Source organism: Salinispora fenicalii, assembly GCF_000514815.1.
In the GTDB taxonomy this organism is placed as follows: Bacteria; Actinomycetota; Actinomycetes; order Mycobacteriales; family Micromonosporaceae; genus Micromonospora; species Micromonospora fenicalii.
Window position 1 is genome coordinate 474,019 of record NZ_KI911471.1, and the last position, 57,097, is coordinate 531,115.

The 57,097-nt window shown below is 71.0% G+C and carries 53 protein-coding genes and 1 pseudogene (2 of these 54 running past the window's edge); 42 read left to right on the forward strand and 12 right to left on the reverse strand.

Going from position 1 to position 57,097, the window contains the following annotated elements:
- The 11 genes in view from B116_RS0120120 to cobA are tightly spaced (each overlapping or abutting the next) and all read left to right on the forward strand, a layout consistent with a single transcriptional unit that may run on beyond the window.
- On the forward strand, window positions 1-1,982 hold the 3' portion of the coding sequence (locus B116_RS0120120) for a magnesium chelatase subunit D family protein (RefSeq protein ID WP_027661125.1). Its footprint begins 259 nt before the window's first position; 1,982 of the gene's 2,241 nt are visible here — the last part of the coding sequence; its start codon lies beyond the left edge, outside the window; the stop codon is at window positions 1,980-1,982.
- Window positions 1,982-2,593 carry a cob(I)yrinic acid a,c-diamide adenosyltransferase gene (cobO, locus tag B116_RS0120125; RefSeq protein WP_027661126.1) on the forward strand — a complete coding sequence of 204 codons (612 nt, stop codon included), beginning with the start codon at window positions 1,982-1,984 and terminating at the stop codon, window positions 2,591-2,593. Before B116_RS0120120 ends, cobO begins: the two co-directional genes overlap by 1 nt.
- The gene (locus tag B116_RS0120130) at window positions 2,587-3,945 is read left to right on the forward strand and encodes a cobyrinate a,c-diamide synthase (protein ID WP_027661127.1); all 1,359 of its coding nucleotides are present in this window, start codon (window positions 2,587-2,589) and stop codon (window positions 3,943-3,945) included. The genes cobO and B116_RS0120130 overlap by 7 nt, the downstream gene beginning before the upstream one ends.
- Window positions 3,942-4,685, forward strand: a complete 744-nt coding sequence (gene cobI, locus B116_RS0120135; RefSeq protein ID WP_027661128.1) for a precorrin-2 C(20)-methyltransferase — start codon at window positions 3,942-3,944, stop codon at window positions 4,683-4,685. The genes B116_RS0120130 and cobI overlap by 4 nt, the downstream gene beginning before the upstream one ends.
- The gene (gene cobM / locus B116_RS0120140) at window positions 4,682-5,578 is read left to right on the forward strand and encodes a precorrin-4 C(11)-methyltransferase (protein WP_027661129.1); all 897 of its coding nucleotides are present in this window, start codon (window positions 4,682-4,684) and stop codon (window positions 5,576-5,578) included. The genes cobI and cobM overlap by 4 nt, the downstream gene beginning before the upstream one ends.
- On the forward strand, window positions 5,578-6,720 hold the full coding sequence (locus B116_RS0120145; protein WP_027661130.1) for a cobalt-precorrin-5B (C(1))-methyltransferase: 1,143 nt from the start codon (window positions 5,578-5,580) through the stop codon (window positions 6,718-6,720). The genes cobM and B116_RS0120145 overlap by 1 nt, the downstream gene beginning before the upstream one ends.
- The gene (locus tag B116_RS0120150; protein WP_033667747.1) at window positions 6,717-8,009 is read left to right on the forward strand and encodes a bifunctional cobalt-precorrin-7 (C(5))-methyltransferase/cobalt-precorrin-6B (C(15))-methyltransferase; all 1,293 of its coding nucleotides are present in this window, start codon (window positions 6,717-6,719) and stop codon (window positions 8,007-8,009) included. Before B116_RS0120145 ends, B116_RS0120150 begins: the two co-directional genes overlap by 4 nt.
- On the forward strand, window positions 8,006-9,739 hold the full coding sequence (cobJ, locus tag B116_RS0120155) for a precorrin-3B C(17)-methyltransferase (RefSeq protein ID WP_027661132.1): 1,734 nt from the start codon (window positions 8,006-8,008) through the stop codon (window positions 9,737-9,739). Before B116_RS0120150 ends, cobJ begins: the two co-directional genes overlap by 4 nt.
- Window positions 9,727-9,984, forward strand: coding sequence for a 4Fe-4S binding protein (locus tag B116_RS0120160; RefSeq protein WP_018720135.1), 258 nt, complete (start codon window positions 9,727-9,729; stop codon window positions 9,982-9,984). Before cobJ ends, B116_RS0120160 begins: the two co-directional genes overlap by 13 nt.
- Entirely contained in the window at window positions 9,981-10,571 is a 591-nt protein-coding gene (locus B116_RS0120165) for a precorrin-8X methylmutase (protein ID WP_027661133.1), read from the forward strand. Before B116_RS0120160 ends, B116_RS0120165 begins: the two co-directional genes overlap by 4 nt.
- Window positions 10,568-12,247: a uroporphyrinogen-III C-methyltransferase gene (gene cobA, locus B116_RS0120170; protein WP_027661134.1), complete on the forward strand. Its 1,680-nt coding sequence runs from the start codon at window positions 10,568-10,570 to the stop codon at window positions 12,245-12,247. Before B116_RS0120165 ends, cobA begins: the two co-directional genes overlap by 4 nt.
- Window positions 12,248-12,308: 61 nt before the next feature.
- Here the strand turns inward: cobA and crcB are convergent, their stop codons facing one another.
- Window positions 12,309-12,674: a fluoride efflux transporter CrcB gene (gene crcB / locus B116_RS0120175; RefSeq protein ID WP_027661135.1), complete on the reverse strand. Its 366-nt coding sequence runs from the start codon at window positions 12,672-12,674 to the stop codon at window positions 12,309-12,311.
- Window positions 12,671-13,186 carry a fluoride efflux transporter FluC gene (locus B116_RS0120180; RefSeq protein WP_027661136.1) on the reverse strand — a complete coding sequence of 172 codons (516 nt, stop codon included), beginning with the start codon at window positions 13,184-13,186 and terminating at the stop codon, window positions 12,671-12,673. The genes crcB and B116_RS0120180 overlap by 4 nt, the downstream gene beginning before the upstream one ends.
- Window positions 13,187-13,491: 305 nt before the next feature.
- On the opposite strand from B116_RS0120180, the gene paaI reads away from it, so the two are divergent.
- A complete protein-coding gene (gene paaI / locus B116_RS27930; protein ID WP_223874634.1) occupies window positions 13,492-13,866 on the forward strand; it encodes a hydroxyphenylacetyl-CoA thioesterase PaaI in 375 nt (124 codons plus the stop codon).
- A 546-nt stretch (window positions 13,867-14,412) separates the two neighbouring features.
- On the opposite strand, the pseudogene B116_RS28435 reads toward paaI, so the two are convergent.
- Window positions 14,413-15,705 (reverse strand): annotated as a pseudogene (locus B116_RS28435) (adenylate/guanylate cyclase domain-containing protein); the annotation flags it as partial.
- 147 nt (window positions 15,706-15,852) lie between these two features.
- On the opposite strand from B116_RS28435, the gene B116_RS0120200 reads away from it, so the two are divergent.
- Together B116_RS0120200 and B116_RS0120205 are read left to right on the forward strand one after the other, a co-directional pair.
- Window positions 15,853-18,756: a helix-turn-helix transcriptional regulator gene (locus B116_RS0120200; RefSeq protein ID WP_027661139.1), complete on the forward strand. Its 2,904-nt coding sequence runs from the start codon at window positions 15,853-15,855 to the stop codon at window positions 18,754-18,756.
- A 94-nt stretch (window positions 18,757-18,850) separates the two neighbouring features.
- Complete coding sequence (locus B116_RS0120205) at window positions 18,851-19,621, forward strand: DUF5995 family protein (RefSeq protein WP_026321341.1); 771 nt, start codon at window positions 18,851-18,853, stop codon at window positions 19,619-19,621.
- Between the two features lie 299 nt (window positions 19,622-19,920).
- Here B116_RS0120205 and B116_RS0120210 read toward each other — a convergent pair whose 3' ends face one another.
- Window positions 19,921-21,294, reverse strand: coding sequence for a right-handed parallel beta-helix repeat-containing protein (locus tag B116_RS0120210; RefSeq protein ID WP_027661140.1), 1,374 nt, complete (start codon window positions 21,292-21,294; stop codon window positions 19,921-19,923).
- Between the two features lie 431 nt (window positions 21,295-21,725).
- Here B116_RS0120210 and B116_RS0120215 point away from each other — a divergent pair, with 431 nt between their 5' ends.
- Window positions 21,726-23,168 (forward strand): right-handed parallel beta-helix repeat-containing protein, encoded by a 1,443-nt coding sequence (locus B116_RS0120215; RefSeq protein WP_018720143.1) that lies wholly within the window; start codon window positions 21,726-21,728, stop codon window positions 23,166-23,168.
- 134 nt (window positions 23,169-23,302) lie between these two features.
- On the opposite strand, the gene B116_RS0120220 is transcribed toward B116_RS0120215, so the two are convergent.
- From B116_RS0120220 to B116_RS0120235, 4 genes are all read right to left on the reverse strand, one after another.
- Entirely contained in the window at window positions 23,303-24,022 is a 720-nt protein-coding gene (locus tag B116_RS0120220; protein WP_027661141.1) for a helix-hairpin-helix domain-containing protein, read from the reverse strand.
- 212 nt (window positions 24,023-24,234) lie between these two features.
- Window positions 24,235-25,587 carry an FAD-dependent oxidoreductase gene (locus B116_RS0120225; RefSeq protein WP_027661142.1) on the reverse strand — a complete coding sequence of 451 codons (1,353 nt, stop codon included), beginning with the start codon at window positions 25,585-25,587 and terminating at the stop codon, window positions 24,235-24,237.
- Window positions 25,588-25,594: 7 nt separating this feature from the next.
- A complete protein-coding gene (locus B116_RS0120230) occupies window positions 25,595-25,942 on the reverse strand; it encodes a TcmI family type II polyketide cyclase (protein WP_018720146.1) in 348 nt (115 codons plus the stop codon).
- Between the two features lie 78 nt (window positions 25,943-26,020).
- Window positions 26,021-26,848: an AfsR/SARP family transcriptional regulator gene (locus B116_RS0120235; protein ID WP_026321342.1), complete on the reverse strand. Its 828-nt coding sequence runs from the start codon at window positions 26,846-26,848 to the stop codon at window positions 26,021-26,023.
- 392 nt (window positions 26,849-27,240) lie between these two features.
- Between B116_RS0120235 and B116_RS0120245 the strand changes: the two genes are divergently transcribed.
- The 11 genes from B116_RS0120245 to B116_RS0120295 all read left to right on the forward strand — a co-directional run bounded on the left by B116_RS0120245 (window position 27,241) and on the right by B116_RS0120295 (window position 37,799).
- Window positions 27,241-27,573, forward strand: a complete 333-nt coding sequence (locus B116_RS0120245) for a TcmI family type II polyketide cyclase (protein ID WP_018720149.1) — start codon at window positions 27,241-27,243, stop codon at window positions 27,571-27,573.
- Window positions 27,570-29,270, forward strand: coding sequence for an acetyl-CoA carboxylase carboxyltransferase subunit alpha (locus B116_RS0120250; RefSeq protein WP_027661143.1), 1,701 nt, complete (start codon window positions 27,570-27,572; stop codon window positions 29,268-29,270). Before B116_RS0120245 ends, B116_RS0120250 begins: the two co-directional genes overlap by 4 nt.
- Entirely contained in the window at window positions 29,267-29,905 is a 639-nt protein-coding gene (gene accB, locus B116_RS0120255) for an acetyl-CoA carboxylase biotin carboxyl carrier protein (protein ID WP_027661144.1), read from the forward strand. The genes B116_RS0120250 and accB overlap by 4 nt, the downstream gene beginning before the upstream one ends.
- A gap of 13 nt (window positions 29,906-29,918) precedes the next feature.
- Window positions 29,919-31,295 carry an acetyl-CoA carboxylase biotin carboxylase subunit gene (locus B116_RS0120260; protein ID WP_018720152.1) on the forward strand — a complete coding sequence of 459 codons (1,377 nt, stop codon included), beginning with the start codon at window positions 29,919-29,921 and terminating at the stop codon, window positions 31,293-31,295.
- Window positions 31,292-32,011 carry an SRPBCC family protein gene (locus tag B116_RS0120265; protein WP_027661145.1) on the forward strand — a complete coding sequence of 240 codons (720 nt, stop codon included), beginning with the start codon at window positions 31,292-31,294 and terminating at the stop codon, window positions 32,009-32,011. The genes B116_RS0120260 and B116_RS0120265 overlap by 4 nt, the downstream gene beginning before the upstream one ends.
- A complete protein-coding gene (locus B116_RS0120270) occupies window positions 32,004-32,411 on the forward strand; it encodes a cupin domain-containing protein (protein ID WP_018720154.1) in 408 nt (135 codons plus the stop codon). The genes B116_RS0120265 and B116_RS0120270 overlap by 8 nt, the downstream gene beginning before the upstream one ends.
- Window positions 32,412-32,490: 79 nt before the next feature.
- Window positions 32,491-33,762, forward strand: coding sequence for a beta-ketoacyl-[acyl-carrier-protein] synthase family protein (locus B116_RS0120275; protein WP_018720155.1), 1,272 nt, complete (start codon window positions 32,491-32,493; stop codon window positions 33,760-33,762).
- Window positions 33,759-35,006 carry a beta-ketoacyl synthase N-terminal-like domain-containing protein gene (locus tag B116_RS0120280; RefSeq protein ID WP_027661146.1) on the forward strand — a complete coding sequence of 416 codons (1,248 nt, stop codon included), beginning with the start codon at window positions 33,759-33,761 and terminating at the stop codon, window positions 35,004-35,006. The genes B116_RS0120275 and B116_RS0120280 overlap by 4 nt, the downstream gene beginning before the upstream one ends.
- A complete protein-coding gene (locus B116_RS0120285; RefSeq protein WP_027661147.1) occupies window positions 35,003-35,365 on the forward strand; it encodes an antibiotic biosynthesis monooxygenase family protein in 363 nt (120 codons plus the stop codon). Before B116_RS0120280 ends, B116_RS0120285 begins: the two co-directional genes overlap by 4 nt.
- A 175-nt stretch (window positions 35,366-35,540) precedes the next feature.
- Window positions 35,541-35,837: an SRPBCC family protein gene (locus B116_RS25520; RefSeq protein ID WP_223874627.1), complete on the forward strand. Its 297-nt coding sequence runs from the start codon at window positions 35,541-35,543 to the stop codon at window positions 35,835-35,837.
- Window positions 35,838-36,398: 561 nt separating this feature from the next.
- Complete coding sequence (locus B116_RS0120295; protein WP_027661148.1) at window positions 36,399-37,799, forward strand: class I adenylate-forming enzyme family protein; 1,401 nt, start codon at window positions 36,399-36,401, stop codon at window positions 37,797-37,799.
- Here B116_RS0120295 and B116_RS26970 read toward each other — a convergent pair.
- Window positions 37,727-38,422: a 4'-phosphopantetheinyl transferase family protein gene (locus B116_RS26970; RefSeq protein WP_027661149.1), complete on the reverse strand. Its 696-nt coding sequence runs from the start codon at window positions 38,420-38,422 to the stop codon at window positions 37,727-37,729. The genes B116_RS0120295 and B116_RS26970 overlap by 73 nt on opposite strands.
- Before the next feature lie 15 nt (window positions 38,423-38,437).
- Here B116_RS26970 and B116_RS0120305 point away from each other — a divergent pair, with 15 nt between their 5' ends.
- The 12 genes from B116_RS0120305 (at window position 38,438) to B116_RS0120360 (ending at window position 49,606) form a co-directional block, all read left to right on the forward strand.
- On the forward strand, window positions 38,438-38,704 hold the full coding sequence (locus tag B116_RS0120305; RefSeq protein ID WP_018720161.1) for an acyl carrier protein: 267 nt from the start codon (window positions 38,438-38,440) through the stop codon (window positions 38,702-38,704).
- Window positions 38,704-38,946: a hypothetical protein gene (locus tag B116_RS0120310; protein ID WP_027661150.1), complete on the forward strand. Its 243-nt coding sequence runs from the start codon at window positions 38,704-38,706 to the stop codon at window positions 38,944-38,946. Before B116_RS0120305 ends, B116_RS0120310 begins: the two co-directional genes overlap by 1 nt.
- Window positions 38,939-40,018, forward strand: coding sequence for a beta-ketoacyl-[acyl-carrier-protein] synthase family protein (locus B116_RS0120315; RefSeq protein WP_027661151.1), 1,080 nt, complete (start codon window positions 38,939-38,941; stop codon window positions 40,016-40,018). The genes B116_RS0120310 and B116_RS0120315 overlap by 8 nt, the downstream gene beginning before the upstream one ends.
- Window positions 40,015-40,533, forward strand: coding sequence for a beta-ketoacyl synthase chain length factor (locus B116_RS0120320; protein WP_027661152.1), 519 nt, complete (start codon window positions 40,015-40,017; stop codon window positions 40,531-40,533). The genes B116_RS0120315 and B116_RS0120320 overlap by 4 nt, the downstream gene beginning before the upstream one ends.
- The gene (locus B116_RS0120325) at window positions 40,530-42,146 is read left to right on the forward strand and encodes a class I adenylate-forming enzyme family protein (protein WP_027661153.1); all 1,617 of its coding nucleotides are present in this window, start codon (window positions 40,530-40,532) and stop codon (window positions 42,144-42,146) included. The genes B116_RS0120320 and B116_RS0120325 overlap by 4 nt, the downstream gene beginning before the upstream one ends.
- The gene (locus B116_RS0120330; RefSeq protein ID WP_027661154.1) at window positions 42,143-43,387 is read left to right on the forward strand and encodes a beta-ketoacyl-[acyl-carrier-protein] synthase family protein; all 1,245 of its coding nucleotides are present in this window, start codon (window positions 42,143-42,145) and stop codon (window positions 43,385-43,387) included. Before B116_RS0120325 ends, B116_RS0120330 begins: the two co-directional genes overlap by 4 nt.
- Window positions 43,388-43,454: 67 nt before the next feature.
- A complete protein-coding gene (gene hppD, locus B116_RS0120335; RefSeq protein ID WP_027661155.1) occupies window positions 43,455-44,558 on the forward strand; it encodes a 4-hydroxyphenylpyruvate dioxygenase in 1,104 nt (367 codons plus the stop codon).
- Window positions 44,555-45,484: a phytanoyl-CoA dioxygenase family protein gene (locus B116_RS0120340; protein WP_027661156.1), complete on the forward strand. Its 930-nt coding sequence runs from the start codon at window positions 44,555-44,557 to the stop codon at window positions 45,482-45,484. Before hppD ends, B116_RS0120340 begins: the two co-directional genes overlap by 4 nt.
- Window positions 45,485-45,487: 3 nt before the next feature.
- Entirely contained in the window at window positions 45,488-46,300 is an 813-nt protein-coding gene (locus B116_RS0120345) for a DUF3050 domain-containing protein (RefSeq protein WP_018720169.1), read from the forward strand.
- A complete protein-coding gene (locus tag B116_RS0120350; protein ID WP_018720170.1) occupies window positions 46,297-47,268 on the forward strand; it encodes a thiamine pyrophosphate-dependent dehydrogenase E1 component subunit alpha in 972 nt (323 codons plus the stop codon). The genes B116_RS0120345 and B116_RS0120350 overlap by 4 nt, the downstream gene beginning before the upstream one ends.
- Window positions 47,269-48,234 carry an alpha-ketoacid dehydrogenase subunit beta gene (locus B116_RS0120355; protein ID WP_027661157.1) on the forward strand — a complete coding sequence of 322 codons (966 nt, stop codon included), beginning with the start codon at window positions 47,269-47,271 and terminating at the stop codon, window positions 48,232-48,234.
- A gap of 4 nt (window positions 48,235-48,238) precedes the next feature.
- The gene (locus B116_RS0120360) at window positions 48,239-49,606 is read left to right on the forward strand and encodes a hypothetical protein (protein WP_018720172.1); all 1,368 of its coding nucleotides are present in this window, start codon (window positions 48,239-48,241) and stop codon (window positions 49,604-49,606) included.
- Between the two features lie 51 nt (window positions 49,607-49,657).
- Here the strand turns inward: B116_RS0120360 and B116_RS0120365 are convergent, their stop codons facing one another.
- From B116_RS0120365 to B116_RS0120375, 3 genes are read right to left on the reverse strand one after another with little or no spacing between them, the layout of a single operon-like run.
- A complete protein-coding gene (locus tag B116_RS0120365; protein ID WP_027661158.1) occupies window positions 49,658-50,362 on the reverse strand; it encodes an SGNH/GDSL hydrolase family protein in 705 nt (234 codons plus the stop codon).
- Between the two features lie 32 nt (window positions 50,363-50,394).
- A complete protein-coding gene (locus B116_RS0120370; protein WP_027661159.1) occupies window positions 50,395-51,633 on the reverse strand; it encodes an MFS transporter in 1,239 nt (412 codons plus the stop codon).
- The gene (locus tag B116_RS0120375) at window positions 51,630-53,195 is read right to left on the reverse strand and encodes a class I adenylate-forming enzyme family protein (protein WP_018720175.1); all 1,566 of its coding nucleotides are present in this window, start codon (window positions 53,193-53,195) and stop codon (window positions 51,630-51,632) included. The genes B116_RS0120370 and B116_RS0120375 overlap by 4 nt, the downstream gene beginning before the upstream one ends.
- A gap of 301 nt (window positions 53,196-53,496) precedes the next feature.
- Between B116_RS0120375 and B116_RS0120380 the strand changes: the two genes are divergently transcribed.
- The 4 genes in view from B116_RS0120380 to B116_RS0120395 are tightly spaced (at most 58 nt apart) and all read left to right on the forward strand, a layout consistent with a single transcriptional unit that may run on beyond the window.
- A complete protein-coding gene (locus B116_RS0120380; protein WP_026321346.1) occupies window positions 53,497-54,765 on the forward strand; it encodes an SGNH/GDSL hydrolase family protein in 1,269 nt (422 codons plus the stop codon).
- 58 nt (window positions 54,766-54,823) lie between these two features.
- Complete coding sequence (locus tag B116_RS0120385) at window positions 54,824-56,050, forward strand: cytochrome P450 (protein WP_027661160.1); 1,227 nt, start codon at window positions 54,824-54,826, stop codon at window positions 56,048-56,050.
- 31 nt (window positions 56,051-56,081) lie between these two features.
- Entirely contained in the window at window positions 56,082-57,023 is a 942-nt protein-coding gene (locus tag B116_RS0120390) for an alpha/beta hydrolase (RefSeq protein ID WP_027661161.1), read from the forward strand.
- A protein-coding gene (locus tag B116_RS0120395) for an alpha-hydroxy acid oxidase (protein WP_027661162.1) crosses the window boundary here: on the forward strand, window positions 57,016-57,097 show its 5' end (the start). Its footprint extends 1,025 nt past the window's final position; the window shows 82 of its 1,107 coding nt (coding positions 1-82); it begins with the start codon at window positions 57,016-57,018; the stop codon falls past the right edge of the window. Before B116_RS0120390 ends, B116_RS0120395 begins: the two co-directional genes overlap by 8 nt.

A 57,097-nucleotide genomic window follows, 5' to 3' on the forward strand; every position in this document is an offset into this window, starting at 1 on the left:
CGCAGACGCCTGATCCCGGCTGTCCGGACGGGCCCCACCCGGAGGTGCCGGCGACCGAACGTCGCCCGGCCGCGCTGGTCGAACTGCCGGTCGGCGCCGCCGAGGACCGGGTGGTCGGCGCGCTCGACCTGGAGCGGGTGCTCGCCGACGGGGTCCGCGCCTACGAGCCCGGCCTGCTCGCCGCCGCCCATCGGGGGGTGCTCTATGTCGACGAGGTGAACCTGCTGCACGACCACGTGGTTGACCTGCTGTTGGACGCCGCCGCGATGGGGCGCTGCCACGTCGAGCGGGAGGGCGTGTCGGTCCGCCACGCGGCCCGGTTTCTGCTGGTCGGCACGATGAACCCGGAGGAGGGGGAGCTGCGCCCACAGTTCCTCGACCGGTTCGGGCTGACCGTGGAGGTGACGGCCAGCCGCGACCCGGCCGTACGGGTGGAGGTGGTGCGTCGCCGGCTCGACGCCGACGCGGACCCGGCCGGCTTCGCCGCCCGCTGGGCCGGGGAGGACGCGGCGGTCGCCGGGCAGGTGGCGGACGCCCGTGCCCGGCTGGACCGGGTGGTGCTGACCGACGCGGCCCTGCGGCAGATCGCCGAGGTCTGCGCGGCCTTCGACGTGGACGGGATGCGGGCCGACATCGTCACCGCCCGGACGGCCGTTGCGCACGCCGCCTGGCAGCGCCGGGATCGGGTGACCGCGGAAGACGTTCGGGTGGCCGCCCGGCTCGCCCTGCCGCACCGTCGCCGCCGAGACCCGTTCGACCCGCCGGGACTGGACGAACAGCGCCTCGACGAGGCGTTGAACCGGGCGCAGGAGGAGCATCCCGACGACCCGGACGACGGCACCGGTCCCGGCCGTGGTCCAGGGGATGACGCCGGTCCCGACGGTGGTCCGGGGGGTGGCACCACACCCGACGGCGGTCCGGGCGGGAGTACTGGTCCCAGCGGTGCGGGCGGTCCGGCGGTCGACACCGGGCCCGAGTCGGACATCGGTTCCGCGGCAGACACCCACCCCGACGGCAGCGCCGGCTTCGCGGCTGACCCGTCCGGTCCGGATCGGACCGCGCTCCCCGAAGACGGCGCACCCCGGTCCGAGTGCCAAAGCCGGGACCCGCACCCGAGGCCGGACCCGCATCCGAGCCGGGACCCGCACCGGGTGGCCGCGCCGCAGCTCGGGCTACGGGCGCGGTTGCTCACCGTACCGGGCATCGGCGAGGGAGTGCCGGGCCGGCGGTCGCGGGCGCGGACCGGGCGGGGCCGCACCACCGGCGCTCGGGTACCGGCCGGGCGCTGCGGCGCGCTGCACCTGCCGGCGACGGTCCGGGCCGCCGCCGCAGAACAGGTCACCCGGGGGCGGACCAGTGGGCCGTTGCGGTTACGCCCGGTCGACGTACGGGAGGCCGTTCGGGAAGGGCGTGCGGGCAACCTGGTGCTCTTCGTGGTGGATGCCAGTGGGTCGATGGGTGCCCGGCAGCGGATGAGCGCCGTCAAGGGCGCGGTGCTTGCCCTGCTCACCGATGCCTACCAGCGCCGCGACAAGGTGGCGGTGGTCGCCTTCCGCGGTGCTGGCGCGCAGGTCCTGTTGCCCGCCACCGCCTCGGTGCTCGCCGCCTCCACCCGGCTGGCCGAGCTGCCCACCGGTGGGCGTACCCCGCTCGCGGAGGGCCTGCTCGCCGCCGCTGAGCTGCTGCGGGTGGAGCGCCTGCGGGACCCTCGCCGGCAACCGTTGACCCTGGTCCTGACCGACGGTCGGGCCACCGCCGGCGCGGACCCGTTGGCCCGCGCGGCGCGGGCGGCGGCGGTGCTACGCGCGACCGGTGCCCCCTGTGTCGTCGTGGACTGCGAGTCCGGCCCCGTCCGCCTTGACCTCGCCCGCCGCCTGGCCACCCAGCTGGCCGCCGCCCACCACCCCCTGCCCACCGTGACGACCGCCCCGTTGGCGGCGTTGGCGACCGCCGGCTACGCCGCGGAGCGGAGCGTGCGCTGATGCCGCAGGGTAAGCCGACGCACGTGCCGGCCGACGGGCTCACGACCCGGCAGCGGCGGAACCGCCCACTGCTGATCGTCCACACCGGATCCATGAAGGGGAAGTCCACCGCCGCCTTCGGCCTCGCGCTGCGGGCCTGGACCGCGGGACTGCCGATCGGGGTGTTCCAGTTCGTCAAGAGCGCCAAGTGGCGGGTGGGCGAGGAGAGCGCCTTCCGCGCCCTCGGTGAGGTGCACGAGCAGACCGGTCAGGGCGCCCCGGTGAGCTGGCACAAGATGGGTGAGGGCTGGTCCTGGATCCAGCGCGACGGCGCGGCCGATCACGCCGCCGACGCCCGCGAGGGGTGGCGGCAGATCCAGCGCGACCTGACCGCCCAGCGGTACGGCCTCTACGTGCTCGACGAGTTCACCTACCCGATGAAGTGGGGCTGGGTGGACGTCGCGGAGGTGGTCGACACCCTCACCGCCCGACCCGGTTTTCAACACGTCGTCATCACCGGCCGGGACGCCGACCCCCGCCTGGTGGCCGCCGCCGACCTGGTTGCCGAGCTGACCAAGGTGAAGCATCCGATGGACGCCGGCCAGAAGGGCCAGAAGGGCATCGAATGGTGAGCGTCGCCTGGTCACTGCCGCGGGTCGTGGTCGCCGCGCCGGCCAGCGGGCACGGCAAGACCACGATCGCCACCGGGCTGCTCGCCGCGCTGCGCCGTCGGGGCCACCCGGTCAGTCCACACAAGGTCGGACCGGACTACATCGACCCCGGTTACCACGCCCTCGCCGCCGGCCGGCCTGGCCGCAACCTCGACCCGTGGTTGGTGGGGGAGGAGCGGGTCGCCGGTCTGCTGCGGCACGGCGCGGCCGTGCCCCGCCCCGCCGACATCGCGGTGATTGAGGGGGTGATGGGGCTGCATGACGGTGCGGTCGGCCACCGCGGGTACGCCTCCACCGCCCACGTCGCCCGGCTCGTCGCCGCGCCCGTGCTGCTCGTGCTCGACACCACCGCCCAGGGGCGCAGCGCCGCCGCCCTGGCCCTCGGAATGGGCGCCTTCGACCCGGCGGTGCGAATCGGCGGGGTGATTCTCAACCGGGTCGGCTCGTCCCGGCACGAGCGGTTGCTGCGCGAGGCCCTGGCCGAGGTCGGTGTACCGGTGCTGGGCGCGGTCACCCGGGCCGCCGAGGTCGCCGCCCCCGCTCGTCACCTCGGCCTGGTGCCGGTCGCGGAGCGGGCCGCCGAGTCGATCGCCGTGGTCGACGCGTTGGCCGACCTGGTGGCAGCGACGGTGGACCTCGACGCGGTGCTGGAGCTGGCCCGCAGCGCGCCACCGCTGACCGTGCCGCCCTGGGACCCGGCCGCCGTCGTCGGTGGCTCGGCCGGGTCCGACCGTCCGGTGGTCGCCGTCGCCGGCGGCCCGGCCTTCACCTTTGGTTACGCCGAGACGACCGAGCTGCTCACCGCCGCCGGTGGGACCGTCGTCCCCTTCGACCCGCTCCACGATCCGGCGCTGCCGCCCGGAACCCGGGCGGTGGTTATCGGCGGAGGCTTCCCCGAGGTGCACGTGGAGGCGCTCGCCGCCAACACCGGGCTGCGCGCCGATCTGGCCGCCTTCGACGGGCCGGTGGTGGCCGAGTGCGCGGGCCTGCTCTACCTGGGACGCGAACTGGATGGGGTGCCAATGTGCGGCCGACTCGACCTGACCGCCCGAATGACCGGACGGCTCACCCTTGGCTACCGGTCGGCCGTCGCCGCCGCCGATTCGGTGGCGCACGCCGCGGGTGACCCGGTCCGCGGGCACGAGTTCCACCGCACCGGCACCGAACCCGGTCACGGTGAGCTGCCGGCGTGGCGCTGGGACGGCGCCGCGCACGGCTTCGTCGCCGGCCGGATCCACGCCTCGTACCTGCACACCCACTGGGCTGGCTATCCCCAAGCAGCCCAGCGGCTGGTAACGGCGGCGACCCGGTGACCGCGACGCTGACCGGGGTCGGGGTGGGCCCCGGCGACCCCGAGCTACTCACCGTGCGCGCGGTGCGGGTGCTGCGCGAGGCCGACGTGGTCTTCGTACCCGTGCTGGACCGGCCCGAGGGCGCCCACATCGCCGGCCGGGCCGAGACCACCATCGTCCCGTACGTCCCGCCGGGGCGGCTGCGCCGACTGCCCTTCGCCCTGGACGACCGGGGTGGGGTGACCCAACGGCGGGAGAGCGCTTGGAACGCCGCCGCGCAGGTGGTCGCCACCGCCGTTGACGACGGGGCCCGGGCCCTGGCCTTCGCCACCATCGGCGACCCCAACGTCTACTCCACCTTCGGCTACCTGGCGCAGACCCTCCACGAGCTACGGCCGGCGGTCGCCGTGCACACCGTCCCCGGCATCACGGCGATGCAGGAGCTCGCCGCCCGAAGCGGAGTTCCACTCTGCGAGGGGCGAGAGCCGCTGACCCTGCTGCCGGCCACCGCCGGACTGGCGCTCTTCGCCGACGCGGTCGCCGGGCCGGGCACGGTCGTCGCCTACAAGGGGTGGCGGCGGCACGCGGAGCTGCTGGCCGAGCTACGCCGGCAGGGTCGACTCACCGACGCGGTGCTGGGCAGTGGGTTGGGCCTGGCCGGCGACCGCGTCGGTCCGGCCGCCGAGGCCGGCGACGACCCGCCGTACCTGTCGACACTGCTGGTCCCGGCCCGTCGGGACCGCCGAGGGGGGAAACTGTGAGCGGCACCGTCTGGTTCGTGGGTGCGGGTCCGGGGGCGCCAGATCTGCTGACCCTGCGCGCGGCCCGGGTGATCGCCGCCGCCGACGTGGTGGTCTGGGCGGCCAGCCTGGTCCACGCCGACGTGCTGGCCCACGCCCGACCGGACGCCGAGATCGTCGACTCGTCGCGATTGCCGATGGAGGGAGTGCTACCCCTGTACCGGCGGGCCGCCGCCGAGGGGTTGACCGTGGCCCGGATTCACTCGGGCGACCCGGCGCTCTGGGGCGCGGTGCAGGAACAGCTTGACCTGTGTCGGGCGCTCGGGCTGGCCGTGGAGATCGTGCCGGGGGTCTCCTCGTTTACCGCGGTCGCCGCCCGGATCGGTCGGGAGCTGACCGTTCCCGAGGTCGCGCAGTCGGTCATCCTCACCCGCCTGGAGGGCGGGAAGACGCCGATGCCGCCGGGTGAGCGGGTGCGCGAGTTCGCCCGGCATGGCACCACGATGGCGTTGTTCCTCTCCGCCGCGCGCTCCGGCCAGGTGCAGGCCGAGCTCCTCGCCGGGGGGTACTCGGCCGACACCCCGGCGGTCGTGGCCTATCAGGCGACCTGGCCGGACGAGCTGGTGGCGCACTGCACCGTCGGCACCCTCGCGGCGACGGTCAAGGAAAACCGGCTCTGGAAGCACACCCTCATCCTGGTTGGGCCGGCGTTGGCGGCCGCCGGTACCCGTTCGCATCTCTACCATCCGGGGCACTTCCACGGTCACCGGCGGGCGGAGCCGGCCGCGCGGGCCGCCCTTCGTCGGGAGGGCACCGATCGGGCGGTGTCGAGGGCCGGCGAGTCCAACGCCAGCGGTCCGGGCCGCTCCCGCCCGGCGGGGCCGGGGTCGGAGCGGGCGGATCAGCCGACCTGATGGCCTACGATGTGCCGCCGCTGCGCGAGCCGGACCTGCCGCGTACCGCGAAGGTCCGGCCCGTGGCGCTGCGTACCGGCTGGACCACCGGCGCCTGCGCGACGGCCGCGACGAAGGCCGCGCTGACCGCCCTGGTCACCGGCGTGACACCGGAGCAGGTCGAGATTGGACTGCCGGCCGGGCGGCGGGTGCGCTTCCCGGTCGCCCGCTGCGACCGTACGGCGGTCGGCGCCGAGGCGGTGGTGGTTAAGGACGCCGGCGACGACCCGGACGTCACCCACGGCGCCGAGCTGACCGCCACGGTCGGCTGGCGGCGGGTCCCCGGACTGGCTCTGGAGGGTGGAACCGGGGTGGGCACGGTGACCAAGCCGGGGCTGGGACTGCCGGTCGGCGGACCGGCGATCAACGACACCCCGCGCCAGATGATCGGCGCGGCGGTCGCCGAGCTGGTCGACCTGGCCGTCTTCGGCGTCCGGGTGGTGATCAGCGTCCCCCGTGGCGAGATCATGGCCCGGAAGACCACGAACCGTCGGCTCGGCATCCTCGGCGGGATCTCGATTCTCGGCACGACCGGCGTGGTCAGACCCTTCTCCACCGCGTCCTGGCGGGCCAGCGTGGTGCAGGCCGTACAGGTGGCGGCTGCGCAGGGAGAGTCGACGGTGGTGCTCTGCACGGGCGGGCGGACCGAGCGGGCGGCCCGAAAGCTGCTGCCGGAGCTGCCGGAGGTGTGTTTTGTGGAGGTCGGGGACTTCACCGGTGCGGCGGTGACCGCCGCGGTCAGCCACGGCCTGTCCGGGGTGGCCTTCGTCGGCATGGCCGGCAAGCTGGCCAAGCTGGCCGCCGGGGTGCTGATGACTCACTACACCCGCTCCAAGGTGGACCTGTCGCTGCTCGGTGCGGTCACTGTCGAGGCGGGCGGCACCACCGACCTGGCCGCCGCCGTCACCGCCGCCAATACCGGTCGGCACGCGTACGAGTTGTGGGAGGCCGCTGGCCTGCTCCGCCCCGCCGGTGACCTGCTCTGCCGTCGGGTTCGCGCGGTGTTGCGACGCTTCGCCGAGGACGCCGTCGCCGTTGACGTGGCGATGGTGGACTTCACCGGGGCGCGCTGCGTGGCCGCTAGCGGGCGGTGGGCCCAATGACCGGTACGCCGGGTGCGGGCCGGTGGAATACCGGCGCCGACGGCCCCGACGATTCCGTCGTCGCAGGTGATTGCGCTGTCGGAGCGACGGCGGTGACGGTGGCCGGTGTGGACGCGGCCGGTAACCCGGCGCACCCCGCCCTCGCCGCCGAGCTGGTGCGGGCGGGGCTCGTGGTCGGAGCGGCCCGGCACTTGGCGGCTGCGCCGGTGCCGCCCGGCGTGGAGACGGTTGTGCTCGGTCCGCTGTCGCCGGCCCTGGAACGGCTCACCACCGCGGTTGCCGCCGGCATCCCGGCTGTCGTCCTCGCCAGCGGTGATCCCGGCTGCTTCGGAATCGTGCGGCGGCTGCGGGCGGCCGGGCTGCCGGTGCGGGTGCTACCGGCGGTGTCCAGCGTCGCCGCCGCGTTCGCCCGGGCCGGGCTCTCCTGGGACGGCGCGGCCGTGGTCAGCGCCCACGGCCGGGACGCCCGGGAGGCGCTCAATGCCTGCCGGGCGCTGCCCCGGGTCGCGGTGCTCACCGCGCCGGGCGCGGGGGCCGCGGAGCTCGGTGCCGGCCTGGCGGGCTGGTCACGTCGCCTGGTGGTGGCCGAGCACCTCGGCACCGACGCCGAACGGATCACCTGGACGACCCCGGCGGAGGCGGCGGCTGGTAGCTGGGCGGATCCGCATGTGCTGCTGAGTCTCGCCCCCGGACCGGGCGGAGCGGCCCGGGTGGACAACCAACCGGCCGCCGCCCCGGCCGCAGGGTGGGCGCTGCCCGAGGGGGCGTACCAGCACCGCGATTCGATGATCACCAAGGCGGAGGTACGGGCGCTGGTCGTGGCCGGGCTGCGGCCCCGGCTCGGCCGGTTGGTGTGGGACGTGGGCGCCGGCAGCGGCTCGGTGGGCATCGAATGCGCCCTGCTCGGCGCGGCGGTCGTCGCGGTTGAGCGGGATCCGGCCGCCGTGGACCTGGTGCACGGCAACGCCGCTCGGCACGGCGTAGACGTACGGGTGGTTCCCGGAGCTGCACCGGCCGCCCTGGACGGGCTCCCCGACGCCGACGCGGTCTTCGTCGGCGGGGGTGGCACCGGGGTGCTCGCGGCGGTGGCGGCCCGCCGACCGGCGCGGGTACTCGTCGCGCTCGCCGCATTGGACCGGGTCGCCCCGGCCCGGGATGTGCTGCGTGCCGTCGGCTACACGGTCGACGGTGTTCAGCTCTCCGCCGCCCGCCTCGCCGATTTGCCCGGCGGGTCGATCCGTCTCGCGGCCACCAATCCGGTGGTCGTCCTCACCGGGGAGCTCCTGTGAAGCACGTCGAATGCACCGAGGCGCGCTCGCGCCGGATCGGGCTGGTCGCGGTCACCGCGGCGGGGCGCCGGCATGCCCGTGTTCTCGCCGATGCCTGGCCGCAGGCCCGGCTTCTGGAGGCGGAGAGCGCCGCCGCCGGGCTCCGGGCCGCCTGGTCGGAGTGCGACCAGATCGTCGCGTTCCTGGCCACCGGTGCGGTGGTCCGCCTCCTCGCGCCGCTCCTCGACGACAAGCGCGGAGATCCGGCAGTGGTGACGGTGGACGAGGCGGCCCGGCACGCGGTGGCCCTGCTCGGTGGGCACGCCGGCGGTGCCAACGCCCTCGCTGTCGAGGTCGGGGTGCTACTCGACGCGGCGCCGGTGATCACTACCGCCACCGACGCGGTCGACCTGCCCGGCCTGGACACCCTGGGCTGGCCGGTCGAGGGCGCGGTCGCCGCGGTGAGCCGGGCGATCCTGGACGGCGAACGGGTCACGGTGGTCGCCGACGCGCCCTGGCCACTGCCGGCCTTGCCAACGAACGTCCACGTCGCCCCGGCCGGCACCGCCGATGCCCCCGCGGTCGGCTATCGGGTGCTGGTCACCGACCGGATCGTGCCCCTGGATGGGCGGACCGCCGTGCTCCGGCCCCCCTCGCTGGTCGCCGGGGTCGGGGCGAGTCGCGGCGTGCCAGCCGCGGAGGTGCGTGCCCTGCTGGATCGGGTGCTCGCCACCGCGGGCCTCAGCGCGGCGAGCCTGCGCTGTCTGGCCAGCGCCGACATTAAGGCCGATGAGGACGGTATCCGCGCCACCGCCGGCGCGCTGCGGATACCCCTGACGACCTGGCCTGCCGCGGAGTTGGCGGCGGTTGCGGTGCCCAACCCCAGCGAGGTGGTTCGCGCCGCGGTCGGTACCCCGAGTGTTGCGGAGGCTGCGGCGTTGCTCGGCGGGGACGCCGAACTGCTGGTGGCCAAGACCGCGACCGCGATGGCGACCGTCGCGGTCGCCCGGCACGCGCCGCGTGGCCGGCTTGCCCTGGTCGGCCTCGGTCCCGGCGCGGCCGACCTGCGCACCCCCCGGGCGGTGACCGAGCTACGGCGGGCCGCCGTCGTGGTCGGTCTGGACCAGTACCTGGACCAGATCCGCGACTTGTTGCGCCCGGGGACCCGGGTGCTCGCCAGCGGGCTCGGCGCCGAGGAGCAGCGCGCCCGTTCCGCCGTCGCCGAGGCCACCGCCGGCCAAGCCGTCGCCCTGGTCGGATCCGGCGACGCCGGGGTGTACGCGATGGCGAGCCCTGCCCTGGAGTACGCCGACGAGCGAGTCGACGTGGTCGGCGTGCCCGGGGTGACCGCCGCTCTCGCGGCGGCGGCCCTGCTCGGTGCGCCGCTGGGGCACGACCACGTCTACCTGAGCCTCTCCGACCTGCACACTCCCTGGGAGGTCATCACCCGTCGGGTGGCCGCCGCGGCGCAGGGGGACTTCGTGGCGCTGCTCTATAACCCGCGTAGCCGGAACCGGGACTGGCAGTTGCCAGCCGCGCTGCGGCTCTTCGCGGAGCACCGGCCACCGGAGACGCCCGTCGGCGTGGTCCGCAACGCCAGCCGGGACGGGCAGCGGGTGCACCTGGCCACCCTGGCCACCCTCGACCCGACGATCGTCGACATGTACAGCGTCGTGGTCGTGGGCAGTAGCCAGACGCGCCGGATCGCCGGTCGGATGGTCACCCCACGGGGCTACCGGTGGCGGGCATGACCGGCCCCGCACCGGTGGTCGTTGACGCCTGCCAGGGCTGCGGGGCCTGCCTGCTGACTTGCCCCACGCACGCCATCCGGCCGGTCGCCGGTGGCCTCGTCATTCGCGCCGACCGCTGCACCGGTTGCTGGGAGTGTCTGGAGATTTGCCCGGTCGGCGCCATCCGCGCCGCGGACCCGCGCCACCTGGAGGAGCCGATGGTCATCACCCCGGTCAACCCCGCACCAGCGCGGGAGGACGGATGAGCCGGTCGGTGCATCCGATCGAGGTGGAGTCGTACCGGATTCTGCGGGAGCGGGTTGACCTCTGGCACCTGCCGCCGCTGACCCGCGCGGTCACCGAGCGGGTGGTACACGCCAGCGCGGACCTGAGCTATGTGACGGATCTGGTCTGTGCCGAGACCGCACTGGCCGGTGGGTTGGCCGCGCTTCGGTCCGGCGCCCCGGTCGTGGCCGATGTGGCGATGGTCGCCGCGGGGATCACCGGCCGGGCGACGGTCTGCCCGGTGGCCGAGCCGGGCACCGCCCGGCTGGCCCGGCAGGCCGGGATCACCCGCTCCGCCGCCGCGGTGCGGATCGCCCTGGACCGGGTCGGGCCGAGCGCGGTGTGGGTGATCGGCTGCGCGCCCACGGCGCTGATCGAACTGCTCGCCCTGGATGCCCGGCCGGCCCTGGTGGTCGGCCTGCCGGTGGGCTTCGTCGGCGCCGCGGAGTCGAAGGCCGCGCTGCGAATCAGCGGCCTGCCGGGAATCTCGAACCGGGGCGAGAAGGGCGGGTCGGCGGTGGCCGCCGCCGCCCTCAACGCCCTGCTCTATGTGGAGGGGGAAGAGTGACCGCATTGGTCATCGTCGGACACGGCACCCGCAGCGCCGAGGGAGTGGCGCAGTTCGCCGCGCTGGTCGAGCGGGTGCGCACCCGTGCCGGCGGTACGGTCGGTGACGTCGAGGGCGGCTTCATCGAATTGTCTCGTCCGCCCCTGACCGACGCGGTCGGCGCGCTCGTCGGCCGGGGGCACCGGGCGTTGGTGGCGCTGCCGCTGGTGTTGACCGCGGCCGGGCACGGCAAGGGCGACATCCCGGCCGCGCTGGCCCGGGAAGTGCAGCGCCACCCCGGCCTGTCCTACGCCTACGGTCGACCGCTCGGTCCGCACCCGAGGCTGCAGACCGCCCTTGCGGAGCGGATCGACGTGGCGTTGGCCGGGGCGGATCGGGCCGGCACGTGGGTGGCGTTGATCGGGCGTGGTTCCACCGACCCGGACGCGAACGCCGAGGTCGCGAAGGTGGCTCGGTTGTTGTGGGAGGGACGGGGCTACGCGGGCGTGGAACCGGGCTTCATCTCGCTCGCCGAGCCCTCCGTTCCGGCGGTCCTGGACCGGCTGCGTCGGCTCGGGGCACGGCGGATCGTTGTCGCCCCGTACTTCCTGTTCGCTGGGGTGCTGCCGGATCGGATCCGGGCCCAGGCGCGGGAGTTCGCCGCCGCCCATCCCGAGCTGGACCTGCGGGTGGCGGACCTGATCGGGGACTGCGACGCCCTCGCCGACCTGGTGTTGGAGCGCCACGCCGAGGCGGTACGCGGCGACATTCGGATGAACTGCGACACGTGTGCGTACCGGGTGTCGATGCCGGGCTTCGTCGACAAGGTGGGTCGGCCACAGACCCCGCATGACCACCCGGACGACCCGGTCGGCGGGCACAGCCACCAGCACGAGCACCAGCACCAGCACGAGCAGCGGCACCAGCACCCCGAGCCCGCGTTGCGGCCGGGTGCGGTGGCGATCGTCGGCGGCGGGCCGGGCCCGGCGGACCTGATCACCGTGCGGGGCCGGGCGCTGCTGGAGGCCGCCGACGTGGTGGTGGTGGACCGGCTCGCCCCGCAGGGTCTGCTCGCCGGACTACGCCCGGGGGTGCGGGTGGTGGACGCGGCGAAGTCACCTCGGGGACCGTCCGTCGGGCAGGACGCCATCAACTCCGCACTGGTCCGGCACGCCCGTGCCGGGCGGCGGGTGGTTCGGCTCAAGGGTGGCGACCCGTACGTCTTTGGTCGTGGGCATGAGGAGGTGTTGGCCTGCGCGGCGGCCGGAGTGCCGGTGACCGTGGTGCCGGGGGTGACCAGCGCGGTGGCCGCGGCCGCCCTGGCCGGGGTACCGGTCACCCATCGCGGGACGGCGCACGAGTTCACCGTGGTCTCCGGGCACCTACCGCCGGGGCATCCGGATTCGCTGGTTGACTGGGCGGCGCTGGGCCGGGCCCGGGGCACCCTGGTGGTGCTGATGGGGGTCGAGACGATCGGCGCGGTCGCCGTGGAGCTGATCGCGCACGGGCGTTCCCCGGACACTCCCGTCCTCGCCGTGCAGGATGCCGGCCACCCGGAGCAGCGTTCGTTGCCCACGCGTCTGGACGAGGTCGCGGCGGCGGTGGCTCGGGCGGGCGTGGGTCCCCCGGCGGTCTTCGTGGTCGGCCCGGTCGCGGCGTTCGCCGCGGAGCCCGTCCTGGCAGCGGCGGGCCATTGAGCTGACTCCCGGCTGTCGTGCCGGTGACTCACGGGTGGTGGGGGAGGGCGGCGAGTCCGGCTTACGGCCAGGGCAGGGTGGTCGCTGCGAGGTGGCCGAGCGTCGCCGCGGCCACCGCGGCGGCGACGCCGAGTAGCGCGTTGGCCGCCGCTGGACGAAACCGGCCGGCGGTGGCCAGGCGCAGGGTCTCGTAGGAGGAGGTCGAGTATGTGGTGAGGGCGCCGCAGAGCCCGGTGCCGAGCAACACTCCGGCTGCCGGCGGGAGCGGGAGTCCCAGCAGGAACCCGAGCAGCAGCGAGCCGGTCACGTTGACGGTCAATGTTCCCCAGGGGAAGCGGGCACCGAAGCGGTGCTGTACCGCTCGGTCGACGAGGTAGCGCAGCGGTGCCCCGACGGCCGCGCCGAGCGCGACGAGCAGCGCGGTCATCTGTTCACCCGCCGCTGTCCTGGCCCGATACCGCGGACGGACGGCAGGAGCCGGCCGGTGGCCGCGTACCCGACCCAGACCGCGAGCAGCGCGCCGGTCAGGGTCGCCGTGAGGTAGACCAGGGCGGTCGTCGTCGCCCCGGTGGCGGCCAGGTGCCGTGCCTCCACGGCGTGGGTGGCGAAGGTGGTGTAGCCGCCGAGCACCCCGACCCCGAGAAACGGCCGGGCCAGCGCCGGTGGGTGGGCCCGCCGGGCGAGCACCGCCATCAGAACGCCGATCAGCAGGCATCCGCTCAGGTTGACCGCGAACGTCGGCCACGGGAAGCCCGCCGGGTCGTGCGGCAGTGCGGCCGACAGGCCGGTGCGGGCCAACGCGCCCAGCACACCGCCGGCGGAGACGGCGGCGAGCACCGCGGCCGGGTGGGCGGGCAGCTCGGCTCGGTCGGCGGGCACGGCCAGGTCGACATCGGGGTCGACGCGTCGCTGCTCCGGTCCGGACACCTGTTCCCCCATCCACACCGCCGTCGACCGAGCCCACCCTATCGGCGGGGCAGCACGGCTATGTGGCAGCGTGGTGTGGCCGGGTGGCGGTGGTGCCGGATCCGGGGCGGTGGCGTACCGTAGCAAGATCGTCGAAGTGTTCGTCCGGCGCAGTGAGGAGAGCGGCGATGTCGGATCGTCCGCCCCACCCCGACCGGCGGGAGTCGACCGGAGGGGATAGCGCGACGGAGTCGGACGGTTCCGGTCACCGTTCGAAGCCGGATGGTTCCGGTCACCGTTCGGAGCCGGACCCGCAGCGGCGCAACGCCGCGTACGAGATGTTCGCTGCCGATGTCGCCTCGCGTGCGCTCGGCATCGAGCTGGTCGAAGCGGCGGCGGGGGCGGCGGTGGCCCGGATGCGGGTGACCGGGGCGATGGTCAACGGACACCGGATCGCCCACGGCGGCTATCTGTTTCTGCTTGCCGACACCGCGTTCGCGTTGGCCTGTAACAGCTACGGCCCGGTGACGGTCGCGGCCGGCGGGGACATTGTCTTTGTCCGGTCGGCGCGCGAGGGGGATGTGCTGCTGGCCCAGGCCGCCGAACGCCTTCGGTACGGCCGCAGCGGGATCTACGACGTCACGGTCACCCGGGACGACGGCGTGGTGATTGCCGAGTTTCGTGGCCGGAGTCGCACCGTGAACGGGGTCTGAGTCGGCCGGGACGGCGGCGCGGGTGCGCCACTCGGTCCGGACTGCCCGGGTGAGCCGAGCGGCGGCGACGGAGGCGACCACCGGGTCCGGCACGGTGTAGCCGTCCGGCCCTGCGGCCAGCAGATCCTGATTCGCCAGATCGTGTAGCGCCGTGACCGCCCGGCCTGATGCCCAACCGAGTACGCGGTCCAGCAGTACCGGTGTGACGGGCGTCCCGATGGCGGCGGTGGCCATCAACACGGCCCGGCCGGTGCCGTCCAACTGGTCGAGCCGAGTGTCGAGGGCGCGCCGGATCGGATCGGGAACCGGAGGTGCGGAGCCGGGGGCCAGTGACGCCACGTAGGCGGCGGCCCGACCGGGGAGGCCGTGGACCAGCGGTAGCAGCATCGTGGCGAGCGCAGCCGGTTGGCCGGCCCGGCGCAGCAGGTGGTGCAGTAGCCGCTCGGATTCCCTGGTCGACAAGCGGTGTAGCGGCAGCCTCTCCCGCCGGCCCCCAATGCGTTGGGCCGCTGTCGGTTCCGGACCATGCAGGGCGATCACTGCGAGGGGCAGGGCCCGGATCCGGGCGACGGCGAGCAGCCGGTGCAGGAAGCGGCTCACCTCCGGGGCGCCGCGGTCGAGGTCGTCGACCGCTACCACCACCGGCTGCCGCTCGGCGAGGCCGAGCAGGCACTCCTGCCACCTCGCCATCCCCCGACGGGCGGTGAGGCTGGTGTCCGGCTCCGCCAGCAGTTCCTGCAGCGCGGACACCACCTCAGTGCGGCGGTTCGGCGGGAGCACCGCAGCGACGGCGGAGGTGAGCCGGGCCCGGACTACCGGGGCTGGATCCTGGTCACCGACTCCGGCGAAGGCGCGGACCAGGTCGGCGATGGGTGCCAGCGGCTGCTCCGGATACGGCGGGCACACCGTTACGCACCAGTGGACTGGGGCTCCGTCGACTGCCGGGACCGCGCGTACCAGCTCATGGAGGAGCCGGCTGCGTCCGCTGCCCGCGGGGCCAGTAGCCGAGATCCAACGGGGTCGGCGGTCCCGCATCGCCCGCACTAGCTGGTCCCGGGCCGCGGTGAGCTCCCCGCGTCGCCCGATCAACGGCCCGCAGTGCCGCGTCGGTTCGGGCCGGGCCGGTCCGGTGGCGTGCCAGATCTCGAGGGGTAGCGAATTCCCGATGACCGCCACGGCGGGTGCCCGACGTTGACCGATCAGCCGGTTGGTAGCCCGGTGGGTGACGGCGCAGAGGACGACCCCGCCCGGCGGGGCGTAGGTCTGTAGGCGGGCGGCGAGGGTGATGACCGCGCCGCTGGCCATGCCGTGGGCGCCGTCGCGGATGGTGCTGAGGTCGACCACCGCCTCGCCGGTCGCCACCCCGACCCGGACGCGCAGCGTCGGCGCCCCGGGGAACGTCCGCCGGTCCAGCGAGCGCTGGATCTCCAGGCCGGCCCGGACCGCGCGATAGGCATCGAATCCGTCGGATTCCGGAGCGCCAAAGAGCGCCATCACAGCGTCGCCGATGTACTTTTCCACCACTCCGCCCCAGCGGTGTAGTACCCGGGCCACGGTGTCGAAGTAGGCCTGTTGCAGGGCCCGTACCTCCTCGGGATCGAGCTGGTTGACCAGCCGGGTCGATCCGACGATGTCGGCGAAGAGGACGCTGACTGTGCGCCTCTCCTCGGGCACCGGCCAGCGGGCGGGTGTGTCGGCGCCGACTCGTGGGGTGTGCGGGGGTGTACCGGGATACCGGTCGGCGACCGGAAGTGGCCCAGCGGTGGCGTTCAACATGGCGTGCATCTGTCCTTTCGGTCCCCCGTGGGTGGAGTGGTTCCTGCGAACCTTGTCGACCATCCGAGACTGGCAGCATTGTTTCGTTTCGGGATCTGGCGAATGACGTATCTCCGCCGGCTGTCACTTTTGTTCGTAATGCCGACGAGATGAGGAAAACCAACTAGTTTGCTGGTAGAATACGCCGGCCTTGGTAGCTAGTCTGCATGTGTGATCAACGATGTGGACGGTGCGCCGCTGGTCGGCCGGGCTGAATCGCTGGAGGCAATACGATCCACCCTGGCCAGTACCGGCCAGGGCCAACCCACGGCGGTCTTCCTCACCGGTGAGAGTGGGGTTGGTAAGAGTCGGCTGTTGCGCGAGGTCGGATCTGAGCTTCGGGACGCGGGCGCCCTTCTACTCACCGGCGCCTGCCTGGACATCGGTGACGCCTCCCCGCTGCATCCACTGCGTCAGGCGCTACGTCGCCTCGACACCGAGCTGACCACCGGGCCCCCCAACGCCTCCTCGGCCCTCCGGGGGTTGCTTGGGGTCTTCGCTGACCAGGCCAGTGGCCCCGACGGTGCCGGGGCGTTGTTGGAGCAGGTCTCCCACGGGCTGCACCTGATTGCTGGTGGGCGGCAGCTGGTACTCATCCTTGATGACCTTCAATGGGCTGACCGCAGTACCCGGCAGCTCTTGCTCTACCTGCTCGCCGGACTGGGCGACCTGCACCTCTCGGTGCTGGCCGCCGTGCGCGCCGAATCCCTCCAGGGCGCGCACCCGCTGCGCCGGATGCTCACCGAGCTGCGTCGTCTGCGTACGGTGCGGGTGCTCGACCTGGCGCCGTTGGATCGCGCCGCCACCGAGCAGTTGGCCGCTGCCGTGGCCGGTGAAGCCCTGCCAACAGCCGCCGCCGAGCAACTGTGGCAGCGCAGCGGTGGTAACCCCTTCGTGGTGGAGGAGTTGGCTCGCGATCTGCGGGACGGCCGGGTCGGACTCTCCGACACGTTGCGGGAGATCTTCTTAACCCGGGTGGAGGCGCTGCCGCCGGATGCGCACGCCGTGGTGTACGCGGTAGCCGTCGGGGTGGAGCCGGTAGCGCACTGGCTACTCGCCAAGGTGGTGCGGTTGCCGGAGGACGAGCTGATCGACGCGGTCCGGGAAGCCGTCGCGCACCGGCTGCTGGTCAGCGCCGACGAGGGCTACCGGCTACGACATCGGTTGGTCGCCGAGGTGCTGGAGGCGGAGCTGCTGCCAGTGGAGCGGGCCGCTCTGCACCAGCGCTACGCGCAGGCGTTGACCGGTGCGCACGCCGAGCTGCACCAGGCCCGACTGGCGTATCACTGGCGCCTCGCCGGGGAGCCGGTCCGGGCGCTGCCGGCAGCGATGGCGGCTGCCGAGGAAGCCGAGCGGCTGCACGGGTACGTCGAGGCACACCGGCACTGGTCCACCGCAGTGCAGCTGGCCGAAACGTCTGCTGTCGGAGCGACCGCCGACCGGATGATGCTGCTGGAGCGGACCGCCGAGGCGGCGCACCACTGCGGCGAGCACGCCCGCGCCCTAGCCCTGCTAGAGGAGGTGACTGCCGACGCCGCCCAGCCGGCCTGTGGTCTGTCCATCCGGCGGGCCCGCTACCTCGCCGCCGCCGGTCGGTCCGCGCTGGCCGAGGCCGAATACCAGCGAGCCCTCGCTGCCGCCGACTGTACGCCCCGCCAGCGGGCCACCATCACAGCCCACCTCGCCGAACTGCTGCTCCATCTGGGCCGGTACGCCGATGCCGGTGCCCGCGCCCGGGAAGCGCTGGAGTTGGCCGACGCGGTGGCGGGTTCCACCTCGGAGGTAGTGCTGGCCAGCGCCGCACTGGGCTTCTCCGAGGCATTCCGGGAGGACCCGGAGGCTGGCCTGGCCGTGGTGCGCCGTGCCCTGGACACGGCTGAGCGGTCCGGCCGGCCGGAGGATGTGGCCTGCGCGTACCTGCACCTGGCCGAGCTGTTGACCGGGCCGCTGAACACCCTCGAGGAGGGGGTGGTCGTCGCACGGCGGGGCGCGGAGCGGGTCGCTGAGTTGGGGCTGGGCCGAACCTACGAGACCCGGCTGCTGGCGATCGCCATCAACGGACTGTTCCGGGTTGGCCAGTGGGCCGAAGCGGAGAAGGTGGCCGCGGCGGCGCTACGGCACCGCCCGTCTGGTGCGGACGCGGTCGAGGTGCTGCTGGCCCGCTGTCGGCTCTCCGTCGGATACGGCGATATCGAGGCCGCTGATCGGGACCTGGATGCGGTCGCTACCCTCTGTGCCGGTGGCGGGGCGCGGCACGTGATCCCGTTGCTGACCTTGCGAGCCGGGCTGGCCATGTGGCAGGGCCGGCACGACCTGGCCCGGAAGGCCGTACAGCGGGGTCTGACCGAGAGTCGTTCCGACGATCTCGTGATTCTCGCCGCGTTGATCTGGCACGGCTTGCGGGCGGAGGCCGAGGCGCACGCCAGCCGAAGCATCTCGGTGGACGAGACGGCGGTGCGGCGGCTCCGCGAGGCCGCCGATCGGGTGGCGCACCGGGCGGGGACGGCGGCCCGCCCGGTGCGCAGCGTGGTCGAGGCGTTCCTGGCCCTCTGCGCCGCCGAGGTGAGCCGGATCAACGGAAACGACCCTGAGCTCTGGGCCCGGTCGGTGGCAGAGTGGGACCGGCGTAACCACCCCTATCCGGCAACATACTCGCGACTGCGCCAGGCGGAGGCGTTGCTCGCCCGCCGTAGTCGTAGTACGAAGGCCGGAAAACTGCTCCGCCAGGCGTATCAGTCGGCCCTGGGGTTGGGCGCGGTGCCGTTGACCGCCGAGATCAAGACCGTCGCCGGGCGGGCGCGGGTCGCGTTGGCGGAGCGGGGGGCGGCGGCCGGTAGCCCGACCACCAGCACCCCGGCGGCTGGGGGCGAGTTGGCGGCGCTGACCGCACGCGAGCGGGAGGTGCTGGCGGCGGTGGCGGAGGGGCTGACCAACAAGGAGATCGGCCAGCGGCTGTTCATCAGCGAGCGGACCATCGGCGTGCACGTCTCGCACATCTTCGACAAGCTGCAGGTCCGTACCCGAGTTCAGGCGAGCGCGATCCTCCTCCGCAGCCAGCCGCCGGACGCGCACTGACGAATACGTCGTTCTACTGATTCGCGTTGCTCTTGCCAGCTGCGAGGCTGTGCAGCGTACGGCACCGCGGGACGTTCGCCGCAGGGGAGCAGAGATGAGTGATGTGGTCTGGGGGTGCGTGCATCGGGATGTCGTCGACTTGCTCGCCGACCGTCCGGTGGACGTCCCAGCGGTGGTTGACCACCTAACCAAGTTGCAGGATTTGTTGGATCGGCGTTCTTCCTCGGAAGACACCTGCCCGTTGGCTGTCTTCAACCGGCTCTACCTGACCATCACCGAGCGGGTGTTGGAGGGCCTGTACGAGGGCTTCTTCTCCGACGTGGTCTTTTTGTCCCGGTTGGACGTTGAGTTCGCCGCTCGCTACTTCGACGCGCTGCGGCTGTGGACCGACTCCAGCTCGCGCTGCCCGAAGGCATGGTCGTGCCTGTTTCAGCGAATGCAGGGCCCGGATGTCCGGCCGCTGCCGTCGGCTGCCGCCGGGATCAACGCGCACATCAACTACGACCTGCCGTTCGCGCTGGTGTCGACGTTCGACAGCCTCGAGTCGGAGCCGGTGGACGGTAGCGAACAGCACAACGACTACCTGAAGATCAACGATATCTTCGCCGCGGCGATCCCCAGCCTGCGGCGCGGCTATCTCGACCATTGGCAGCTGGTGATCGACGTGCTCAACGGTGACGTTGACGACTGGTATCAGGGGGAGCTGGTCGAGTACGTCCGCGACGTCGCCTGGCGAAACGCGAAGAAGATTTGGCGGTGCCGCAACGATCGGGCCGCCCATGAGCAGGAGCGGTTGCGGCTGGATAACCATGCCGAACTGCTTGGCCGACTACTGCTCTCGCCCCTGGGGGCGTACCTGCAGTAGTCGGTGGGGGACCGCGCTCCGCAGCGGAGCGATGCGCGGGCGTCGTCCGCGTCGTCCGCCGGGATCCGGATTGTGGACGGCGTGGTGGGAGGCAGGAATGGATACGCGCCGGGCGTGGGGACGTTCGGCGGTAACGGGGGTATTCGTTCCGGTCGCTGCCGAGGGGCGGGGGGAAATCCGGGTGGATTGGCCGGCACCTGCCAGCCAATCCACCCGGCTGCACGTACGGGCTGAGGGGTTCCGCCCCACCAGCCAACAGCGGGAACGAAACCCCTCGTGGTCCGAGGTGTCGGATATTGCTATCCGACACAGTCGGGTACGTCCCCGGAGCAGTTGTCCGGCCGGTTCTTGATCACAACGGTGCCGGTGGCGGGGTTCAGGATCACCGTGCCGCCCCCCTCGTTGAAGATTCCTCCACCTTCGAGAACAGCGAGGTTCTTGATCACCTTTGTGTTGAACAGGCTGACCGTGCCGGGGTCGTCATTGTATATCCCGCCACCTATGTCCTCGGCCAGATTGCTGACAATCTCGGAGTTACGTATTACGGTGTCTCCTTCGGTGGCGATTCCGCCGCCGTCCGCCAGGGTTATGTTCTTCGTGACCAAGGCCTTGTCGATCACGAGCGTGGAACCAGATAGGGAATCTACTCCGGCACCTTCGAAAGCGCGGTTCTTAAGGATTTTCACGTGCTGCAGGGTGGCCTGCGCTGACTCGTCGAGCCGAATGCCGCCCCCTTCTTCCGGGCCGGAGTTGCCCCTAATTTCCGACTTGGTGACGTGGAGGATGCTGGCGACTACGTTTACTCCGCCGCCCTCGCTCTCGGCGACATTGTCGCTAATAACGCTCTTGTGTATCAGTGTGGTGCCACCCTCGTTTGCGTCAATGCCGCCTCCGTTGTCGGAGGCCACATTATCCGTGATTTTCGATTCCGTAACGGTGAGGTCGCCGTTGCTCTGGATGCCGCCACCCACCTCTGCGCGATTGAGGGTGATTGTGGAGTTCTTGACTCGGGTGGTGCCGTTGTTGGCGATGCCCCCGCCGTTGTTGTCGGCGACGTTGCGGGTGATGGTGCTGTGTTTGACGGTTAGTTCTCCACCCTCGTTGACGAGGATTCCCCCACCGTTATCCTCGGATATTCCGCCGGCGATCTTCAGTTTGTTGAGGGTGAGGTTGCCGCCGGTGTTGACGGTGAGGATGCGGAACTCATCGGCGGTGGTGGAGCGTTCGATTCTGGTGTTCTTACTGCCGTTGAGGGTGATGGGGGCGGTGATGGCGGGGAGGCCGGCGCCGTCGATGTCGGCGGTGAGCAGGTAGGTGCAGTCCTTGGCGAGGTCGAGGATGGCGCCGTCGTTGGCGTTGGCGAGGGTGATCGCGGCGATCAGCTGGTCCGCGCTGCAGGGGACCGGGGTGCCCTTGGGCTTGTTTTCCTTACCGCCCTTGCTCTTGTCGTCGCCCTTTCCCGCATCGCGGTGGCCGTCGGCGGAGGACCGGTCGGACTTCCCGGGCCGGTCGTCGGCGGTGAGAGGACGCCCGATGGCGGCGGCGGCCGGAGTGGCGGCGGCGGCGGTCAGGGCCAGGCCAGCTACCCCGGCCAGCCCGAGGGTCCACCATCGTCCCCTCGTCCGGCCTTCATCTGGCCGGTTCGGTTCGTGGTCCTGGTGCGGATGGTTCATCGCGGTCTCGGTGTCCTTCCCCCGTCGCGGACGAGGAGCCAGTCATCCGGACGGTGGTGCCGGGTGCTGTTCCTCGGCTACCAGGTAGGTGGTAGCAACCACCCTCGAGCTAAACCGACATAAGCCCCAGACAGTTGTGAACGCGAATAACCTGCCCAAATAGGGTAGCTGCATCGTTCTCTGTTGCCGCGCGCCGTTGTGACGGCGAGGTGTGAACACTGACGATGACTGGTGTCGCTCAGATGAGCTGGCGGTATCCCGTCGGATGTCGAGCTGCAGGATGGGAGTAAACAGGTGATTTATTCACGTTGCCGTTTCCTGCCCTCTTTTCTCCCCGTACCGTGACGTTCGGTGACGACCACGTGGTCGCTGCCCTACCGTCCGGAAGCATCCCGGCCGGCTCAGGTGTGAGGGAGAGGCAGGAGAGCACGATGTCCACGTATCACGACAGCCAACGACCGCCGCGGGGCCGGCGACGGTCTCGACGGCTGCTCGCCGGCGGGCTGGTCGCCAGTGGCTTAGTCGTCGGAGCGGCGGGGCTGGGCGGCGCGGCCGCGGCGCACGAGCGGCCACCCGGCGGCGAGAACGCCGCCGTGGCCCGAGGGGACTCCGCCCATGACCGGGGCGGGAAGTCCAGGGCGATCCCGGTGCCCTGCGACAGCGCCAAGCTGATCGCCGCGTTGGTCCGGGTCAACGCCGAGGGCGGCGGGGTGTTGCGGCTGGCACCGAGGTGCACCTATCGGCTCACCGACGCCTTCCAAGAGCCCGACCAGTACGACGGTGGGATCCGGGACGCGCGGGAAGCGGCGGACTCGGCGGAGAATCCCGGCGAGGCCGACGACAAGCCGCCCCGGAACCCCGCCGACGACAAGGCCGGGCTGCCGGTCATCTACCACCCGGTCACCATCGAAGGCGAGCAGGCCACGATCGAACGTGCGCACGACGCCGAGGTGTTCCGCTTCTTCACCGTCCGTGATGGCGGTGAGCTAACCCTGCGTAACGTTCGGCTCGTCGGCGGTCGCTCTGACGCCGAGGGGGGCGCCGTCCACGTGGTACACGGCGCATCGGCGACGATCGAGCGGGTGACGGCGGTGCACAACGCCTCATCCTCGGCGGAGGGCGGCGGGGGAGCACTGTTCAACGACGGGAACATGGTCGTTCGGGACAGCACGCTCATCGACAACCACGCCTACGGGTCGGAGGGCAAGGGCGGGGGCCTGCTCAACAACGGGGTGCTGACCCTGCACTCCTCGACCTTTAAAGGCAACAGCGCCACCGCCTACGGCGGCGGACTGGGCAACTATCAGGCCGCGGCGGAGGTGCACACGAGTACCTTCACACACAACTCGGCGAGGCAGGGCGGTGGCCTGGCAAGCTTCTCCGCCCGGACCCGGGTCTCCGACTCCAAGGTCGTCGACAACAGGGCGGAAACCGGAGGCGGAATCGCGAACTCGGACGCGCTGATCTACCTGCGCGGGATGCAGGTCCGGGACAACATCGCCACCGGTGACGGCGGTGGCATCTCCACCTTCCAGGGTCTGGTGCCCCTGGACGACAGCGTGGTGGTGGGCAACACCGCACACGGTTCCGGCGGCGGCATCCACGCGACCAAGTCGAACCTGCTGGTTCGAGACAGTAAGGTTCGGAACAACCACGCCGTCGAGGAGAAGTCCATCGGCGGTGGGATCGCGGTCAGCATGGGCCGGGTCGCGCTCTACCGCAGCCAGGTCGTCGAGAACCAGTCGACGTTGCCCGCTGGTGGCCTGAATGTGGACAAGGCGCAGGCGACGGTGGACTCGAAGAGCGTCATCGTGAAGAACGAGCCGACCAACTGCCTGGGCAGCACCAGTCCGGTACCGAACTGCTTCCGGTAGTACCACTCACGGCCGGTTGGGTGAACGACCGTACCGGGAACGGCTTCGCCGCTCCCGGTGCGGTCGTGTATCTGTCTGCCCGCGCCGCCGGCGGGCGCTCTCCGGGGCGTCCGCGCCACCGAAGGGTGGCACCCTCAGGCCCCCGCGCTGCCCCCGGTGGCCGGCGCCCCCGCTGGCTCGACCGTCGCGGCCAGCACCTTCGCCTGCTGTGGCCAGGTTGGCAGACTCGCCGCGCCACGCAGGCCGGCGCCGCGAATCAGGTCCCGCAGCGCCGGTTCGTCCAGCTCGGCGAGTTGCTGGTAGGTACGGATGCCGGCGGCCTGCAGCGCCGCGGCCATCTTCGGTCCGATTCCCTGGATCCGGCGGAAGTCGTCGGCGGCGTCAGGCTCCAGCTCGGGCGCCGCGGAGCCCGGTTCGTGCCCAGGCTCGGTGGCAACCGGCGCTACCTCCGCCAGCTCGGTTTCGGAGGCCGCCGGCGGTGGCGCGACCACCGGGGGTGCCACCGTGTCGGCGGCGCCTGGCGCGGGCTGGCTACTGTCGGCCACCGGAGCGTGCTCCGGGTCCGCGGCCGGGTCGGTCTGCGCCGACGCGGGTGCGGTTTGCTCCGGTGCGGCAGCGGTCTGCTCCGGTGCTGACTCGGTCGCGCTGGAACGATCGGTGCTGGTGCTGGTGCTGGTGCTGGTGTCAGCGGAAGTGGACGCGGGTTCGCCTACGGCTGTTGTTGTCGTCGACACCGGCGTAGCCTCCGCAGTGTTGCCAGCCCGCGCGGCGTTTCGCCGGCCGCGGACCACCCAGCCGGCAGCGGCGCCCACCAGCAGGGCCACGACAATTAACGGCCAGTCCGACCAGGCCACGGCAGACCTCCCCTTTTCGTTGGTGAGTTAGTCGAGAAAGCTCGCCGCAGCTTGCCACATCTTCGATGCGGTACGACAGCATGGCCTGGTAGCCCAGCACGTAGCTGAACCGGATCCCACCCCTGGTGGCTGCAGCGTGACACAACGTCGACTAGTCGGTCCGTAGTGACCGGACGGCCCGGACCTCAGCGCCCTGGAGCCCGGCCGTGGCGTCAATCCTCCTCCTCGCCCCGGTAGCTGTAGAAGTCATCGACAAACCGCCGGGCGAGCCGCGGTACCCGGCTGGTGATGCCGAAGTAGCCGCGGGCACCGAGTAGAGCGAGTCGCCCGACGACCGGCTTGTACATGGGGTCGTCGCCGCTGGTGCCGCTGCGGTTCAACGAGTCGGCCACCCGCGCGAAGCCGTATGGCAGCATGGCTGCCTCGTAGTCGGCTACCGCCTGCAACAGCGTCTTCTCTCCGGCGGCGGTGCGGCGTAGCTGCCGGTTCAGCAGGGCGGCGTCCCGTAGGGCGGTGTTCGCACCCACCCCGCGCCCCGGTGTCATCGTGTGGATGGCGTCGCCGAGCAGAGTGACGGTGCTGCTCTTCCACGGTGGAACCGGTTCGCTGGTGGAGACCTTGACCGGCAGGGCACTGGCCGGATCGGCGAGGACCAACAGCCGGCGCAGGTGCGGGTGCCAATTTTGGGTGAGACTGAGCGCGGTCTGGATCAACTCCTCGCCGCGGAGCCGCATGATGTCGGGCGGGAACCGGCGAGCGGTACTCCAGACAACCAGGTTCACGTTGTCGCGGGTGCTGTCGTGTGCCCGGCCCGGCCAGCTGTTCAGCAGGGCCGCCTCGGCTGGGTCGAGGCCGCTCTTGAGCGCGCCGGAGCGGTCCCATGGAAACTCCATGACATGCAGGACACCCATCACGCCGCCGCTGCCGAAGATGAGCGAGATGCCTTTCTCGATCCGCTCCGGCAGCAGGGTCCGTACCTCCTCGGTGAACGGAATTCGGGTAGCGATGTTGATGGTGCCCGCGCTCCGGGTCACGGCGTGCGGCAGGTATTGGCGCCGGACCGCCGAGTGGGTGCCGTCGGCCCCCACCAGCAGGTCGCCGGTGGCGCGGTCCCCGTCGGCGAGGTAGGCGGTGACGCTGCCGTCATCCCGTTGCTCGAAGTGGGTGAGGGCCTTGCCGAAGTGGACCACGTCCTCCAGCCCGGTGAGCAGGACCTGACGTAGGGTCATCCGGGCGACGGAGCGCTCGGTGTTCACCTCCTCGGTCTCTGGTCGCAGCGGAAACGACGCGGTCTGCCGGAGCCGCTGGGTGACGACATTGAAATAGCGGGGAGACTTGGCGCAGGTGGCCCGGTAGATGCCGAACAGGTCGGACGGCAGGCATTCGCGCAGCGCCCGGCTACCGGTTGGTCCGATGCCGACCCGGTAGCCGAGGAGTCCATCGCCTCGGGTGTGGTATCGCTCGTAGACGGTCACGGCGATCCCGGCCTGGCGCAGTCCCTGCGCCAGGCAGAGTCCACCGGTCCCCGCCCCGATGATGAGAACGTGCGGTCGGTTGCGGGACACGTGGCGTTCAGCCGGCCACGTGGGGCGCGGCCGCAGCCGTGGAGTCCCAGCGGTAGAAGCAGCCGGCGATGGCGTCGCGCGGTGAGCGCCAGGTCGGCAGGTAGGGGGAGGTGTGCGCGGAGAGTCGCTCGTTGACCTGCCGGTAGAGCGGATGGTTGCGGGCGCCGGCCAGGGTGTCCGGGTCCACGTCGGCGGTCTCCATCAGGTGGATACAGACGTCGTGCAGGCAGTACAGGGAGCGGTGTCGGACACCGGTGAGGCTCGGCAACTCGGTGGCGTCGGACTCGGCGAAGATCTGGGCTACCCGTCCCTCCGCCCCGGGGACGATCCTGCTGACGATCAGTAGTCGGCTCATTTGGGGACTCCTTCCGCCGTGGCGCCCCGTGCGGCCGAGCCGGGGCGGGTACCGCTCTCCACGCTGCCGAGGCCACTGTCACCTGCCCGTCACATCAATGTCCGTCCTGGTGACGCGGGGCGTGGGGGGAGCCGGCCGACGCCCGTGCGGGGCGCGGCTGGCCTGTCGGATCGGCCGCAGCGTCTCGTCGAGCAGGGCGGTCATCGCGGCCGACGGTTCCAGTCGTAGCTCCCGGCGCAGCAGGTCGCGGTAGACGTAGAACGCGTGCACCGCCTCGAAGGCGTTGCCCTCGGCGAGGTGGATGCGGACCACTAGGCGGTGCGGTGTCTCGCGGAGCGGTTCGGCGGCCATCGCCTCCAGCGCCGCCTCCAGCGCCTCACCGTGCCGGCCCGCCGTCAGGTAGTGGTCGGCCAACTCCTCGAGCATGTGCAGCCGCAGCTGGCGCAGCCGCTCCCGTTCGGCCAACACCCAGTCGTCGTACCAGCCGGGTAGCAGATCGTGGCGGCCCTTCGTGAGTACGGTCGCGGCGGTGTTCGGGTCATCGCCGTCACGGACCTGGGTAGCCATGCCAACCAGGGCGTCCACGTCAACCTGGACGGCGGGTCCGAGCCGGAGGGTGTCGCCACTGGTATGCAACGGACAGTAGGGGTCCTGCCGTAGTCGCCATAGGGCGGTGCGGAGCGAGGAGAGGGCGCGCTCCTCCGGGTTGTCCGGCCAGAGCAGCCCGGCGAGGTGGCTGCGGGTGGTGCCGGGGCGGAGGCCAACCAGCGCGAGGACGCGTTGCAGCCCGCGTGGTACGACCACCGGGGCGTTGCCATGTAACAGCCGGAACCCGCCCAGCAGGTGCAGCCGGATCGGGGTACCCGGACGGTCCCCTGCGGTCGGCATGGACGGACCAGCGGCCATGGCGGACCCCCTGCGGAATGCTCCTCGGCTGTGCCCCCGGCGCGGCTGCCCGTGACCCACAGGTCGGGTAGCTGTTCCCGCGGCACGGCGTCGGGTCACGGCCACCGGGTTAACCGTGACGGAGATTATCAATCTGGTCACGCACCGTCAACATGCTGTCGTGCGTGTAACTGCTATGAAACCCGCTCTGAACTGCGGATAGGCCACTATGTGCAGGTTGCATGTCACAGCTCCTACACAGCCAGCGTCAACGCACCGTCACCAAACTCTGGGCCGGAGACGGCTCCGGTGACGCGCCGGTGACGGTGGCGCCGCCAAGGTGCGGATAGTCGTCCGGCTTGTCGGCGTACGGCGCCACCCGGGCGTCCGAAGCCGTTGGGGGAGGTTCATCGATGGAGCGTTCGTTGATCGTCGCGAAGGTCGACCCGAGCGCGGAGGAGCGGATCGCCGAGATCTTCGCCGAGTCCGACGCGACCGAGTTGCCTCGCCTGGCCGGGGTCCAGCACCGGTCGCTGTACCGGCTGCAAGACCTGTATCTACACCTCCTGGAAACGGAGCTGCCGGGGGAGAACGCGGTTGCCCAGGCCCGGTGCCACCCGGAGTTCATTCGAGTCAGCGAGCGGCTACGCCCGTACGTCTCGCCGTACCTGCCGACCTGGCGGGAGCCGCGAGACGCGATGGCCCGGTGCGTGTACCGGTTTGACGCTCCTGGAGACCGGCGATGAACCCGACCACGCCCCGGGGCGGGCAGCTCTGGTCGCGCTGCGGCGGCTGCGCCAGCCTGCTGTATCGCAAGCGACTGCGGCGAAACCTGGACGTGTGCCCGGAGTGCGGCGCGCACTCTCGGCTCGACGCGCCGGCCCGCCTGGCTCAGCTGGTGGACCCCGAGTCGTTTACCGCCCTCGCCGACCCGGCGCCGGAGGTGGATCCGATCGGCTTCGTTGACGTGCTTCCCTACCCTCACCGGCTCACCGCCGCGCGTAGCGGCACCGGGCTGGCCGAGGCGGTTGTCTGCGGCACCGCCACAGTGGCCGGGAGTCGTTGCGTGATCGCCGTGATGGATTTCCGCTTCCTCGGTGGCAGCCTCGGCTGCGCGGTCGGGGAGCTGATCACCCGGGCCGCCGAGCGAGCCCTCGCCGACCGGGTTCCGCTGGTGGTGGTGACCGCCTCCGGCGGAGCGCGGATGCAGGAAGGGGTGCTGTCGCTGATGCAGATGGCGACGGTCAGCCAGGCGGTCGCCGCGTTGCGCGAGTCCGGGGTGCCCAGCGTCAGCGTGCTCACCGACCCGACGTACGGCGGGGTGGCTGCCTCGTTCGCCACCAACACCGACGTGGTGGTCGCCGAGAGCGGTGCCCGGATGGGCTTCGCCGGTCCCCGGGTGATCCGCCAGGTCACCGGCCGGGAACTGCCCGACGGGTTCCAGACCGCCGAGTTTCTGCTGCGGCACGGCCAGGTCGACCTGGTGGTGCCCCGGCACGCTCTGCGTGGTTGCCTCGCCACGCTGCTCGCTGCCGCATCCGGCGGGCGCGAACCGGTGGGTGCCGGGCCCGGGTCGGAGTGCCCAACCGTGGACAGCCCGCCGGCACCGGGGAGTGGTGCGGACAAGCGGGACGCCTGGGAGACGGTCCGGCTGGCTCGGCACCCGGGCCGCCCGACCACCCTGGACTATCTGGAGACGGCCTTCGACAGCTTCGTTGAGCTGCACGGTGACCGGCTGGGCGCGGACTGCCCGGCGGTCGTCGGCGGGCTGGCCGAACTGGCGGGCCGGCCCGTCCTGGTGGTCGGCCACCAGAAGGGCCACACCACCGCCGACCTGATGTCCCGCAACTTCGGAATGGCGAGCCCGGCCGGGCACCGGAAGGCACTCCGGCTGGCCCGGCTGGCCGCGCGGTGGGGGCTGCCCGTCGTCACTCTCGTTGATACCCCGGGTGCCGATCCGGGAGTGGGCGCGGAGGAACAGGGCCAGGCTGCGGCGATCGCGGAGAACATCCTGACCCTGACGATGCTGCCCACCCCGGTCGTCGCGGTGATCACCGGCGAGGGCGGCAGCGGCGGTGCGCTGGCGCTCGCGGTCGCCGACCGGGTGCTGATGCTGGAACACGCCGTCTACTCGGTGATTAGCCCGGAGGGGTGTGCGGCGATTCTTTGGCCGGACCGGTCCGCGGCCCCGCAGGCGGCCCGCGCGTTGCGGCTGACCAGCGCCGACCTCTGTCGGCTCGGGGTGGTAGACGCGGTGGTACCCGAACCGGCGCCGGCCGCGCACCACGATCCGCCGGCCGCCATGCAGGCGCTGCGGGAGGCGGTGCTGGCGCACCTGGTGCCGTTGCTCGACGTGCCCACCGCGACCCTGGTTCGCCGCCGAAGGCGGCGGTTCCGCCGGTTCGGTGCCGCCGGCCTCGGAGCCCGGGCGGGTGCCCGATGAGCGCCGAACTGGCGCCGACCGGCGTGACGGAGCTCAACGGTGAGGCGGCGGTGAACGCGGCACCCCAGTCCGGCGGGGCATTCGACGACTCTGCGACCCCGATTTCCGACGTGGCGGCGGAGGTCGGGCTGGCCGGGCTGCGTAGTCAAGCCCGGGAACTCCTCGCCGACCTGGCCGGGCCGGTACGGCGGATTCGGTTGGGCAGCGGGGACGCGGTCCTGGAGGTGGAGTGGCACTCGGCGGGCGCCGCCGAACAACTGCTTCCGCCACCGACGGCATCGGTCCTCGCCCCGCAGTCGGTCCTAGCCCCACAATCGGTCGTCGTCCCGCAACAGTCGGTCGTTGCGCTGCAGTCCCCGGTCGTCCCCCCACCGCCGGTCGCCGCACCGGCCGCTCGGCACGCGGTGCGGTCACCGATCGTCGGCACCTTCTACCGGGCGCCGGAGCCGGGCGCGGCGCCATTCGTCGCCGTCGGCGATCGGGTCCACCCCGGCCAGGTCGTCGGCATCGTCGAGGCGATGAAGCTGATGAACGAGGTGACCGCCGATCGGGCCGGGCGAGTCGCCGAGGTCCTCGTCGACGACGGCCAACCGGTGGAGTACGACCAGCCGCTACTCGCGGTGGATTCGGCCTGAGGCGGGTGAGCTCATGTTCGGCAAGGTACTCATCGCCAATCGGGGCGAGATCGCGTTGCGGGTGCTGCGAGCCTGCCGCGAGTTGGGAATCCGTACCGCGGTTGTCTACTCCACGGCGGACGCCGACTCGACCGCGGTGCGGCTCGCCGACGAGGCAGTCCTGATCGGACCGGCCGCGAGTCGCCGCAGCTACCTGAACCCCGCGGCAATCGTCGAGGCCGCCCGCCTGGTCGGCGCGCAGGCCGTGCACCCCGGCTACGGCTTTCTCTCCGAGGACGCCGACTTCGCCGAGATCTGCGCCGACAACGGCCTCGTCTTCGTGGGGCCGCCGCCGCAGGTGATGGCGGCCCTGGCCGACAAGTCATCGGCGCGGGCGTTGATGAGCCGCGCCGGCCTGCCGTTGCCGCCGGGCAGCATCGCACCGGTACCGACCGCTGCCGACGCCGCCCGGGTCGCCGCCGAGGTCGGCTATCCGGTGATCGTGAAAGCCGCCGCCGGGGGTGGTGGCCGGGGGATGACCGTCGTCTCCACGCCCGCCGAGCTGCCTCGGGCGTACGCCCGAACTCGGGCCGCCGCCCAGGTCGCCTTCGGCGACGACCGGGTGTACGTCGAGCGGTACCTCGGCAATGCCCGGCACGTGGAGGTGCAGGTGCTCTGCGACACCCACGGCAACGGAGTGCACCTGGGGACCCGGGACTGCTCGGTGCAGCGCCGGCACCAGAAGCTCGTCGAGGAGGCGCCCGCCCCGGCGTTGTCAACGACCACCCTGGCCGCTGTCGCCGACAGCGCGCTACGCGGTGCGCTGTCGGTCGGATTCACCGGTGCCGGGACGGTGGAGTTCCTGGTCGACCCGGCGGAACAGTTCCACTTTCTGGAGATCAATTGTCGGATCCAGGTGGAGCACCCGGTCACCGAGATGGTCACCGGAATCGACCTGGTGCACGAACAACTGCACCTGGCCGCCGGCGGGACGTTGCGGTGGCGGCAGGAGGAGATCGTGACGCACGGGGTGGCGGTCGAATGCCGGGTGAACGTCGAGGATCCCGATCGGGACTTCGCGCCGACTCCCGGCCGGCTGGAGCGGTTCGTCCCCCCGGGTGGCCCCTTCACCCGGGTGGACACCCACGGATATCCCGGCTACGTCGTCGGCCCCCACTACGACTCGCTCCTGGCCAAGGTGGCGGTCTGGGCTCCGGACCGGGAGTTGGCCCTCAACCGGCTGGAACGTGCGCTCGGCGAGTTCGATGTCGCTGGCCCCGGCGTCCACACCACCATCCCGTTCGTCCGGCGGGTGCTCGACGACGCCGGCTTCCGCAAGGGCCGCCACTGCACCGGTCTGGTCGAGACGCTACTCGCCGACCTGCCCACGCAATCGAGGAGGAACGCATGACTGTCACCGACGGCCGCCCACTGGCCGCCGACATCACCGACATCCTGGTAGCCCACTGTGGGCTCAACGCCGACGACGCCGCTCGCGCCCCGGCCGCCTCCCTGGAGGAGCTGGGCATGGACTCACTGGCCCTGCTTGAGCTCTCCGCCGTGGTCGCTGACCGCTGGCAGGTGCGCATCCCGGAGGAGACCGGGCAGCTCAGCATCGCCGGCGTCGCCGACCTGGTCGCCCGCGGCGTCGAGCCGGCCGGGCACACCGAGAACGACATCCTGATCGCCGCACCCCTACCGCTGGTCTGGGAGGTCACCAACGACGTCGCCGGTTGGCCCAACCTGTTCACCGAGTACGCGGTGGCCGAGATCCTGCACCGGGAGGGGAACACCGTCCGGTTCCGGCTCACCATGCATCCCGACGAGAACGGCATCGCCTGGAGTTGGGTCAGCGAGCGTACGGCTGACCTGGACGGTCGGGAGGTCCACGCGCAGCGGGTGGAGCCGGGCCCGTTCGAGTACATGCGGATCCACTGGCGCTACGTCGAGGAGGCCGGTGGCACCCGAATGATCTGGACGCAGGACTTCGCCATGAAGCCCACCGCTCCGCTCACCAACGCCGAGATGACCGACCGGATCAACACCAACAGCGCGGTGCAGCTCGCGGTGATCAAAGAAAAGATCGAGCGGCGGGCCGCGCAGGAGACGGGAGCCGGAGATGAGTGAGCAGGTACCCGGGCCGGTGGCCGCGACGGACGTGGCCGCCGACACCCGCCGCGGCGCCGAACTGCGGGTGCTGCTCGGTCCGCGTACGGTCGGCAGCACCTCAGGGTTTATGGGTGTGGCGACGCTGCGGCCGGGGGAGCGAATCGCCGAGCACTACCACCCCTACAGCGAGGAATTCCTCTACGTCGCCCGGGGCGAAATCACCGTTGACCTGGATGACGCGCCGGTCCCGCTGGCGACCGGTGCGGCGCTCTTCGTCCCGATCAATGTCCGGCATCGGTTGCGTAACACCGGTACCGAGGACGCCGAGGTCGTGTTCCACCTCGGTCCGCTCGCCCCGCGCCCCGAACTGGGCCACGTCGACACGGAACTCGTCACCCAACGCGGCGGTGGGTCGTGAGCGCGAGGAGTGAGCCGGGTTTGCGAGCCCCGCAGTCGCGAGTGGAGGGTACCGTGAGCGCGAAGATCGGAGTGGCGCCGTGACCGGGCGCCGCTCGGTGGTGACCGGCGTCGGGGTGGTCGCGCCGGGTGGCGCCACTCGGGACCGGTTCTGGAAGGCGATCACCGAGGGGCGTACGGCGACCCGGCGGATCTCCTTCTTCGACCCGTCGCCGTTCCGGTCGCGAATCGCCGCCGAGTGTGACTTCGAGCCGGTTGCCGCCGGCCTCAGCATCGCCGAGCAGCGTCGTGCCGACCGGTACGTGCAGTTCGCGCTCGCCTGCGCGGCCGAGGCGGTCGTTGACGCCGGCCTGGAGTTCACCGACGCGCTGCGGGATCGCACCGGTGTGGTCCTCGGCACCGCCGTCGGCGGGACGATGGCGTTGGAACAGGAGTACGTCACGGTCAGCGACGGTGGCCGGAACTGGCTGGTTGACGCCGCCCGGGGCGGCCCGTACCTGTACCAGGCGTTGGTGCCGAGCAGCCTCGCTGGCGACGTGGCCTGCCGGTACGGGCTGCACGGCCCGGCCCAGGTGGTCTCCACCGGCTGCACGTCCGGCATCGACGCGATCGGCTACGCCCACCAGCTCATCGTTGACGGCGAGGCGGACGTGGTGCTCACCGGTGCCGCCGACTCGCCGATCTCCCCGGTCACCGTCGCCTCGTTCGACGCCATCCAGGCGACCAGCCCCGACAACGACGACCCGGAGCACGCCTCCCGCCCGTTCGACGCCGACCGGCACGGCTTCGTCCTCGCCGAGGGCGCCGCGGTGCTGGTGCTGGAGGAGGAGGAGCGGGCCCGGCGGCGGGGGGCGCACATCTACTGCGAGGTTGCCGGGTACGCCAGCCGCAGCAACGGCTACCACATGACCGGGCTCCGTCCGGATGGGCTGGAGATGGGGCTCGCCATCACCGACGCGCTCGGCCAGGGGCGGATCCGGGCCGATCAGGTCTCCTACATCAGCGCACACGGCTCCGGAACCCGACAGAACGACCGGCATGAGACCGCCGCGTTCAAACGGGCGCTCGGCGAGGTCGCGTACCGGGTGCCGATCAGTTCGATCAAGTCGATGGTGGGGCATTCGCTCGGCGCGATCGGTTCGATCGAGATGGCCGCCTGCGCGCTGGCTATCGAGTTCGGCGTGGTGCCGCCGACGGCAAACTGGGCGACCCGCGACCCGGAGTGTGACCTGGACTACGTGCCGAACGAGGCGCGGGAGTTGCCGGTGGATGTGGCGTTGTCGGTCGGCAGCGGATTCGGCGGCTTCCAGTCGGCGATGGTGTTCCAGCGGTTGTCGGCGGTGACGTCGTGACCGCGCGGGCGGTGGTGACCGGGATCGGGGTGGTCGCACCGAGCGGTATCGGCGTGGACGCGCACTGGCAGACGGTGCTCGCCGGAGCGCGGCGTACCGGGCCGATCACCCTCTTCGATCCCTCCAGCTATCCGACCCGCTTCGGCGGCGAGGTGTCGGGATTCGACGCCGCTGCCTACGCCGACAACCGCCGGCTGGTGCAGACCGACCGGTGGACGCACCTCGGGTTCGCCGCCACCCGGCTGGCCCTGGCCGACGCGGGGCTGCCCCTGCGGGCCCCGGACCCGTACGGCTACGCGGTCGCCCTGGCCAGTTCGTCCGGGGGGAACCTGTTCGGGCAGCGGGAGCTGCAACGGCTGTGGGGCGGGTCCACTCGGACGGTCGGGGCGTACCAGTCGATCGCCTGGTTCTACGCCGCCAGCGTCGGTCAGCTCTCGATCCACCATCAGTTCAAGGGGCCGTGTGGGGTGCTGGTCGCCGAGACCGCCGGCGGGCTGGACAGCCTGGCGCACGCGGCCCGGGCGGTCCGCCGGGGCACTCCGGTGGTGATCGCCGGGGCCACCGAGTGCCCATTGAGCCCGTACGCCCTGGCGTGTCAGCTCGCCTCCGGGATGCTCAGCGAGGGGGCGGACCCGGAGCGGGCGTACCGACCGTTTGATGTGGCGGCGAGTGGCTACCTGCCGGCGGAGGGGGGTGCGGTCTTCGTCGTGGAGGAGTTGAGCCACGCGTTGGCCCGCGGGGCCCGGGTGTACGGTGAGCTGATGGGGTGGGGTGCCACCCACGACGGCGCACACACCACTGTAGACACAGCGGGCGATCCCGGGCAGTACGCCCGGGCGATGCGGCTGGCGCTGGACCGGGCCGGGGTCGGCGCGGATGCGGTCGACGTGGTGGTGCCCGACGCGTTGGGGGTGCCGCGCTACGACCGCAGCGAGGCGATCGCGTTGCGCGCTGTCTTCGGGGATCGGCAGCCCCCGGTCACCACGCAGAAGTCGCTGACCGGGCGGGCCCATCAGGGGGGAGCCGCCTTGGACGTGGCGACCGCGTTGCTCGCTTTCGCGCATGACACGCTACCTGCCTCCGCCGGACCGGATGAGGTCGCGCCGGGGTGCGAGCTGGATTTCCTGCGGGAGCAGCGGCAGCCGGTGAACCGGTTGTCGCTGGTCTGCGCCCGCGGCTTCGACGGGTTCAACAGTGCGCTGGTCTTGCTTGGGGCGGCGCCGAGGGACGGCGGTGAGCAGTGACCGAGCTGGACGAACGGAAGGCGGCGACCCGGTCTGACGGCGCCGGTGCGGCACAGGCGCGGGTGGTGTTCCTGGTGCGGGTGCCAGCCGAGCGGACGGCGGCGTTCCTGGCCGCGTACGAGGCGGTGCGCCACCTCGTCGCGGATGGGGTGCCGGGACACCGGGTGGACCAGGTGTGCCGGTCGGCGGCGGACCCGGAGCAGTGGTTGATCACCAGCGAGTGGGCGAGTTTGGCGGACTTCGAGGCGTGGGAACGGAGCCCGGAGCACCGCGACCTGGTCCGCCCGATGCGGGAGTGCTTCACCGATGCCCGCTCCCTGCGTTTCCACATTCTTGCCCAGACTCCCACTCTGCCCTGACCGGACTTCCACGACATACCGGTGCAGTACCCACGGCCATGCCGACCCGCCCGGGCATGGCCGTGGGGTGTGCCGTGACCGTGCAGTCCACTGTTGGCAGTCTGCTACGACCGTTTCACACTGCGTCGGCCAGGTCGGCAATCCAGAGGAGGCCGGATCATGGTTCGGCTTCCGGGTGGACGTCGAGCCGGTCGAGGGTGGGAAGGTCACGGTGATGTTCTCCCCGGACACGGTGGTGCGGGCCCGGGTCGTCGAGGTCGACGAGCCGCGCCGGTTCGGGTACGCGGGTGAGGGTGACACCTACCGCTGGCTGCTCAGCCCGCAGGGGGACGGCTGCCGGCTGGCGCTGGAAAATGAGGTCGGCGACCCGGGCCACCTGCCGCAGAGCGCCGCCGGCTTCCACCGGGCCCTGGACAGGGCGCAGGAACACCCCGCGCCCGCCCGTCGGGCAGCCCGCTGTTGCCTGGCCTAGCGCCCCTGGTCACCGCCGAAAGACCGCGCCGACCGTGTTTGTGCCGGCGGAGCCGGTGCGTCCATGTTGGTCGACTCGTGGCGGCGCATCCGCCTCGACCGACACCTCAGTCTATTCCCGCCGAAGACACCTGCTCGCGGCAGCCCGGGTCGAGCCCTGCCGCGCCCCGCCAGTGGGGCAGCTCGACAGCAAACGTAACGCAGGTGCCCAGGTGCCCAGGTGCCCAGGTGCCCAGGTGCACTACGAACCCGCAGGATGCGGCCTCCCGTGTATGGACGCCGATCGGCGGGGGAGACGGTCGTGGGGGCAGGCGCATCATGCGTTCGGGGTATCGAAGATCCTCCTAACGCATGCAGGGTCACCCGTTGGTGTCGGTGTGGGATCACGCGCGCGATCTTGCATGGCGAAGTGGTTGCCGGCAATCAGGCCAGCCGCCCTTTTTGATCTATCCTTTCGCACCTGTTAGCGGATCCGAAGTCTGCCGTAGGGTCGGCCGCAGCACCTCAGTGGACCTTCCTAAAGGGCAGAAATGCCCTTATTTGTGCTGGGCGGTGAACGGCAGTGAACGGGAACCCCTCGTCCCGCGATTCCAATGCGACCGATCCCGACTGGGTAGACGGTTTCCTGTTTACCGGCAAGCCGGCCGACGTCTGTCTCCGGCTCCCCGACCCGGTTGACCGGGGCACGCTGCACCGGCTGGTCACCGAGGCACAGACCCGCCTCAGCGCCGCCGGACTGCGCCGCGGGGGCGCAGTCGCGCTACGGCTGCCGCCGTCCCTGGCGTACGTGGTGAACCTGCTCGCCACCTGGCGCAGCGGCGCGCAGGCCATCCTGCTGGACCACCGCCTCACTGACCACGAGGCCGACCGCGCGCTGCGGCGGCTTACCCCTCAGGTGGTCGTGGCGCCGGTCCGCACCGGTGGCGCCGCGCTACGCGTCTTCGTCGATGTCACCGAGGGGTTCACCCCGTACGGCGACCACCCGGCCACCAGCGACCACGCAGTGATCCAACTCAGCTCCGGCTCCACCGGGCCCTCCAAAATAATTGGGCGGACCGCCGCCGACCTGATCGCTGAGGTGCGTCGCTACACCCAGCTCGACGGTGTGCCCCTACCCGGCGAACGACTCATCCTGCTTCCGTCCATGGTGCACGTGCTCGGCCTCGTCGGCGGCCTGCTCTACGGGCTGCACGCTGGCGTCGAACTGGTTCCACCGCAACGACTCAGCGGCGCGGCGGTGCTCGACGCGATCGGCGCCGCCGGCAGCCCGGCCACGGTCCTCGGCGTGCCATTCCACATCGGACTTCTGGCTGCCACCCAGCCCGACCGGCCCCTGCCCATGTTCCGCCGGATGATCACCGGCGGGGAACTTGTTTCCGCCGCCACGGCTCGCTCCTTCACGGACCGGTTCGGCGTACCGCTGGGCAACATGTATGGAATGACCGAGGTGGGGGTCATCGGCACCGACCTATATGGAGAACACCGGCCGAGGATTGTCCCCGCCCCCGGGGTCGACGTTCGTGAGGTCGCCGGTGAGCTGCGCGTGAGCTGCCCCGCCTCCCCGTACCTCGGCCACACAGATCCGTCCCGCTGGTCCGCCGGTTGGCTACACACCCGGGACGCGGGCACCGTGGACCCGGACAGCGGCCTGGTGACCATCCGCGGCCGGCTCGACTCCCAGGTCTCGGTCGGTGGGATGAAGGTCGACCTCACCGAGGTGGAGAATACGGTCGCGGAGCTACCGGGGGTCGCCGCCGCAGTGGTGGTCTGGGATGACGGCATCACCGCGTACGTGCAAACGGTGGGCACGCTCGCCGAGGAGACCCTGGACCAACAGCTCGCCGAGCGGCTGGCCGGCTACAAGCGTCCCCGCACCCTGCGGCTGCTCGATCAGCTGCCTCGCACGACCACCGGCAAGCTGGTCCGATCGGTGGATATGCTGCGTACGGCAGGGACATCGTGATCGGGCGGCTCCGTCTCCCCGACGATGACCGTCTCAGCTTCGCCGCCAACCACCGCTACCGCCAGGAGCAGCGTCCCGGGGCAGTGGGGATGGCCGACCCAGACATCGGCGATAGCTGGCACCGGGCGCATCCGTCCGGGGCCGGGGACCGGCATCCGCCGGCCTGGACCTCCGGCGCGCAGCCCGAGGCCGAGCGCCTTGCCGACGGCCTCCTTCGCGGTCCACAACCGCAGGAAGTCCCGGCTCCGTCCGGCTTCGGGACGGGCCGCGAGCCAGGCCACTTCGGCCGGGTCGTACCAGCGGCGGGCCAAGCCCAGCGCGGGCAGCTGACGGCACTGCTCGACGTCCACCCCCACCGGCCCGCCGGTCCGGACGGCGATCACCGTCACTCCGCCGCCACGGCTCACACTCGCCGGCACAGCGATCTGGCTCCGGCCGGTGTCCCTTGTGACCAGCGCAGCCGCGCCGGGCCGGTGGGTCACCACGAGGTCCGCCTCCGGACAGCCCAGCACTTTAGCGGCGGCCTGTCGCAGCAGCCGTTCGGCTGAGGCCGGCTGACCACCAGTACCCCGACCGATCCATACATACACGGTGTCCCGATTCGACACCAGTGACAGGTTCACGGAGAGAGGTTAACCATGAGAGCCGAGGTCCGCGCCTTCGTCATCGAGCAACTCACCGACATGAACTACGACGTGGAGGGGGTTGACGACGACGCCACTCTCGGGCCTGCCGGGGTGGACCTGGAGTCCCTGGCCCTCGCCGACCTGGCTGTCCGGGTCGAGGACCAGTACGGACTGACGTTCGCCGAGGAGGAGTCGGAGCAGCTGGCTCTGATGACGGTGGGTGAGTTCACCACGATGGTCGCCAACCGGGTTGCCGGGGCGCCGAGCGACCAATCCTGATGGCCGGTCAGCCCGACCTGAGGCGAGTGGACCTGGTGGCCATGCTCGCCCAGCTCACCGACCGATCCACCAACCAGCCCGAGCGGATTGGCTCGATGGAGCTGGCCTGGCTCGTGCACCTGGTCGAGCAGCGCTATGACCGGCAACTCGACCTCACCGACGACCAACTCGCCGAAATTCGCACCGTTGATGACGCACTGGTGGTCTTCGAGACCGCCCTGGCAGCTGCCGCCGATGGTTGAGCCGGCCGACATTCTCCTCACTGGCGTCCACGCGACCAGTGCACTCGGTCGCGGTGCCGAGGCGCAGTTGGCCGGGGTACTTGCCGGAATCCCCGCGTTCCGACCGGTCCGCCGCTTCAACACCGGCCCCCGGCGGGTCAACGCGGCGGCCACCCTGTCGGATGCCGGCCCCCTCGCCGACGAACTGACCGAGGCAGTGACCGCGGCGTGTACGTCGGCGGGGCTCACCGCATCGCAGCGGGCTGAGGCGGCACTGCTGCTCGCGGTGCACGGCGGGAGGTCCGTACCGGCGTTGGGCGCTGGCCTCGCCGCGGCCACTGGCTTCCCAGCCGTGCGCACGTACACCACGGCGTGTGTCTCGGGCACCAACGCGATCGCTGACGCGGCGGTGTTGCTGCGGCGCGGCGAGGTCGATCGGGCCGTGGTCGCCGCCGGCTACCTGGTCGAGCCCGACCAGTACGCCCTCTTCGACGTCGGCCGGGCACTCGCCACCGATGCGCAGGTGCGTCCGTTTAGCGCCGGGCGTACCGGTCTGCTGCTCGGCGACGGAGTGGCGGCGGTGGTGTTGGAACGCGCCGACATCGCCCGGCAACCGATCGCCGGCCTGCTCGGCTGGGGGCGGGCGGGTGACGCCTTCCACCCCTGCCAGCCCGAGCCGACCGGCCGCGGCCTGGCCCGGGCGATCAGCGCCGCACTGGTCCGCGCCGGTCGTGACCCAGCGGAGATCGGCTACGTCAACGCAAATGCCACGGGGGCCGGGCCAGGCGACGCGGCCGAGGCAGCGGCGTTGCGGACCGCACTGGGCCCGACGGCCCGGCGGGTGCCGGTGAGCTCCACCAAAGCTCTGCACGGGCACGCCCTGGAGGCGTCCGGCCTGTTGGAACTGGTGGTGACGGTGCTCGCGCTGCAGCGCGGCAAGCTGCCGGCGAACGCCGGTTGGCTCGGGCCGGACCCGGAGTGTCCGCTCGATGTCATCCGGGACGCGCCCCGACCGGCGGACACCGGCTACGCGCTCACCCTCAACGCCGCCTTCGGCGGCGCTAGTACCGCCCTGCTGCTGGGTGCGACGTGACCGGGCCGGGTGGACTGACCGTCCGCGCCCAGGCGGCCTGGCCGGAGCCGGGCGACGGCGCCGTGCCACCGCTACCAGGATTCGTCCACTCAGCCTTCAACCCGCTGGTGGTGGCGGTAGCAGATCGGTGCCTGCGCCGGGCGTACCGAGCCGCGCCGACTGTCGACGGAGAGCGCACCGCGATCGTGCTGGTCAGCCCGACCGGCGATACGGCCAGCGCGGCGTACGTGCGGGCCGCGGTGGCCGCTGACCGTCGGCCGGGACCGCTGTTCTTCTTCCAATCGGTGCCGAACAGCGTGGCCGGCCATCTGGCCGCCCGCTGGGGGCTGGGCGGGCCGGTGGTCTGCCTCGCGCCGACCGGCGACCCGCAGGCGGCCGGGTTCGCCGAGGCCGACCTGTTGCTGTACGACGGCGACGCCGACGCGGTGTTGCTGATCCTGATCGACACGGCACCGGACGACGGTGATGCGGAGTCAGCCGTCGCCGTGCTGCTGGGGGGAGGAGACCGAACATGAGACCCAGGGGAATCCGTGGGCTGCTCGCCGCCGATAGCCACATTGGTGCCGGGAATGTGCTCGAGCGGGTGCTTGCGCACGGCACCGACCCGGACACGCCCTGCCTGACGTTCGACACACCGCTGGACGGGCACCCCGCCGAGACACCGCTCACGCTGGGACAGCTCGACCGCCGGGTAGCGGCCCGGGCCGCCTGGCTGCACGAACGGGGAATCGGCCCCCGTGACCCGGTGGCGGTCTGGGCCACCGCGGTCGCGGACATGGTGTTGAGCTACCTTGCGCTGACCCGGCTGGGCGCGATCCCGGCGCTGATGAACGGACAGCTGCAGCCGACCATCGCCGCCGAGTACATCCGGCGGCTGCGTGGCGTCGCGGTGCTCGCCGATGAGACGCACCGCGCGTTGCTCGCCGAACACGACCTTGGGGTCCCGGTGCTCGGCACGCCGGCCGAGGCCGGCAGCGGTGACCCGGCCGCGGCGCCCGCTCACTACCGGCACCACCCGGACGACCCGATCGTGATCACCCACACGTCCGGCACCACCGGAGTGCCGAAGGCGGTGTTGCACTCGCACGCCAGCCTCTTCGTGGCGACCCGGCACCTGCTGAGCATGCCGCAGGCGCAGGGCACCAGCCGGATCCTGAGTGCCTTGCCCGCCCCACACACCGCCACCGTGCTCATGGTCAACCAGGTGCTCGGCAACGGGGCGGAGATGCTTCTCCTCTCCGAACAGGGTGGAGAGCGGGTTCTCGACGCCATCCAGCGCTGGCGCCCGGACGGGGTGTTCGGATTCTCGGTTACCTGGGCCGAGCTGGCCCGGTGCGATCTGGCCGGGTACGACCTGGACTCGGTTGGGCTGTGGTTCAACACCGGCGACTCGTCGCACGAGCCACACATCCGGCACCTGGTGGCGGTCGGCTCCCGGGACGTGATGACCCGCACGGGCGTCACCCGGGTGCCGGGCTCGGTATTCATCGATGGTCTCGGCTCCTCCGAGATGGGACACTCCATGTTCCACATCACCCACACCCGGGAGACCGACCGGTATGGACGGTGCATCGGCCGGCCGTACCGGTTCGCGAACGTCGCCGTGCTGGATGCGGCGGGTGAGCCGGTGCCCACGGGCGAGGCCGGCTGGCTGGGCATCGATTCGCTCTCGCTGTTCCGCGGCTACTGGAACGACTCGGTCACCACGCACCGCTACCGTCAGCGCGGCTGGTATCTGACCGGAGACCTGGTCTACGCCGACGCCGACGGCTGGTACTACCACCTGGACCGGGCGGTTGACTCGGTCGACTCAGTCGATGGGAAGCGCTTCTACACCGCGCTCTCCGAGGAGCGGATCCTCGCCGCCTGTCCCGATGTCACCGACTGCACGGTGGTCATGGCGCGCCAACCGGCCGGAGTCGTCACCGACGTGCTGCTGGAACTGGCCGCCGACGCGGACGAGACCACGGACCGTACCGCGGTGGTTCGGGAGGCGTTGGGCGGGGAGGTCGGGGCGACCCTACGGCGGGTTGTTCCGGTCCGTTCCGCCGACATCCCCGTCACCGTTACCGGCAAGGTCCGCAAGGTGGCGTTGCGGGAACGCTACCTGAGCGGGGCGTCCCGATGACCGCGGTCATCACCGGGATGGGTTTGTACACCCCGGTGGGCCGGGGCGTCGAGGCCACCTTCGAGGCGTTGTGCACCGGCCGCTCCGGGCTGGCTCGCCCGCCGGCCGACCACCCCGCCGCCGAAGCCCTGGAGGTCGCCGGGGTGCTGCCGGCGATCGACCCGCGGTCGGTGTCGTCCGGTCCGGACTCCAAGGTGCTGGACCGGATCGTGCTGCTCGCCCTGCTCACCGCCGCGGATGCGTTGGCTGACGCCGGCATCGAGGTGGGGCGGGACGTTGCTCCGGAGCGGACGGCGGTCATCGTCGGCGGGGTCGGCGGGCTGGCCACCCTGGAGACGCAGGTGCTCACTCGGGCGGCCCGGGGTCGAGCGGGAGTCAGCCCGTACCTGCTCACCGGGGTGCTACCGAACATGCCGTCGGCCCGGATCGCGATCCGACACGGTATTCGGGGGTACAGCTCCTCGGTCGGCACCGCCTGCGCCTCCGGGGTTCAGGCGATCGCCGACGCCGTTCGGCTGATTCGGGCCGGCGAGGCCGACGTGGTGCTCTGCGGGGCCAGCGAGGCGCCGCTCTTCCCGACCTTCGCGGACACCTTCGGCAACGCCCGAGCTCTCGCCCGCGGGTGGGCCGACCCGACGGAGGCCAGCCGACCGTTCGACCTTCGCCGCAACGGGTTCGTGTTGGCCGAAGGTGCGGCGCTGTTGGTGCTGGAGAGCGCCGCACACGCCGCTGCCCGGGGCGCTACCGGCTACGCGGAGATCGCCGGGTATGGCGTGACGACCGACGCATACCATCCGACCGCACCCCGGCCGGACGGCACCGGCGCGGCGGCGACGATCCGACGGGCGCTCACCGGCCGCCGCGTGCCGGTGCCGGCCGCCGAAGTCGGCTACGTCAACGCGCACGGCACCGGGACCAAGCTCGGCGACATCGCCGAGACCACGGCACTCACCGAGGTCTTCGGTGCGAACGGGGTACCGGTCAGCTCCACCAAGGCGCTCACCGGCCACCTGCTCGGGGCCTCCGGAGTGCTGGAGACGGCGGCGACCGCACTGGCACTCGGGCGGGGTCTGTTGCCGCCGACCTGGAACCTCGACGACCCGGATCCGGAGTGCCCGGCTGATCACATCCGGAAGGAGCCCCGGGCAACCGAGACCGGCTATGCGCTGACCAACTCCTTCGGCTTCGGGGGGCAGAACGTGAGCCTGCTGCTCGCGCGGGCCGCCCGGCCCCGGACTTGACGGTGCAACCTTTCGCGGGCGGAGCGCCCGTACGACCAGTGCGGGGAACTGTGGGAAAGGCTAGGACATGGACATCCGTGGAATAGACCACATTGAACTCTACGTAGACGATACCCGCCAGTCCGCCGCGTACTTCGGTAACGCGGTGGGGCTGCGGCCTCGTGGCCAGGGTGGCCCGGAGACCGGGTTGACCGGGCAGCGGTCGCTGCTGCTACGGCACGCCGACATCCGGTTGCTGCTCACCTCCGGGCTGACCGCCGATCATCCGGCGGCGGCCTATGTGCGGCAGCATGGCGATGGCATCGCCGTGGTCGCCCTGGCGGTTGACAACGCCGCCGAGGCGTACGCCGAACTGCTGGCCCGGGGCGCGGTCGGAGAACTGCCGCCGACCACCACCACCAGTGCGGACGCCGAGATCGTCATCGCCGAGGTGGCGGGCTTTGCCGATGTGCGGCACCGCTTGGTCGAGCGCCGTCGAGGTGGGCGCGACTTCTTGCCGGGCCTGGCGGAATTGCCGCCGGTAGGGGAGGCCACCGACCACTTGCTCGCCGAGATCGACCACCTGGCGGTCTGCGTGCCGCCAGGGCAACTCGCCGAGACGGTTCGCGGCTACCGAGAGATCTTCGGTTTCAACGAGATCTTCCACGAGTACGTGGAGGTCGACGGCCAGGCGATGAACTCCACCGTGGTGCAGAGCCGGTCCGGGCGGGTGACCTTGGTGCTGCTCGAACCGGACACCAGCCGGCGGGCTGGGCAGATCGACGCGTTCCTTGCCCAGCACTCCGGCGCGGGCGTGCAGCACCTCGGGTTGCGGACCGACGACATCATCGCGGCGGTCGGTGCGTTGCGCCAGCGCGGGGTGCGATTCGCGCGTACCCCGGCGGCCTACTACGACGACCTGGAGACCCGGGTCGGCCGGATCGACGGGTCCGTGGACCAGTTGCGGGAATTCGGGGTGCTGGTTGACCGGGACCACGACGGCCAACTGCTGCAGATCTTCACGGAGTCGATGCACGTGCGTCGCACGCTCTTCCTGGAGCTGATCGAGCGGCGCGGGGCGCGGACCTTCGGCAGCGGCAACATCAAAGCACTCTATGAGGCCAAGGAACGGGAATTGGCGGTGTCGGCCTCCGTCGGAGGTCTAGCCGCTACCCAGGAGGTGACGGGATGACCATTACTGATTTCGATCCACATCTGACCGATGAGGAGAGGTCGCTACTCCCCTCTGATGAGGACGTGGCGTTCTATGCCGAGCACGGCTGGTATATGTCCAAGAAGTTGCTCACCGACGACGAGGTGGACACGCTCGCCGCGGCTACCGACCGCTACTACGCCGGTGAACGGCACCGCCGGCTACCGGTGCAGCCCCCGAAGCTCGCGTACTGGGAACCAGCCAAGGGTGCGGTGCAGCGGCACAACGACTACGTCCACCATGAACACGACGGGCTCGGGGCGATCCTGCGTAAGCCCCTGATCGGGGCGGTTGCCGCCCGGCTGGCACAGGCTGACGAGATCCGGATCTTCCAGTCCACACTGATTCTCAAGCCGCCGATCGACGGGGAACCGTCGAATATCGTGCCCTGGCACTTCGACAAGCACTACTGGGCCTCCTCGTCGTCGGAGCGAATGCTGACCGCCTTTATTCCGTTCCACGACTGCGATGAGGAGCTGGGCACCATTGTCATGGTCGACGGCTCGCACCAGTGGGCCGAAGTCGGTGCCGACGACACCGTGGTGCGGCACTTCGCCGACCGCGACCGCGACCAACTCGACGACATGCTGGCCCGCAACGCCGGACACAACGGCGCCGAAATCCGGAAGATCCCGATGGTGATCCCGAAGGGGCACATGAGCTTCCACCACTGCCGGACCTACCACGGCAGCGGTGCGAACGTCAGCGGACGACCCCGCCAGGCGATCTCACTGCACCTGCAGGACGGCGACAACAGGTGGCGGGAATTCCCGCTCTCCACCGGCGAAAACGCCGCGTACAACCACGACGTGCTGGTTCGCCGTACCGACGACGGACGGCCGGACTACGCGGACCCCGAATACTGCCCGGTTATCTGGCGTCACCACGCCAAGCAGGGAGGCTGAGCTATGTCACGGTACGACTGGGGAAAGACGCACCCCGGAATCGAGCGGCTGGAAAAGGCGGTGACCGACAGTCGGGACCGGGTGGTCAAGCACCCGCTCTACGCCAGCCTGGACAACCATGCGGCGCTGGTCACCTTCATGGAGCACCACGTCTTCGCGGTCTGGGACTTCATGTCCCTGCTCAAGTCGCTGCAGCGGCAGCTCACCTGTGTGACGGTCCCCTGGATCCCGACCGGGCCGACCGGCAGCCGTCGCCTGATCAACGACATCGTGATGGTGGAGGAGAGCGACGAGCTGGGCGCGGGCTACCTCAGCCACTTCGAGCTCTACGTGCAGGGCATGACCGAGGCCGGCGCCGACACCAAGCCGGTGGAGAAGTTGATCGAGTTGTTGCGCGCCGGCGGCTCGGTAACCGAGTCGTTGGCTGCGGCCGGGGCACCCGCCCCGTCCGCGGCGTTCGCGAGCACCACCTGGCGGATCATCGAAACCACCCCGGTGCACTGCCAGGCCGCGGCGTTCGCGTTCGGTCGGGAGGATCTGATCCCGGAGATGTTCACCCAGGTTGTCGCGGTCAACCACCAGTCGGGACGGCTGACCCAGTTCGTTGACTACCTGGAACGACACATCGAGGTCGATGGCGAGCAGCACACGCCCATGGCCATGCAGATGCTCGCCGACCTCTGCGGCGACGACGACACCAAGTGGCAGGAGTGCGCGGATACGGTCAACGCCGCGCTCGTCGCCCGCACCCAGTTGTGGGACGACATCCTCGCCGCGGTCAAGGGGGCTCCGGCAGCGGCAGCGGGGCGCGGGTGAGTGGAGCCGACCCGATCCGGCTCTACCGTACGGTGCGGCTGATCCGTCGGTTCGAGGAGCGGGCGATCGAACTCGTCCGCTCCGGCCACATCGTCGGCGGAATTCATCCGTACCTGGGCCAGGAGGGGATCGCTGCCGGGGTGTGTGCGGCGCTACGCCCCGACGACGTGGTCGCCGGCACCCATCGGGGGCACGGGCACGTGCTCGCGAAGGGTGCCGACCCGGCCCGGATGATGGCGGAGCTGTGTGGTCGGGTGACGGGCCTGAACCGAGGCCGGGGCGGGTCGATGCACGCCGCTGACTTCGCCGCCGGCGTCCTCGGCGCCAACGCCATCGTCGGTGCGGGCGGCGCGATCGTGACCGGCGCCGTCTGGGCTCGGCGTCGGCGCGGTGAGGACCTGGTGGGGGTCAGCTTCCTCGGCGACGGCGCGGTCAACGAGGGGATGCTGCTGGAGGCGTTCAACCTGGCCGCCCTCTGGCGGGTGCCGGTGCTGTTCGTCTGCGAGAACAACGGCTACGCCACCACCATGCCGGTGGCCGACGCGGTGGCCGGCAGCATCTCGGCGCGAGCGGAGGCGTTCGGCATCCGGGCGAGTACGGTGGACGGTCAGGACCCGGCCGCCGTACACGCCAGCACCGCTGCCGCCCTCGCCCGGATGCGCGCCGACGGTGGTCCCGAGTTCCTGGAGGCCCGGACGTACCGGTTCGACGCCCACCACACCTTCGAACACGCGGTCCGCCTCGACTATCGCTCGCCGGCGGAGGTTGCTCAGGGCCGCTCCCGGGACCCGGTGCAGATCGCCGGTTCCCGGCTGCCGGCCGCCGAGCGGGCGGCCATTGACGCCGACGTGGAGGCGGTACTCGAGGCGGCGGTGGCGGATGCCCTCGCCGCCGCCGAGCCCGACCCCGCCACCGCACTGGAGTATCTGTATGCCAGCGGGCTGACCGCCCGTACCGGAGGTGGGTAGATGCCGCGGTTGTCCTACCGCAAGGCGCTCAACCGGGCGCTCGCCGACGAGTTGGCCCGCGACGAGGAGGTGTTCCTGCTCGGGGAGGACATCCAAGTCGCCGCGTCGGCGGTCACCGCCGGTCTACTGAAGCGCTTCGGCCCCGAGCGGGTCCGCGACACCCCGCTCTCGGAGCAGGCGTTCACCAGCTTCGCCACCGGTGCGGCGCTGGTCGGCGCCCGGCCGGTGGTGGAGTTCCAGATCCCCGCACTGCTGTTTCTGGTCTTCGAACAGATCGTCAATCACGCGCACAAGTTCCCGTTGATGACCGGCGGCCAGTGCGCGGTGCCGGTCACCTACCTGGTGCCGGGGTCCGGCTCGCGTACCGGGTGGGCGGGGCAGCACTCCGACCACCCGTACAGCCTCTTTGCGCATGCGGGGGTGACCACTGTGGTACCAGCCACCCCGGCGGACGCGTACGGCCTGCTGGTGTCGGCGATCCGCTGCGACGACCCGGTGGTGGTCTTCGCTCCGGCCGCGGCGACGGAGCTCCGCGCTGACGTCAGTGACCCGGTGCCGGTGCCGTTGGGCCGGGGGCGGGTGCATCGAAGCGGAGATGATGTGACGGTGGTCGCCGTCGGGCATCTGGTGCACGACGCGCTCGCCGTCGCCGACGAGCTGGCCGGTGAGGTTTCGGTGGAGGTATTCGACCCACGCACCCTGTATCCGTTCGACTGGGACGGGTTGCTCGGCTCGGTCGCCCGGACCGGGCGGTTGGTGGTGGTCGATGACTCAAACCGTTCCTGTGGCATCGCCGGCGAGATCATTGCCACTGTGGTCGAACAGGTACGACTGCACGCGCCACCGCGTCGGGTGACCCGTCCGGACGGTGCGGTGTTGCCGTTCGCCCCGGCCCTGGATCGAGCCGTACAACCGGGTCGTGAGCTGCTGCGGCACGCCATTGCCCACGTCAGCAAGGATGGATGACCACATGACCGACGTTGACTACCGCTGGCCGTCGGCCGCGCAGGCCTGGCTGGATCTACCCGCTGACGTCCGTTCCGACCTGGTCTCCGCCGGGGTGGAGTCCTGGCGCGAGATCTTCGACGGCCGGGCTTCGTACAACCAGAAGTGGCGGCTGGCCCGACCGCCGGTGATGGACCGGATCTCGCTGCGGGTGCTCAACTCCGTCTGTGACCGGCTCGCGCAGCTCATCTTCGAGTCGTGTCGGCGGCGGGCCAGAACGGCGGGGGAGCTACGCCACCTGCTTGGGATGCCGGCGGGGCAGAACCGGCTGCTCGACGAGGCCGAGCCGCTCACGGAGGCGTTGCTCGCCGGGTTCCGTCCGGACGTGCTGCTGAGCGACGGAGTACCGCGGGTGGTGGAGTACAACATCGACAGCAGCCTCGGCGGGGCACTCGACGCGGACACGACGGTACGGCGGTTCGTCGATCTCTATCGGCGGCGCGGCATCGACCGGGTCCGAATGGAGCCGGCGCCATCCGCAGTGGACATGCGGTTCGCGGCGATTCGGGACGGTCTTGGCTTGGCGGCCGGGGCGCGACTCGCGCTTTTGATCGACTTCGACGCCGAATATCCGGGGCTGGAAGACCCGACGCGTTTCTACCGGAAGCTGGCGCCGGTGGTTGACCGCGCCGCCGTCGCCGGTCTGGACTTGATCGTTGCACCGGTTACGGAGGCCAGCCAGGACGCCGAGGGGCGGCTGGTGGTCCGGGGCGCCCCGGTTGACGGGCTGTTTCGGCTCTTCGTGCCGAATCGGGTCACACCGAGCGCCGGGGTGGATGCCTTGGAAGCGGCGGTGCGGGCGAAATCCGTGCCGATGTGGGTGTCGGCGGCAGCGTGGCTGCTCGGGAACAAGCAGGTGTTCGCCTGGCTCTGGGCGGACGCTGATGCGTTGCCGGCGGCCGACCGGGAGCTGATTCACCGCTATGTTCCGCAGACCTGGCTGTTCACTCCAGACCTGGTCGAGCAGGCGGTGGCGGACCGGCACGACCTGGTGGTCAAGCCGTCCGGTGGATCCGCCGGGGTGGACGTGCTGATCGGCCGGGAGACCGACCCGGAGGCCTGGCGGGAGGCGGTGGGCCGGTTCGCTCAGCAGGGCGGCTTCATTCTGCAACGCTTCGTGCGCGCCGACGAGGTACCAGTGGAGTTCGTGCATATGGAGACCGGGGAACTGGTCACCGCGGAGGTGCCGTACAGCATCGCTCCGTATCTCTTCGGCCGTCAGCCGGCCGGTGCGTGCGTTCGTATCGGCTTCCCCGGCAGCGCGGGAGTGCTCAACCTGGCTCGTGGCGTGCTCATTTCCGGCCTGCTGGTGACGGACCCACCGCCGTCCTGACCGGTCGGGCGGTGTCGTTCGCCGCGGGCCCCTTCGGTGCCGGTCGGCCCGTCAGGGCAGACCGCTGCGGTCAGCGTTCGCCGAACCGAGATGGTGCGCGAGGCAACGGAGCGTCTCCGCAGCGGCGATGGCGTCGCTGCGGGCGCTTCCGTGCCGGCCGTCGCTGCTGTAGATGGAGGGGTCAGCGGTCAGCGGATGATCGGTCAGGTGCACGTGGACCGTGCCCAGCCGACTGGCCACCACGCGGGTGTGTTCGGCCAGCCGGCGCAGGCGCACACCGAGGCCGGCGCGACGCGCCTCGGGCACGGCGGGGCTGTGCGACACGTCGAATATCCCCACCGTGATGACCGTCGCCCCGGCGTGCTGTAGCGCCTCGACCATCCCGGTGATCTCGGCGTCCACCGCCTCGGCGTCGAAACTGGGCCGGAACGCGTCGTTGCCACCGCAGATGACCAGGGCGAGATCCGGTTTGAACTCCAGTGCCGGGCCGAGCTGGCTGGCCCGGACCTGGTATGCCCGCAGCCCGCGCAACCCAAGATTGAGGTAGGCGAGTTCCGGCGCCCGAGCTCGTAGCTCGGCGGCTATCCGATCGGCCAACTGCACATCCGGGTAGCCGTCAACCGGCTCGCAGAGCCCCTCCGCGACGCTGTCGCCCAGCACCACGAAACGGCGCCACGGATGCCCCTGCAGCAGAGTCTGGCTCTCCTGCTCCTGCAGGCAGTAGGGATCGGTGGCTTCGCTTCGCGTCGCTGTCATGATCGGACGTTAGCGCAGCCGGCGCCGGGGTGCTAAGCGGAAATCTGCTCTTGATTCGCGGGGTTGGCCAACGGCGTCTCCGTCCGCATCCGGCGCAGGACGGCGGCGAGGGGAACAGTGGTAACGGTGAAGATGAACAGGGCCGCGGTCAGCAGCGCAGGCTCCAGGCCGAGCGTGGTGACTGACGCGCCACCGAGCAGGGCGCCCAGGGGTAGGCCGGCGAAGGCAAGCGCACCGGCCAGCCCGATCACCCGGGACTGGAGCTCGGCCGGGGGACGCTCGTAGAGCGCGACCCCGAGCAGTGGGTTGACCACGGCGATGCCGATTCCAGAAATGAAGGTCACCACGACCACCACCGTGAGGTTGTCGCTGAGGGCCAGGACCAGCAGCCGGGGCGGGCCACTCGCCGCGGCGCCGATCGCGAAGGTCAGGTCCCGGCGCAGCCGCGAGCCAAAGCTGGTGAACAGCACGTTGCCCAGCAGGGATCCGGTGGTGAAAGCACCAAGCACCAGCCCCAGCCCGGCCGGGCTACCCAACACGTCTGCTACCCAGAGTGGGATGTAGACCGCGATACTCGCGTTTACCACCATGTTCAGTGCGGAGATCACCAGCAGCATGGTGAGCACCATCCGGTCCTGCCGGAGATACCGCAGGCCGCCGGCGAGTGCCTGCGAATAGCGTTCCGGCACCGAATTGGCCGGCCTACCGGTGCTGCGGCGCACCAAGGTGGAAATCAGCAGCGCGCAGACCGCGAAGGTCGCCGCGTCAACGAGAATCGCCAGGGTGGCGCCGAGCCACCAGATGAGCAGGCCACCAATGCTCGCCCCGAGTAGGGTCATCAGCCGGGACAGCCCGTCGTAGGTCGAGGTTAACCGGATCAACCGGACGCCGGCAGCTTCCGCGGCTGGGCGGAACATCACGTGCTTGACTCGGTCGCCGACTCCGCGCAGCGTGCCCACCAGGGCCACCAGGATCAGCAGTGCGCCGAAGCCGAGCCACGGAGTAAGTGCCACTGCCACCATGAGCGCGGCGCTACCCAGGTCGGCGAGGATCGAGGTGCGGCGTAGGCCGATCCGGTCGGCCAACGGGGGGCCGAGGCCGCTGGAGAGGAGGTAGGGCAGCGTCTCGGCGGCAGCGACTATCCCCATCTTCGCCGGGCTACCGGTTGTCTCCAGCACCAGCCAGGGAATGGCGACAATCGAGATTCGGCTGCCGAGGTTGGACAGCAGGTCAGCACCGACGAGCGCGACCAGTTCTCGCCGTGCGGTCACGTGTGACGACCGATCGATGCCTCCGGGTGCTCGACGGTCGACGGGTGGCTGGCCGCGTACCGCGCCCGCAGGGCGCGTTTGTCAATCTTGTTGGAGCGGTTCAGGGGCAGCGCGGCTACGAACTCCACCCCGCCAGGTGCCCAGGTGTCGCTCAACGCGGCGGTCACGACGTCGATCAGCTCCGCGCCGGAAACCGTCGCACCGGGCCTCGGCACCACGTAGGCGTACGGCAGCTCACCGGCGACCGCGTCGGGCACGCCGATCACCGCCGCCGCCCGGACGTCGGGATGCCCGGCGAGCGCGTCCTCGATCGGCCGGGAGTAGATCGGCCAGCTACGTCGGCGAGTGAGGATCCGGTCCTGCAGTCGGTCGACCAGGTACAGGTAGCCGTCCGCGTCGAGATGGCCGACATCGCGGGTGCGGACCCAGCCGTCTACCAGGGTGTCCGCGGTCAACTCCGGGTTGCCGTGATAGCCGGCGAAGCGAAGCGCCGTCTGCACCCAGACCTCGCCGTCTACATCCGGAGGCAGTACCGTCCCATCTGCCGCGCGGATTTCGATTCGCACGTCGCCGTACGGCTTGCCGCAGGAGCGCAGTCGTTCCGGATGCGCCGGATCCTCGGTCAAGCCCGGTTGCGCGGTGACCACCACCGCTTCGCTGAGCCCGTACACGATCCGCAGGACTGGACCGAACCGAGTGATTGCCTGACGCAGCCGGGTCGGCGCGGCGGGTCCGGCGCCCACATTGAACATGAACATTGAAGAGAAGTCGACCCCGGGTAGGGCGGGGTGATCGAGCACTTCGTAGAGCATCGGCGGGGTCAGGAAGGTGGAGGTGATCCGCTCGGCCGGCACGGTTCGGATGAACTCCGCCGTGTCCCAGCCCTCCCGGGGAAAGAGCACGCCGCCGGTGAAGAGATTGAACAGGGTGGTGATCTGGCCGCTGGCCAGCCACATCGGGGAGTAGGACAGGTGCCGCAGCAGCGGCAACCCGGCGGTACGGAAGCCAGCGGCCAGGGTGAGGGCCTGGACGTAGAAGCTCTCCTGGTGTCGCACCAGCTTCGGGGTGCCGGTGGTGCCGGAGGTTTGCAGAAGCGATTCCGCCGCCGGTACCTGGGTGGGCAGGTCAGCGGCGGCGGGTGCGGGGATCAGGTCGACGCCGAGGCGGAGCACCGGCCGGTCACTCAGCTCCGCGGCCAGCTCCGCACCGATGTTGGCCGGGTCACGGGCGTCGTAGAGCAGGGCGTCGGGCCGGGCGAGTTCGACGAATTCCTTGATCTCACGGCGGGATGTTACCGGAGCGATCCACATCGTACGGCAGCCAAGCAGGTGCAGCGCGAGCTGTAGCAGCGGTCCTTCCACCGGATTGCCGAGCGACAACAACACCGCGGCGCCGGGTCGAATTCCCTGGCGGAGCAGGGTTGTGGCGAATCCGCGGACCTGAGCATACACGTCGGCGTAGGTGAGCCTTCGTGCACCGTCGATGATTGCGTCGCGTTCGCCGAACTCGGCGAATAGTGCCAATGCCTGGTGCACGTAGCCCGGCTGCGGTCGGTCGCCCATCCGGACGCCCCCATCCATGACAGCGATGTGCCCAGGGTGGGTTCCCGGGGCACGGTGCGGGCCGCGGGCGACCGCGCCACCACCTGTGAGCCTAGGGCAGCCAACGGAAATGAACACGAGCCGAAGGGGGCCTTCGACCAGGCCAGCAGGACACGTGATCACGTCGATCAGGTTGATTGACGCCTCCGCGCGGTGGCGGATACGTTCCGCAGCACGCCCAGTTGAGCCCGGCAGTGGCCGGGCCAGACGCTGGGCTGCCAACAATGGAGGTTCAATGTCGACCCCGAAGAAATGGCATTTCGTGGCGGCTGCCGCGGCGCTACTTATGGTGGGTACGCCCAGCGTGGTAGCGAACGCGGAATCGCCCGAAGTAGCAAGGCACGGCAAGAAAACCTGGTCCGCGAGTTGGGCGACCGCGGTGGCCGGGGGAAATTCGGGCGGCCCGACCAACACGGGCTTTGAGAACCAGACGATCCGGAACATCGTGCACACCACCGTGGGTGGGTCGGCGGTCCGGGTCCGACTCAGCAACATGTACGGCGAGAAGGACATCCAGATCGGTCGGGCGACAATCGCTCGGCCGGACGAGACGACCCCCGATGATCTGTCCGACATCGACCCGAGTACGCTGCGGGAGCTCACGTTCGGTGGGTCAACCTCGGCGACGATGAACCAGGGCGCCGAGCTGATCAGCGACCCGATCGACTTCCCGATCGGTGACCAGCAGGACCTGGTGGTTTCGGTCTACTACCCGGTCCTGACCGGCCTGGTGACCTTCCACGGCACGTCTCGCCAGACGAGCTTCATCGGCGACGAGGATCTCACCTCGGATACCGGTGCCGGTCTGAGGAGGCTCTCGGACTGCTGCTGGTTGTTCCTGTCCGGTGTCGATGTAGAACGCCGCAAGAGCCCCGGCTCGGTGGTGGTCTTCGGTGACTCGATCGCCGACGGCAACGGCAGCACGCTGAACGCCAACAAGCGTTGGCCGGATCTGCTGGCCGACCGGTTTATCGACGCCCGCCCGGATTCCCGGACCCCGGCCGTGCTCAACATGAGTCTCGCCGGGAACCGGCTCAACCACGAGGGTACGGAGTCGGGAGCAGGCGGCTTCCCCGGCTACAACGAGTTGGGGCCGAACGCGCTCGCCCGGCTCGATGAGGACATCTTCGCCCAGAACGATGCCCAGGCCGTGATCACACACCTGGGTATCAACGACATCTGGATGTCCGACGACTCCGCCGAGGCGATCATTGCTTCGCTCCGGCAGATCAATCAGCAGGTCAAGGCACGTGGCCTGCGCAGCCTGGTGGGCACGTTGACGCCTTACGAGGGTCACGGTGAGCCGGGTGTGTGGACGCCGGAGAAGGAAGAGACCCGGCAGACGGTGAACGAGTACCTGCGTACCAGCAAGGAGTTCGACGGGGTCGTCGACTTCGATCGGGTGCTGCGTGACCCGGAGCAGCCCAGCCGGTTGCTGCCGGCGTACGACTCGGGCGATCATATTCACCCGAACGACGCCGGCAACGAGGCAATGGCCGGCGCGGTGTCGTTGCGCTTGCTCGGTCTGTGACATCGGTTCGGGCGGCGGAGAAATCCGTCGCCCGAACCACCCTATCGTGGGAGGTGCCGTGCTGGACGTCGAAGACCTGCTAGCCCGTCTCTACAGCGCGCAGGGCCGGCAGGATCCCTATCCCGTCTACGCCAACCTCCATGCGCAGGGAGCGATCGCCGCCCTGGCGCCGCGACCGGAGCGTCAGCGGGTCGCCGCGGTGGCCGTCGGCTATGACCTGGTCGCCGCGGTGCTGCGGGACCCGGAGTGGTTCAAGCAACCGCCACCGGACTGGACGGAACAGGAGATACTCCGGACCCTCCAGTCGTCGATGATGTTCATCAACCCTCCCGATCATGGCCGGATGCGGCACGTGTTCGCCGGCACCTTCACACCGCGTCGGCTCGGTGCCCTGGAACCGGTGATCAACCGCGTGACCGACGAACTGCTGGACCGGATGGCCGATGTTGGGCCGGGTGAGGTGGACTTCGTCGCCGAGTTCGCGTACCCGCTGCCAGCTCGGGTGATGGCCGAGTTCATCGGGATTCCCGCGACCGAGTTGGCCTGGTACCGGGAGCGGGTCGACCGGATCGACGAGTTTCTGGACGTGGCCGGCAAGACACCGGAGCGGCTGGCAGCGGCGAACGCCGCCGGGGCCGATCTGCGGGCTTTCTATCGGGAACTGCTCGCGCGTCGTCGTCGAACGCCGGGCGATGATCTGATCAGCGGGCTGGTGGAGGCGGTCGACGCGGGCGGTGTCGAGTTGACCGAGGATGAGTTGATCAGCAACCTGGTCGTGCTCTTCAACGCCAGCTTCGTCACCACCGTCTACCTACTCAGCAACGGCCTACCGGTGCTGCTGGCGCATCCGGAGGTGGCGGCTGCGCTGGCCAACGACCCGGAGCTGGCCGCTGGTGCCGTGGACGAGATTCTGCGGCTGCAGACGCCGGTGCACCTGCTGGCCCGCACCGCGCCCCGGGACACGGTGCTCGGCGGAGTGTCGATCCCGCAGGGCCAGAACGTTCTGCTGCTGATCGCCGCCGCCAACCGGGACCCGGCCCATTTCCCAGAACCGGACCGGTTCGATCCCCGGCGGCCGGGACCGCCTTCGCTGGCCTTCGGCCTCGGCCTGCACTACTGCCTCGGCGCCGCCGTCTCCCGGCTGGAGGGCCGGCTGGCGCTGCCTCGGCTGCTGTCCCGGTTCCCCCGGCTGCGAATCCTGGAGCAGCCGGTGTACAGCGGCAGCCTCTTCCTGCGTGGAATCGACAAACTCTCGGTCAGCCCGGGGGGAAGGGAGCATCCGTGAGTGAGCGACCAATCGGCACAAGGGTGCACCGATGAGCCTGCATCCGGAGGCTGAGGCGTACCGGGCGAGCCGCGCAGCGGCCGGTACCCCACCGCTATACACACAGACCCTCGCTGAGGCCCGCGCGGCCGACCTCGCCGCAATCCGGGCCGGCTCCGGCCCGGTCGAGCCGGTTCACGAGGTACGGGATACGCGCGTACCCGGACCGGCCGGTGATATTCCGGTCCGGGTGTATCGTCCCGCCGGGACCGGGCCGCTGCCGACACTGCTCTACTTCTTCGGCGGAGGGTGGACGCTGGGCAGCATCGATACCGCGGACGGGGTTTGCCGGCGACTAGCCAATACGGTGCCCTGCCAGGTGATCACTGTCGGCTATCGGCTGGCTCCGGAGTATCCGTTTCCGGCGGCCGTGCACGACTGTCACGCCGCCCTGCGCCACATCGCGGCACATCCAGTGGAGTTCGACGCGGACCCGGAGCGGCTCGCGGTGGGCGGGGACAGCGCGGGCGGCAACCTGGCCGCCGCGGTCACGCTGCTGGCCCAGAAGGAGGGTCCCCGGCTGGTCGCGCAGTTGTTGGTCTACCCGAACACCGACCAGACGATCGAGCCGCCCGGCGGCGAGGATCCGCTGCTGTTCAACCGCCGCTCGGTCGCCTGGTACCGATCCCACTACCTGGCCGACCCGACCGACGCCCAACATCCCCTTGCGTCGCCGCTGCTCGCCGAGGACCTGACCGGTCTGCCGCCGGCGTTCGTGATCACCGCCGAGCACGATCCGCTCTGCGACGAGGGCGAACGGTACGCCGACCGGCTTCGCCTCGCCGGCGTGCAGACCGTCCTCACCCAGTACGCGGGCATGGTTCATGGCTTCTTCACCATGCCCGGCGTCTTCGAAGCGGGCCGGCAGGCTCAGGCAGCGGCCGCGACCTTCCTGCGTCGCCGCCTTCGGCGAACGGCGGCCGACAATGGCTGAGCGGTTGTCGCTGCCCGGTGAGCCGCCGGTCGCCCTGGCCGACTTCGCCGACCTCGCCCGCGCGGTGCTACCGC

Coding starts and splice junctions, on each gene's coding strand:
- cobO (WP_027661126.1), top strand. CDS start 1,982: ATGCCGCAGGGTAAGCCGACGCACGTGCCGGCCGACGGGCTCACGACC.
- B116_RS0120130 (WP_027661127.1), top strand. CDS start 2,587: ATGGTGAGCGTCGCCTGGTCACTGCCGCGGGTCGTGGTCGCCGCGCCG.
- B116_RS0120145 (WP_027661130.1), top strand. CDS start 5,578: ATGGCCTACGATGTGCCGCCGCTGCGCGAGCCGGACCTGCCGCGTACC.
- B116_RS0120150 (WP_033667747.1), top strand. CDS start 6,717: ATGACCGGTACGCCGGGTGCGGGCCGGTGGAATACCGGCGCCGACGGC.
- B116_RS0120165 (WP_027661133.1), top strand. CDS start 9,981: ATGAGCCGGTCGGTGCATCCGATCGAGGTGGAGTCGTACCGGATTCTG.
- crcB (WP_027661135.1), bottom strand. CDS start 12,674: ATGACCGCGCTGCTCGTCGCGCTCGGCGCGGCCGTCGGGGCACCGCTG.
- B116_RS0120180 (WP_027661136.1), bottom strand. CDS start 13,186: ATGGGGGAACAGGTGTCCGGACCGGAGCAGCGACGCGTCGACCCCGAT.
- paaI (WP_223874634.1), top strand. CDS start 13,492: ATGTTCGCTGCCGATGTCGCCTCGCGTGCGCTCGGCATCGAGCTGGTC.
- B116_RS0120205 (WP_026321341.1), top strand. CDS start 18,851: ATGAGTGATGTGGTCTGGGGGTGCGTGCATCGGGATGTCGTCGACTTG.
- B116_RS0120210 (WP_027661140.1), bottom strand. CDS start 21,294: ATGAACCATCCGCACCAGGACCACGAACCGAACCGGCCAGATGAAGGC.
- B116_RS0120215 (WP_018720143.1), top strand. CDS start 21,726: ATGTCCACGTATCACGACAGCCAACGACCGCCGCGGGGCCGGCGACGG.
- B116_RS0120230 (WP_018720146.1), bottom strand. CDS start 25,942: ATGAGCCGACTACTGATCGTCAGCAGGATCGTCCCCGGGGCGGAGGGA.
- B116_RS0120235 (WP_026321342.1), bottom strand. CDS start 26,848: ATGGCCGCTGGTCCGTCCATGCCGACCGCAGGGGACCGTCCGGGTACC.
- B116_RS0120245 (WP_018720149.1), top strand. CDS start 27,241: ATGGAGCGTTCGTTGATCGTCGCGAAGGTCGACCCGAGCGCGGAGGAG.
- B116_RS0120250 (WP_027661143.1), top strand. CDS start 27,570: ATGAACCCGACCACGCCCCGGGGCGGGCAGCTCTGGTCGCGCTGCGGC.
- accB (WP_027661144.1), top strand. CDS start 29,267: ATGAGCGCCGAACTGGCGCCGACCGGCGTGACGGAGCTCAACGGTGAG.
- B116_RS0120260 (WP_018720152.1), top strand. CDS start 29,919: ATGTTCGGCAAGGTACTCATCGCCAATCGGGGCGAGATCGCGTTGCGG.
- B116_RS0120265 (WP_027661145.1), top strand. CDS start 31,292: ATGACTGTCACCGACGGCCGCCCACTGGCCGCCGACATCACCGACATC.
- B116_RS0120270 (WP_018720154.1), top strand. CDS start 32,004: ATGAGTGAGCAGGTACCCGGGCCGGTGGCCGCGACGGACGTGGCCGCC.
- B116_RS0120305 (WP_018720161.1), top strand. CDS start 38,438: ATGAGAGCCGAGGTCCGCGCCTTCGTCATCGAGCAACTCACCGACATG.
- B116_RS0120310 (WP_027661150.1), top strand. CDS start 38,704: ATGGCCGGTCAGCCCGACCTGAGGCGAGTGGACCTGGTGGCCATGCTC.
- B116_RS0120315 (WP_027661151.1), top strand. CDS start 38,939: ATGGTTGAGCCGGCCGACATTCTCCTCACTGGCGTCCACGCGACCAGT.
- B116_RS0120325 (WP_027661153.1), top strand. CDS start 40,530: ATGAGACCCAGGGGAATCCGTGGGCTGCTCGCCGCCGATAGCCACATT.
- B116_RS0120330 (WP_027661154.1), top strand. CDS start 42,143: ATGACCGCGGTCATCACCGGGATGGGTTTGTACACCCCGGTGGGCCGG.
- hppD (WP_027661155.1), top strand. CDS start 43,455: ATGGACATCCGTGGAATAGACCACATTGAACTCTACGTAGACGATACC.
- B116_RS0120340 (WP_027661156.1), top strand. CDS start 44,555: ATGACCATTACTGATTTCGATCCACATCTGACCGATGAGGAGAGGTCG.
- B116_RS0120345 (WP_018720169.1), top strand. CDS start 45,488: ATGTCACGGTACGACTGGGGAAAGACGCACCCCGGAATCGAGCGGCTG.
- B116_RS0120355 (WP_027661157.1), top strand. CDS start 47,269: ATGCCGCGGTTGTCCTACCGCAAGGCGCTCAACCGGGCGCTCGCCGAC.
- B116_RS0120360 (WP_018720172.1), top strand. CDS start 48,239: ATGACCGACGTTGACTACCGCTGGCCGTCGGCCGCGCAGGCCTGGCTG.
- B116_RS0120365 (WP_027661158.1), bottom strand. CDS start 50,362: ATGACAGCGACGCGAAGCGAAGCCACCGATCCCTACTGCCTGCAGGAG.
- B116_RS0120375 (WP_018720175.1), bottom strand. CDS start 53,195: ATGGGCGACCGACCGCAGCCGGGCTACGTGCACCAGGCATTGGCACTA.
- B116_RS0120390 (WP_027661161.1), top strand. CDS start 56,082: ATGAGCCTGCATCCGGAGGCTGAGGCGTACCGGGCGAGCCGCGCAGCG.